The organism is bacterium (assembly GCA_028820935.1).
Taxonomy (GTDB): Bacteria; Actinomycetota; Acidimicrobiia; order Spongiisociales; family Spongiisociaceae; genus Spongiisocius.
The window spans coordinates 1-45067 of sequence record JAPPHZ010000046.1 but is presented as its reverse complement, the minus strand read 5'-3'; the positions used below and the strand labels follow the sequence as shown (position 1 = coordinate 45067).

Below are 45067 nucleotides of genomic sequence, written 5' to 3'. Positions count from 1 at the left end.
CCGGGGTGGGGAACTTCGACGATCAACTCCGGGGAATCTCACTGATCGCCATCAACGCGTCGATCACCGCCTTCCAGCCCCGGCTTGCAGCGGTTTGAAGCTCGTAGAAGCTCTCTTCCCACCAGGTAGCGGCCATGCCTGCAGCGGCGAAGCGGTCAACGCCAGCAGAAACCATGCGAGACGCGAAGTTCTCTACGAGTTCGTGGCGTTGACCGACCTGAAGGCAAATGTCGGGCAGTTGACGGAGCATGGGTTCCACGGTATCGGCCCACCATCTTGGCCAGGGACTGGTAGCCGCTCGTTGAGCGACCGCGTAGCCGATGGCCTTGTGGGCAGCTTCGCGTCCGGGAGGGTATGGGATGTTATGGCACCAGTCCGCATAGCCGTCGCCACGATCGGCGAACAAAGTGGCGGGATCGAGACCTGCATGTTCCAGCAGCTCTTTCGCTGCGTCGATCTCAGCCATGGGTACACCACCGTGTAGGTGTGCCCGCACATCGTGCGGCTCGGCTGGAGGTGAGTTGTCGGCGTAGCGGCGGATGTTGCAGTTGAAGTCGTTGCCAGCCAGTTCGTCAATGGTGACGACCTTGGCGAAGCCGTCGACATCGGCAAAGTTCAGGTAGGTCGCGGTGATCTTCTCCTCGTCGCGTGGACGCAGATGGTTCTGGGCGCGGCCTTCTCCGTGCTCTCGGTCGGCATTGATGAAGAGCACCTTGCCCTGCCGCTCCGAAGGTTTGGACTCCTTAGCTCGTAGGATCAGGATGGCGGCGGGGATGCCGGTGCCGTAGAACAGATTCGGACCGAGACCGATGACTGCGTCAAGGAGGTCATCTTCGATAATCCTCCGTCGGATGGTTCCCTCTGATCTCCCCCGGAACAGCACTCCGTGGGGCATGACTGTGGCCACGATTCCGTCCTTCGTGAGAACGGCCAGCATGTGTTGGAGGAACATGAGGTCGGCCATCTTGCCTCCCTCGGGCGTGTAGCCGTACCGGAACCGTTCAGTGTGGGTGAGCGAGTCCTTGTCGTAGTTCTGGCTGAACGGCGGATTGGTGATCACCCGGTCGAACCGCCGTAGCTCACCGCCAACCGTGTGCTCGGGGCTGGCGAGTGTGTCCTCGTTGCGGAGGTCGGCGTCGCGGATGCCATGTAGCAGCATGTTCATCTTCGAAATCGACCACGTGGTGCCGTTGTTCTCCTGACCGGCAAGAAAGAGGTCGGAGGGATCGCCTCCGTTGTCGGCCACGTGGTTACGTGCGTAGATCAGCATGCCGCCCGAGCCCGAGCACGGGTCGTAGATGGCCATACCCTCCCGGGGATCGACAAGGCGTACCATCAGCTTCACGACCGGGCGGGGTGTGTAGAACTCGCCACCCTTCTTGCCGGCCGAGTCGGCAAAGTCACGGATCAGGTACTCGTAAGCGGCGCCAAGCAAGTCGGGGAACTCGAAGTCCTCGTTGCGAAGCCGGTACTTCGAGAAATGCTGGATTAGATCGCGCCACTTCTTGTCCGTGACGGTCGTCCTACCAACCCTCCGATTGAAGTCGATGTGTTGCAACACACCCTCAAGTGACGGATTGCTCTCTTCCAGTGAGGCAAGGGCCCTATTGAGCCCATCCCCCACCTGGTAGTGAAGCTCGTCGCGGAGGTGCCACCATCGGGCTTCAGATGGCACGAAGAAGGCGTCCGTGTAGAAGTCCGGATCGTCAGCGCGCTGCTCCGCCTGCTCCCGAGAACGACCGCGAGCAAGCTGGTCCTGTATGACCTGATCGTGCTCCTGCTCGAAGACATCGCTCGCCCGCTTCAGGAACAATGCCCCGAAGATGTACTCCTTGAACTCCGAAGCGTCCATCTTTCCCCGCAAGATGTCGGCGGCAGCGAAGAGGTGGCGTTCAAGCTGAGGAAGCGTAAGCACGGAGACAACAATAGAACGCCCACGTGAAGGTCCTGTCACTCCGCCTCGAACCGCCGGATAGCGAGGTTCCCCATCGGTTCGAACGGCCTATATACGTCGGCTTCCCGCCGTCCGCACAACCATCAATTTATCGACACCTAGAAAGGTTGATGTTGTCAGACAGATGCGTTCTGGCTGGAAGGCGTGGTGGCTAACGGTTCTCCTCCGCGTGATGGGGCGCTCACATCAGCCCGAGTCTCAGTCCTCTTCGAGGGTTGCCTCGTCTACCAGCAGGGTGACGGCGTTGTTCAGGATCTGGAGGAAGCCTCCGCCCACTGTGGCCTTGATGCGGTCCTCGCCGGCCTGGATGCTGACCGTTCCGGCGGCGAGGGCGGCCATCACGGGCTCGTGGTTGGCGAGGATGCCGATCTCGCCTTCCACTGTTCTGGCCACCACGAACTCGGCCTCGCCGGACCACAACACGGCCTCGGGGGAGACCACGTCGACCTTCATGGAGGTCGAGGCGACTACCACTAGGCGGCTTCCTGCTGGATGGTGCGGGCCTTGCGCATGGCCTCCTCGGCGCCTCCCACCATGTAGAAGGCCTGCTCCGGAAGATGGTCCAGCTCGCCGTTCAGCAACATCTTGAAGGAGTCGATGGTCTCCTGGAGCGACGTGTAGACGCCGGGCTGTCCGGTGAACTGCTCGGCCACGAACATGGGCTGGGACAGGAACCGCTGGATGCGGCGGGCCCGGGCCACGATCAGCTTGTCCTGCTCGGACAGCTCGTCAACGCCGAGGATGGCGATGATGTCCTGGAGGTCCTTGTAGCGCTGCAGCACCCGCTGCACGTCGGTCGCCACGTCGTAATGCTCGGTCCCCACGATCTGGGGATCCAGCGCGCGGCTGGTCGAGTCCAACGGATCCACGGCCGGGTAGATGCCCAGCGCCGTCAGCGGGCGGCTCAGCACCGTGGTGGCGTCCAGGTGGGCGAAGGCCGTGTGCGGGGCCGGGTCGGTGATGTCGTCCGCCGGGACGTAGATCGCCTGCATCGAGGTGATCGACCGGCCCTTCAGCGAGGTGATGCGCTCCTGGAGGAAGCCCATCTCGCCGGCCAGGGTGGGCTGGTATCCCACCGCCGAAGGCATCCGGCCCAGCAGCGTGGAGACCTCCGAACCGGCCTGGGTGAAGCGGAAGATGTTGTCGATGAACAGCAGCACGTCCTGGCGCTGGACATCCCTGAAGTACTCGGCCATGGTCAGCGCCGATAGGCCCACCCGGAGCCGGACTCCCGGGGGCTCGTCCATCTGGCCGAAGACGAGGGCGGCCTGGTTGATCACCCCGGTCTCGGACATCTCGAGGAAGAGGTCGTTCCCCTCCCTGGTGCGCTCCCCCACCCCGGCGAACACCGACACGCCGTCGTGCTGGGTGGCCACCCGGTTGATCATCTCCTGGATGAGCACCGTCTTGCCCACGCCGGCGCCGCCGAACAGGCCGATCTTGCCGCCCCGGAGGTAGGGGCAGATCAGGTCGAGCACCTTGATGCCGGTCTCGAACACGTCCTTGGTGGGCTCGACATCCTCGAAGGGCGGGGCGGGACGGTGGATCGGCCAGCGCTCTCCGCTGAACTCGATGTCGGGGGCGTCCAGGGAGTCGCCCCACATGTTGAAGATGTGCCCGAGAGTCTGATCCCCGACCGGGACCGAGATGGGTGCGCCGGTGTTGCGAACCGGACACCCTCTTACCAGGCCGTCGGTCGGCGCCATCGCCACCGCTCTCACCCGGTTGCGACCCAGGTGCTGCGCTACCTCGGCCACCACCGTCTTGTGCTCGCCCTCGACGTCGAACTCGATCTCGAGGGAGTGGAGGATTTCCGGGAGGCCTTCCCGCGGGAACTCCACGTCGACCACCGGGCCGGCGACCTTGGTGATCCGCCCTACGCTGACAGCTTCTGCCATGTTCTCTCCAGTTTCAACTCGCGGACATCGCTTGCGCGCCGCCCACGATCTCGGCTATTTCAGTGGTGATCTCGGCCTGCCGCGCCTGGTTGGCCGTTCTCGTCAGGACCTTGATGAGCTCCTCGGCGTTGTCCGTGGCCGCCTTCATCGCCCGCTGGCGGCTGGCGTGCTCCGACGCCGAGCTCTCCAGCAGCTGTTCGTATATGGCCGACTCCACGTAGCGCGGCAGCAACCGCCCCAGGATGGCGCCCGGATCCGGCTCGTACTCGTAGGAGACCGCCGGCCCCGCGGCATCCGGCGCGCCTTCCTCATCGGCGGGAGGGCTGACCGGTAGCAGCTCGGCCCGGGTGGGAATGTACGACAGGGCGGAGCGGAAGACGGTGTAGAAGATGTCCACGGCGTCCACCGTCCCCGACCGGTAGTCGTCCGTCAGGGCCTGGGCGATCTTGCGGGCATCGGCGTAGACGGGCTGGTCCGTCACCGCCAGGAAGCTCTCGGCCATCTCGTAGCCGCGGAAGCTGAAGTAGGTCTGCGCCTTCTTCCCCACCGCGTACAGGCGGACCGCCACACCCTGATCCCGCCACTCGACCATGTGCCGCTCGGCCATCCTCAGCACCGAGGAGTTGTAGGCGCCGGCCAGGCCCCGGTCCGAGGTCACCACCAGCACTCCCATCGTGACCAGGTCCCGGCGCTCCAGCAAGGGGTCGGCCACGTCTCCCGAAGCGCGGGCCACGTTCCGGATGACCTCGATCATCTTCTCCGCGTAGGGGCGGGCGGCCCGGACCCGCTCCCGGGCCTTGACGATGCGCGAAGCGGCGATCAACTCCATCGCCCGGGTGATCTTCTTGGTGGACTCGACGCTTCGAATCCGCCGGCGGATGGCTCGGAGTTCGGCGCTGGCCATTCCGGGGCGCTACTCCCCTCCCCCGAACGAGTCCTTGAAGGCCGAGATGGCTTTTTCCAGCGCGCTGGTATCGGGGAGCTTTCCGGTGCGCTTGATGGTGTCGAGCAGGTGGGCGTGCCGGACCCGCACGAACTCCCGCAACTCTCCCTCGGCTCTCGAGATGTCCTCGGCGGGGATGTCGTCGAAGAGGCCCTGGGTCACCGCGTAGATGGCCAGCACCTGTTCCTCCACCGGCACGGGGGCGAACTGGGGCTGCTTGAGGACCTCGACCACCCGGCGGCCCCGCTCCAGCTGGGCCAGCGACACGGCGTCCAGCTCGGAGCCGAACTCGGCGAAGGCCTCCAGCTCGCGGTACTGGGCCAGGTTGAGCCGAAGCGTTCCGGCGACCTTCTTCATGGCGCCGATCTGGGCGTTGCCTCCCACCCGTGACACCGAGATGCCGGCGTTCATGGCAGGACGGATACCCGCGAAGAACAGGTCAGTCTCCAGGAAGATCTGGCCGTCGGTGATCGAGATCACGTTGGTGGGTATGTAGGCCGACACGTCGTTGGCCTTGGTCTCGATCAGCGGCAGGCCGGTCAGGGATCCCCCGCCCATCTCGTCCGACAGCTTGGCGCAGCGCTCCAGCAACCGGCTGTGCAGGTAGAAGACGTCACCGGGGAAGGCCTCGCGGCCGGGCGGGCGCCTCAGGAGGAGGGAGATCTCGCGGTAGGCCACCGCCTGCTTGGACAGGTCGTCGAAGATGACCAGGGCGTGCTGCCCGTTGTACATCCAGTGCTGGCCGATGGCGGAACCCGCATAGGGCGCGTACATCTGGAGGGCCGGCGGCTCCGAAGCCGCGGCCGTCACCACCACCGTATACTCCATGGCGCCGGCCTCCTCGAGGGCGGCCACCACCTCGGCGACCGTCGATGCCTTCTGGCCGATCGCCACGTAGATGCACTTGACCTCGTCGGGAGTGCCCTGGAACTGCTTCTGGTTGATGATCGTGTCGACCACGATGGCGGTCTTGCCGGTCTGGCGGTCGCCGATGATCAGCTGGCGCTGTCCCCTACCGATCGGCGTCATCGAGTCGATCGCCTTGATGCCGGTCTGGAGCGGCTCCGTGACAGGCTGGCGCTGCACCACCGACGGCGCCTGCGTCTCCAGCAGGCGGCGCTCGGTCGAGGGGATGTCCCCCTTGCCGTCCAGGGGCTCGCCTAGCGGACCGACCACGCGGCCCAGCAACCCGTCGCCCACGGGAACGGAGAGGACGCGCCCGGTCTGGCGGACCGCATCGCCCTCCTCGATGTGGGAGGCGTCGCCCATCAACACCACCCCGAGGTCCTCCTCATCGAGGTTGAGGGTCACGCCGAGGAGGCCTCCGGGGAACTCCATCAGCTCCGAGGCGGCCGCGTTGGGGAGTCCGGAGACCCGGGCCACACCGTCGGCGACCGAGGTCACGTAACCGACTGTCTCCTGCTCGAGGCTGGGTGACCAGCTCTCCACGTGCTCCCGGAGCGCGGCGGTTATGTCATCGGGACTAATGGTCAGTTGAGCCATCAAACACTCCACTCCTGAATCTCGGTTGACGTTGCGTAGGGGGCGGGTCCGGTCATCCGGCCACCGCTTCGCGTAGCCGTTCCAGACGCTTGCGGACGGAGCCGTCGATCACGGTGTCACCCACCCGGGCCACCAGACCACCGAGAACCGACTCGTCCACCACCACCCGAACCTCCACTTGATTACCGATCCGCTCGGCCAGGGCCCGGGCCAGACGATCGACGGTTTCCTCATCCAGCGGGATGGCGCTCCGCACCTCCGCGACGGCCCGATCGCGCGCCTCGGCCGAGCGGGCCGTGAACTGGTCAGCGATCGCCATCAGGTCCTCGCCCCGACCCAGCCCCACCGCGAAGCTCACGAAGGCGACGGTAAGGCGGTGGGCGCGGGCAGCCAGGAGATCATCGATCACCGCCTGCTTGCGTTCCATGGGCAGGCGAGGGTCGCTGAGCGCCTCCCTCAGGTCCTCGGAACCCTCCAGCGCCCGGGCCACCAGGAACAGTTCGTTCTCGACCCGCTCCAGGACACCCTCGCCGCGGGCCAGCTCGAAGATGGCTGCGGCGTAACCCTGGATCCGTGCGTCGGCCATCAGCAGCCTGCCTGTGGAATGGCGATGTGCGGACGGGCCACTAGTTGCTCGACTCCAACTCTTCGAGATAGTCCTCGACCAGGCCCATCTGGGCCTCCCGGTCGAGATTGCGCCCGACCACCTTCTCGGCCAGGTCGACCGACAGGGTGGCCACCGTGGTGCGCGCCTCCGCGAGGGCGCGAGCGGTCTCGGCGTTGGCCTCATCGCGCGCCCTGGCCACGATCTCGTCCGCTTCCTGCTGCGCCCGGGCAATGGTCTCGGTACGCACCGACTCGGCCGCTTGGCGCGCCTCGTCGACGATTCGAGCCCCTTCATCCTTGGCGCCGGCCAGCTGTTCGCGGTACTGGGAGGCCAGCTGTTCGGCTTCCTCCTTGCTGTTCTCGGCCGCCTCTAGGCGTGATCGCTCGGCCTCCTGGCGGCGAGCCAGGGTGGCGCTCAACGTGGGAATCACCCATCGCCACGCGAAAAAGAAGATGATGGCGAAGGCAATGACACCCGCGATCAGCTCCGAGATCTCGGGCCGCAGCAAGTCGATCCCGCTGCTTCCCGACTCTTCGGCAGCCACCACCAGGGGCGCTGCCGCCATATATCGCCTGTTCGAGGGTGCCATCAGCCGATGAAGAACAACACGAAGCCGATCAGGGCCAGCGCCTCGGTGAAGGCGATGCCCAAGAACATGGTCGTGCGGACCGTTCCCTCCATCTCCGGCTGCCGGACCATCGCGGTGATGGCGTTACCGACCACGATGCCGATACCGATGCCGGGACCAATGGCCGCCAGGCCGTAGCCGACCAGGTTGAGGCTCCCGCTGATGTTGCCGGTGAGGCCGGCTTGGGCCAGCGTGAGCGCTCCCTGCCCTAGCGCAAGAACTGCGTCCATCCTTGGTTCTCCCTTTCTGGTTGTCTATTTCGTCACTTTGTCGTTAGGCCCTTGCGCCCGTGTCCGGCTCGCTAACCGTCAGTGGGCCGGCTCCAGCGAGGTCTGGATGTAGACCGCGGAGAGCAGGGTGAAGATGTAGGCCTGAAGCACCGCCACCACAAACTCGAAGATCCAGATGGCCAGCCCGAAGGCGAACCAGATGACCCCGATGCCCGCCTTGAGGCCGATGTCACCCACGCCGGCCACGAACAGGACGCCGGACACGAGCAGCAGGGTCAGCATGAGGTGCCCGGCCACCATGTTGGCGAACAGCCGCACGGCCAGGGTGACGGGACGGAGCACGAAGGTCGAGACCACCTCGATGAGCCCGACCAGCCAGCGCATAGCGAGGGGGACCGACTTCGGCCAGATGGCGTCGAAGAAGTAGTGCTTGAAGCCGTTCTTGGCGAAGCCCACGAACACGAAGATCACCCAGGTGAGGATGGCCAGGAAGCCGGAGAGGGCCATCCGCGAGCTGATCGGGAAGTTCACCAACGGAGTGACCTTGAAGAGGTTCCCCACCAGCAGGAAGAAGAAGACCGCCAGGAGGTAGGGGAAGTAGCGCATCCCGTGCACCGGTCCGATCACGCCCTTGGCGATGTCGTCCCGGACGAAGCCCACCAGGCTCTCTATCGCCAGCTCGTACTTGGAGGGGACCAGCTGCCCGCGGCGCAGGCCGAAGTAGAGGAGCCCCAGGACGATGGCCATGGCGGCGAAGATCAGGAAGACGGTTCGGGTGAAATGGAACCCGCCTATCGAGAACAGCGGCGTGGTGAACTCGAAGAGGCTGTTCACATCGGTGGGCGCGCATATGACCTCGGCCTCGAGGTCACAGTCGATCGCCAGAATCATCACATCACCCATGCGATCGATCACTCCTTCCGCTCGCCGTCCCGGCCTTCCACGCTTTGCCGGATCTGCTGGCTCGCCGGCTCCCGCGCGCTCCCGCTTCCCAGAGGAGCAACACCGTGTAGGTCGCGATCACGGTCAGCCCGAGCGCCGGGCGATCCACATCGAAGAGGGCCGCCACAGCCAGCATCGTTGCGACTATCAGGCCGAGTCGCGCCACGAACCCGAAGAGGGCACCGGCATGATAGGCCCCGAGCGACACCCTAGCCAACCAGGACATGAGCGCGCCCGACAGCAGGTAGTAACCGACCACCAGGACGACCCCTATGGCCGCGGCCACGGCGCCGTCGAGGCCCCTGATGAGGCCCGCCAGCACCACCGCGACCGGACCCACCACCACGGCGCGGCCCAGGAGGGAACGCACCAGGTTGAGCTCGACCGGAGGGCGACCCGCCAGGTAGTCCTCGACCTCGCGGCGGGTCAGACCGCCGGGGTGCGTGGTAGGAGTCTCAGCGGCCGGCAACGGGCTGCTTCCCGGTGGGGATCCTGACCACCATCCACAAGCGATAGAACCCGTTAACGGATCCCAGGACGATGCCGGCCACGATGAGCCATGGTTCGGTGTCGAGCCATCGATCGGCAAGCCAGCCCAGCAGGGTGCCGGCCATTATCGAACCGAAGAAAGAGCCTCCTGCAACCCATCCGTCAGCCACTGCTGAAGTCACTCCGGCATGCGCTGTCCGGAGGGCTGAACCCTGGGCGGGTCGAGGGATTTCCGCGTGGGAGGAGTGCTGGCCGGCGGGCTCGGGCATCAGCCCGGATGGTAGCCCGCTTGTGATCAGCTTCACAATCAGCAGAGGGGCATAAACCGGGGCTGATCGCCGGTTACGAATCGCCGCTCGACGGGTGCGGATGGCCGGATTCCAGTTCCGACGTCGATGGACTGAGAACAGCCTACGGGTCGGCGCGGACGGGGTTCGGACCAGGCGACAAACAAACGACAACAACCGTTTTAGAAGGTTTCGTCACCATGAACTTTAGAATATCATGATAATCTAAAGCTCCACTTTCCGAGCCAGGGCAACCGGGCAGGCCGGTCAGGGTGGGTCGGATCAAAGACCTGCCGTCAGGCGACCGCCAGCCGGCTCACGGGCCGGAGCGTTTCACGGATTAGCGCTACGTCGTCGCTTCCGATCCCCTCAAGGGAGACACCCCGGCTCACGAACAGGAACTCGTACGCGAAGACGCGGCCGGAGTGGTCGAGATGGGCGATGCGGGTGTCGTCGAGTCGCCGCCCGCCGGCTTCGCCTCCGTGAGCGGGGCGCAGCCGCAGGAAGATCGCGTCAGCCTCCGAGTCATAACGAACCTGCATCCGATTCTCCCTTCAACGGCCAACCCAGTAGACGGTAATGACGATACCCGGTCGAGGGCCTGCGGAGAGTACGACGTGTAATAGGCGGCCCTTCACCGTGGATTCATACTCGTGGGCGGTGTCTCCTTCGAACCACCGCCCTGGACGAGCCAGGACGGTCTCCACCATCTCACGGGTGATACCCTGCTCGCCCATTCGCCTCAATGCGTGATAGCTGAAGCGGAGTCGACCTCGATCGAATCCGAGGAATCCAGATACTCTGTTCAAGGTGGGTCTCGCGGGCTCTTGCGTGTCGCCCGGTGATGGCCGAGTGTGGCCGGTATCGCTCATCAGTTGAACGTACGGTGATCCGCATCCGGCTTCAAGAGGTGTGATTCGCGACCCGGATGCCGGGGAGGGGCGCTGCCACCCAGGGCACTTCCACGAAGCTGCCCTGGGCCGGCTGCCCTGTGGTGGTTACTCAGTTGAAGTCGCCCTGCCAGGGGCGGAGGGCGAAGTCAGTTGCCGGGATGATGAGTACTAGACGTGGCCGGGGAAGTCGGGGGGATAGGGAGGGAAGGCCGCGGCCAGTTCCGCTACGTCGCTCTGGACCTCCCCGACGATCGCCTCGTCCGTCCGGTGCCGGAGGGCGCGGGTGATCAGGGCGGCGATCCGGGCCGCCTCGGCTTCTTCCATCCCGCAGGTGGTGATGCCCGGCGTGCCGATGCGCAGGCCGCTGGTGATGTAGGGCGGCCTCGGGTCGAACGGAATACCGTTCCGGTTAAGGGTGATCCCGATCGAGTCGAGGAGGGTCGAGGCTTCCTTGCCGGTCAGATCCTCGTCGATGGATCGCATGTCGAGCAGCAGCAGGTGGTTGTCGGTGCCGCCCGAAACCACCCGCACCCCGCGCTCCATAAACGCTCCGGCCATGGCCGAGGCGTTGGCCACGATCTGATGGGCATAGGCCCGGTAGGCGTCCGTCGAAGCCTCGCCGAAGCAGACCGCCTTGCCCGCGATCTGGCTGATGATCGGCCCACCTTGCATGTCGGGGAATACTGCCTTGTTGAGACCGGCCCCGTACTGCTCCTTGGCCATGATCATGCCACCCCGGGGTCCCCGGAGCGCCTTGTGGGTGGTGGCGGTGACGATGTCGGCGATCGGCACGGGGTTGGGCGACGCCCCGCCCGCCACCAGGCCGATGAAGTGGGCCGCGTCCACCATTAGCAGCGCCCCGATCTCGTCGGCGATGGACCGGAAGGCGGCGTAGTCGAGGTGCCGGGAGTAGGCGGAGTAGCCGGCGAGGACGATCTTGGGACGATGTTCTAGCGCCTTGGCCCTGACCTCGTCCATGTCGATCCGCTCGGTCCGGCGATCGACCCCGTAGGCCACGAACCGGTAGAGGCGGCCGGAGAAGTTCACCGGAGAGCCGTGGGTCAGATGGCCACCCTCGGCCAGGCTGAGGCCGAGCACCGTATCCCCCAGCTCGAGATGGGCGAAGTAGACCCCCATGTTGGCCTGGGCGCCGGAGTGGGGTTGCACGTTGACGTACTCGGCGCCGAACAGGGCCTTGGCCCTGTCGATGGCCAGGCTCTCGATGCCATCCACGAATTCACAACCCTCGTAGTAGCGCCGACCCGGGTATCCCTCCGCATACTTGTTGGTGTAGATCGATCCGCACGCCTCCATGACGGCGGGCGACGCGAAGTTCTCCGACGCGATCAGGTGGATGTGGGTGTTCTGGCGGGCCACATCCCGACGGATGAGCTCCGCCACCTGGGAGTCGACCTGTTCGATCGGTCGCATGTCGGTGATGCCGTCACCTCCGCTCTGGACGCGGCCCCAGGGTACTAGCGCGCCGCCGGAATCGGATGCTGCAACGGCTCGCCGGCGGCGAATGGTCGGTCCGCGAGTCGCCGGCTGTCACGCCACCTTTTGCGCGGCGTCGGAGCGTCCCCGTAGTGTCTTGATCGGGTGAGACGCCGACAGTGATCGACATCAGCGGGCACGTGACCGCGGGCTTCGAGCCGGTCGTCGACGCGTTCGAGGAGAACTTCGCCATGCGGGGCGAGGTGGGGGCCGAGTTCTGCGCCTACGTGGGGGGTGAATGCGTGGTCAACGTCTGGGCGGGGATGGCGACGCCTGAGCGCCCGTGGGCACAGGACACGCTCGTCTTCCTGTTCTCGGTGACGAAGGGGGCGACGGCCCTCGTGGCCCAGGTCCTGGCCGACCGCGGCCTGATGGACGTGAACGCCCCTATTGCCGCCTACTGGCCCGAGTTCGCCGCGCAGGGTAAGGACGGGGCGCTGGTCCGGCACATTCTCAGCCACACGCTCGGGCTTCCGTCCTTCCCCGGGTATTGGGATCTCGTGAGCGGTGACGACGCGGCGGGGTGGCATCGCACCGATGAGATCGCGGCCCGGCTCGCCGCCGCACCCCTGGCCTGGGAGCCGGGAACCACCCTCGGATACCACTCGATCAGCTACGGCTGGCTGGTGGGCGAGCTGGTGCGACGGATCGACGGCCGTACTCTCGGGACGTTCTTCGCGGACGAGGTATCCCGCCCGCTCGGCTTGGACGTCTGGATCGGGCTTCCCGTCGAGCAGCACGGGCGGGTGGCCCGGCTCCTGCACGATCCCGACCCGGCAGCCGACCTCCTGATGGCCATCTGGGCACCGGATAATCCCGCCGGCGCCGCGCTCTTCATCGGCCCTGAGCGGCGGAGTTCGGTCGATCTGGCCAACGACCCCCACCTCTGGACGGCGGAAGCGCCGGCCATCAACGGGATCGGCGACGCCCGGAGCGTGGCCCGCATGTACGCCATGCTGGCCGGGGGAGGCACGCTCGACGGGGTGCGGATCGTATCCGAGGAGTCGGTCGTCGCCCACTCGGCCGAACAGGCCCGGGGCATCGATGCCGTATTCGGAGGCGCATCCCGGGTCGCCCTCGGCTACGGCCGCTCCATCGGTGGCGGCATGTCGCTGGGACCCAACGACGAGGCGTTCGGGATGCAGGGTATTGGAGGCCCCCTCGGCTACGCCGACCCGGTCGCAGAAGTGGGCTTCGGATATGCCATGAACCAGACGTACATGAATGCGGGCACCGACCCCCGCCCCCGCGCCCTCTCGAACGCGCTGTACGAGGCGATCGCCCGCCAAGGCGGCTGACACCCGATCCTGGTCCGGCAGCCCGGTCTCAGTCGTATTCCACCGTGAGCCGGGGGGTGAGGGGTAGAGCTTGGCAGGTAAGAATCGTCCCTCCGGAGATGTCGGCGTCGGTCAGGGCCATGCGGGCCCGGAGGTGGACTCTTCCCCGGCGTAGCCTCGCCCGGCAGGCGCCGCAGACTCCCGATTCGCAGGAATACGGCGGGGTTTGGTCAGCAGCCCGCGTCGCGCCCAGCACCGTCTGCCCGGCCGCCACGGGAACGGTAAGGGTCACGCCTCCGAGCCGTACCGTGGCGTCCGCGGCCACACCCTCCACCGAGTCGTCGGGTGGCTCCACCGGGCCGTAGCTCTCCATGTGGATACGCGTGTCCGGCACGTCGATATCCAGGAGAGCACGGCGGACCGCGGCGTTCATCCCTCCCGGGCCGCAGACGTAGTACCGGGTGTCCTGGGCGTACGGCGGATGCTCGTTGATGAAATCGGCCACGCACCTGGCGTCGATCCGTCCGCGTCTCCAAGGCGCGAGCGACGGCGCCCGGGAGGAGGACGAGAGCACGTGCCGGACCCGGAGACGACCGTCCGAGCCCTCCTCCATCCGGGCCAAGTCCTCACGGAAGATGGCCGATCCGGCGTCGACATTGCCATAGGCCAGCTGGGCCACCGAGTGGGGCTCGGACACCAGGACGGAGCCGATCATGGCGAACAACGGCGTGATGCCGCTGCCCGCACCGAAGAAGTAATAGGTGCGCCGGGCCCTGGGATCCGGATCCAGGTAGAAGCCGCCGAAGGGAGGCATCACTTCCACCACGTCGCCGGCGGCCACGCGGTCGTTCACGTGATTCGAGACCAGGCCGCTCTCGTGCCGCTTGACGGTGACACGCAGACGCCCGCCCTCCGGCCTATCGGAGATCGAGTAGGGCCTGCGGACCTCTCCCCCACCGAGGTGAAAGCGCAGCGTGACGTGCTGACCGGCCTTCCATCGAAAGGCCTCCCGCAGCCCTTCTGGAACGTAGAAGACCAGGCTGGTGGCCCGCTCGGTCTCGGCCCGGGTCGCCGACACCCGGAGCCGGTGGAATGCTCCGTCCACCTATCCCTCGACCCAGCGCCGCACCAGTTCCTGGTGCTCTCGTACCCCGGCCTCGCCCACCGACGAGGGGCCATGCTCGAAGTAGGGGCTCCGGAGGGACCGCTGTTGCTGCTCGCAGGCATAGATGTCCTCGGCCATGAAGTCGCCCGAGGCCATGGGGTCGTCTCCGTGCCCTTCGAACTTGCCGGAGACGCGCCTGGCCCAGAACCGTCGCGAGCGCGCCGCCTGGCGGGCGAAGGCCCGGTACGGAACGGCGGCCACCCTGGTGCGGATGACCACCCGGGTGCGGTCGGGCGAGAGAGGGTTCACATGGAACAGGGACCAGGTGCTCTCGGTCTCCGCCAGTCCTATGCCGGGAAAGAGCATCGGCACCCACGCGCCCGCCTGCTCGGCTGGAATCACCAGCGGATAGGGCGAGTTCTTCTCGACGTCCTTGGCGTAGTCAGGCGCCAGGGGCTCCCAGAACGCGAAGTGCGGGCCGACGAAGCCCGACTCGATGCGCGAGTGGTCGTACATCCGCAGCGTCCCGGAGTGGAGGTGCGCCAGGTGGTAGCCGTCGATGTAGTTCTCGACCACAATCTTCCAGTTGGCCTTGATGGTGTGCTCGGTGCGGCCCTTCGGGTACTCGGCCAACTCGTCCACCTCGTGAGGGCCAAGGTGCGGCTCCACCTCGCCGAACCAGTCCATTATCGAACCCGCGTTCTCATCGGGATGCACCCATAGCATCCCCCGCCACAGGTCCACCGAGGCCTTCTTGAGGCTGACGCAGTCCAGGTCGACTCCCGGGAACTGGCGTTCCCGGTCCGGCACGGAGATGAGGCGCCCCTCGAGGTCATAGGTCCAGTCGTGGTAGGGGCAGACGATGGCGCGCTGGGTCTTGCCCACCGCCCTCAGCAACTGCGTCCCCCGGTGGCGGCAGATGTTGTGGAACGCCCGCAACCGGCGGTCCCTGCCCATGACGATGAAGATGTTGTTGAGCCCGGCCTGCACCGATACGTATTGCCCCGGCTGGGCGACATCCTCGACAAAACCGGCGCAAGCCCAGGTGCGGGAGAAGATGCGCTCCTGCTCGCGGTCGAACCACTCTCTGGAGGTGTATGCCTCCACCGGCAGGATGGGCATTCCTCTTCCTTCAGCCACCGCTCTATCCCAACCAGAGGAGGGCATTCTCGGGAAGGAGGTCGTAGAGGATGGACAGTGCGGCAAGCACCAGCCACGTAACGCTGATCAGCCAGAAGAGGGCAGGGTTCTCATCTTGATCGACGGTTCGCACCACGAAGGCCTGGCCGGTCACGATGCCGAGAACGGCCCAGTACAGGAAGAACACTCCCCAGACCCATTGCCAATCCATTTAGGTGGCGATGAGCAGCGCCGCGAGCGCCGCCACCGTGGGTAGCTTGGATTGGCTGGCCCGATCAGTGAGATAGCTCACTTCCGGCCCTTTCTCTCGCCAGCCCCCGCCGGGCGTTCCAGGCGGTTCCGGGATTCCTCGGCAACCGGAGGCGAAGCCGGGGCCATCAGGGGGGTAATGGCGATCTCGCCCGCATGGTTCACACCGATGTCGGTGTCCAGCGGGATTTCTCCGAAGTCCTCCTGGTAGTTGTGGGTGTAGGTCCCGTCGGGAAGGCGCTCGTGCATCTGTCCGTAGGTGACGCGGGCGGGCGGAACCACCCGGCGGGGGGTGGCGAGGTCGGCCTCCCACGGGAGGTTGACGGTGACCACGTCGGCGACGAGGTCGGCGGCCAGCAGATCGCCCAGGATGTCGGCGCAGACCGCTGCCAGGCGCTTCCAGGCAGGGGCGGAGGAAGCGGACCGCATGATCGGATACCAGGTGTGCCAGCGTCCCCGCACCCCGGTCGAGAAGGCGACGGACCGGATCCCGAGCTCCCATCCCTCGAAGGCGGCGCCGACGGTCCCGGAGCTGATGATGTAACCGGCGCCGTGGTTGTAGCCGATGTTGATGCCGGAGACCACCAGGTCCGGAGGTGATCCGAAGTACCCGGCCGCCACCTGCACGGCGTCGGCCGGGGTGCCCGACACGGTCACGACAGTGGCGCCATCCTGGTCCACTTCGGCCACCTCGATGGGCTCGAAGCGGGTCAGGGCCTTCCCGATCCAGCTTCGCTGCCCGGCCGGGACCACCGTGCGCACCTCTCCCAGCGACCGGAGGGCGGCGCGGAAGGGTGGGAGGGCGGGACTGTCCACGCCGTCGTCGTTGGTGAGGAGGATCCAGGACACGCGGGCAGGCTAGCCCGCCCGGGACCGGCATCGGGCGTCCGGGGTGGCGTGAAGGTCTCGTAGCATGGGGGCCATGGACACCATCAAGGCATCTGCGGTGACCGTGAGCGACGGGGTGACCCACGGGACCCGGGCCGACACGTCCGGCGACGTTCTAGCCGCCCGGCTCTCCGGGCTGGGCTTCGGGGTCGACCGCCACCTGGTCCCGGACGACCGGGAGACGATCCAGGAGTTGCTGGCGCGGCTGGCCCCGCGGCGCCGGCTGATCGTCACCACGGGCGGTACGGGATTCGGCCCCCGGGACGTGACCCCCGAGGCCACCGCCGCCCTGATCGACCGGCCGGCGGCCGGCCTGGCGGAGCTGATCCGGGCGGAAGGCCTGCGCCACACGCCCATGGCCGCCCTGTCACGCGGCGTGGCGGGTGTGATCGGCGCCTGCCTGGTGGTCAACCTTCCCGGCAGCCCGAAAGCCGTGACCGAGGGCATGGACGCCCTCGAACCGTTGCTACCCCACATCCTCCAGCTGCTCGCCGGCGACACCGAACACCGAACCTAAGGCTCACAACGCACCACACCACACCACGAACCTAAGGCTCACAACGCACCACACCACACCACGAACCTAAGGCTCACAACGCGCCACACCACACCACGAACCTAAGGCTCGCAACGCACCACCAACCTAAGGCTCACGGCGCGCCACACCACACCACGAACCTAAGGTTCGGGTTCGGGCCGGTCCGCGGTTCGGGGTGGGATAGGCGGGCGGCGCCTGGCCAAGGCGTTTCAACGCTCAATCGTCGGTAGGAGGCCTCTGGTCCTGAGACGCGATGCGGTGGGGGTGGGTGTAGAGGTTGAATCCGCCCGGCCTGACGAAGCCCGCCACGGTCAGGCCCAGCTCATCGGCGAGATCTACCGCCAGGGAGGAGGCGGCCGAGACGCCGGCCAGAATGCTGATCCCGGCCACCGCCGCCTTCTGCACCAACTCAAACGACACCCGGCCGGAGACAGTGATGACCATCTCCCCCATCGGCCAGCGGCGGGACGAAAGCCGGCCGACCAGCTTGTCCATGGCGTTGTGCCGGCCCACGTCCTCGCGGGCACCCAGGAACTCGCCCTCGCCGGTGAAGGCGGCGGCGGCGTGGAGCCCGCCGGTGGCGTCGAAGCCGGCCTGGGCCGAGCGCATCGACTCCATAAGATCCTGCAGCAGGCCGCCGGGGATGACCGGACCGGCCGGGAGCGGCGGCGCCGCCACCCGCACTGCATCGATCGAGGCCTTGCCACAGACGCCGCATGAGGAGGTGGCGTAGAGGTTGCGGCGAAACTGCTCCTCGTCGACCCGGATCCCCTCGGCCAGGACCAGGTCATAGCGTCCTGCCCCGTCCAGGCCCGGCAGCGCCCGGACCTCGGCCAGCTCCTCAGGGTGCAGGATGATGCCCTCGGTGAGGGCGAAGCCCCGGGCAAGCTCCTCGTCATGGCCCGGAGTGCGCATCAGGACCGCGATCGGAACCCCCTGGAGCCGGAACTCGATCGGTTCCTCGGTCGGCAACAGATCGCTCAGCGCCGCTCGACCCTCCTCGCTGACGCGGAGTACGGGGCGGGATGAACTGGTTGACATGTGCTCTCCCCATGCCGACAGTCGTGATCGGGTCGATGCCTCGGTTCCTTTGATTATCGCGGAGCCGGCGATCCCAGGGCTGCGGCGAGCGACCGAGGCCGGTGGCCTGCCTGCTTGTCACGGTCTTTCGGTACCGTGGTGACCCGTGACCCGTAAAGAGATGATCGCAGTCGCACTGGTAGCAGCCGCTGTCGCGTCCGTGTGGGTCTGGCGGGTACTTTCCGAGGACCGTCCCGGTTCCGTGACTCGGCCAGAGGCGTCCGCCTCGTACTACCCGGAGGACGCCGTCGCCTACGTGTGGCTGGACCTGGCACTTGGAGAGAGTCCTTCCGGGATCCTTCCTTTGCTGTTCGATCAGCTCGATGAACTCGAAGGGCTCGGCGGGTTGGAAGACGAGGGAGAGGGCATCCTGCCCGATGCCATCGAGACCGTCCTCGGGGGACTTGGCACCTGGATAGGGACCGAGGTGTCGGCGGCGGTGGTCGACCTGGAGGACGGCGGTATCGGCGTGGCGGTCACCGTGGCGGCGAGTGACAGAGATGCGGCCGCCGAGTTCTTGCAGGGTTGGCTCGAGAAACAGGAGCGGAGGGCGCCAACTTCGTTCGAGCGCCAGGTAGTCGATGATGGCGTTCTCTGGGCGGGAACCGGCAACGGGTGGATGGAGGAACAGGTTTACGCCCAGGCCGGAAACCTCGTTCTCTTCGGCACCGACAGCGGGCTGATTGAAGGGATGCTGGAGAGAATCTACGGCGATCATCCCGATGCCCTCGGCTCCGCCCGGCGCTTCCAGGAGGCAAGGGCCGCGGCGCGCGACGGGCGTTTCGCGTCGGCGTACGTGGACCTGGAGTGGCTCGCCGGGCGGATGGGTGATCCCGATCGCAGCTTCTGCCCAGGAGTCCCGTTCGACACGCCTGAGTGGTTGATGATCTCGGCCGATTGGGTCGGTGACGGCCTGGTCGTCGATCTGGCGACGCCGGATGTGACCAGCTGGTGGACCGATACCTCGGCCGTTGTCACGGATGCCATCGTCCCGGCCGATGCGTTGGGGTTCGTCTCCATTGGGTTCGATCCCGACATGGACCGCTGGCGGGAAGTCCTTGGCGGGTGCGAGATAGCGGGTCTGATTCCGGGCGGCTACCTGTTCGACCTGCCGTCGGGTGAGGATGGCGGGGACTTCGATCAGGGCGCCACGCTGGCCGATGCCCTGGACCTCGCTCTGGGATTCGTGGATCTCGGGACCGGGCTCGACCTCGAGGCAGACCTGTTCGACCATCTGGGCGGTCAGCTGGTCATAGCCGCCCACAGCCCTGACCGCCAGGGTTCCTTCGTCGAGGCGGTAGCCGCGCTATCCCACCGGCCCCTGTCCGCGAACGCCCTGGCAGGGACGATGGACCGCATCACGGGCGGTGTCACTTCGCTGACCGGCGTGTCCCTGCAAGAACTCGACTTTGGCGGCGGCCGGCCCGCTCAAGTGATGGAGGACGAGGATCTCTCGTTCGGTTACATACTCAATGGTGGGTTCCTCACCATCGGAACAAGTGCAGATGCGCTCGAGACCACGGTGGCCGTCCAGCAGGGTACGAGAGGTCGGATATCCGACACCGATCGATACCGCCGGACTGTCGAGCAGATCTCCTACGACCCACTTCTCCTGGCCTACGTCGACCTTGCCACCGTCATCGACCGGATAGGTTCCACCGGGATGGGGACGGATGACGGATTGCTCTCGATGCTGTCACGATGGCTGGGCCCGATAGCTCTGGGTGTCGGAACCGACGGCGACTACAGCAGGGCAACGCTCGTTGTCTCCTTCCTTCCACCCACCATCCCCTTGTAAGGAGGCTCCCGTTTGGCCCCGGAACTGTCCCAGCTCCTGCGCCGGCCAGGCACTACGGCGCCCCCGGGTGATCCCGCCACCAGGACAGGGCCGTAGGTGAGCGGTCCGCTCCGGGAGCGCGGGTTGCCGCCATCCCCCAACGGGGCCTCCTCGTTCCACGTCTGGTGGGATGTTCCCGATGTTCCCCTGGCATCGGTCTCGGTGATCCTGGAGGTGCTGAAGCCGCCGGAGGTCAGCCGCCTGGCCTTCTTCGCCATCCAGGCGTCCTTCTGGTCGCCGGCACGCCACGAAGGAGGCGCCCACACCGGGATCCAGTGGAATCCCCGCCATCCCCGGGATCTGGCCGTCAACTGGGGTGGATACGACTGCGATGGCGCCATCCTGCCGGGAACGGACTCATCCTTGCCGTCCACGCCCCTCGATCCCAACACCAGGGACTTCGCGTGGGAGCCGGGCGCCCGCTACCGCCTCACCATCGGACCCTGCACCCCCGGCGGCCAGGGCCCGAGCCGGTGGCCGGCCAGGATCGAGGGTCTCGACACCGGCGAGGACGTGGTGGTGCGCTACCTCCTGTGCGACGGGGACCATCTCCGATCGCCGGTCGTGTGGTCCGAACTCTTCACCCGGTGCGACGACCCGCCGATTGAAGTACGGTGGAGCGAGCCGTCCGCGCTCGGCCTAGATGGCGAGCCCGTCCCCGTGGACCGCGGTCGCGTGACCTACCAGGCCTACGAAGCAGGCGGGTGCACGAACACCACGGTCGAATCGGACGGGGTCGGCATCGTGCAGCGATCCGGCTGCGAGAGACGGACCGCCCACGACACCCTGGTCGGCTGGAGGACATGACAGCTACCCCCAAGACGGTGATGACGATCGGCGGCAGCGACTCCGGGGCCGGCGCCGGGATCCAGGCCGACCTCAAGACGCTGTCGGCTCATGGCGTGTTCGCCACCACGGTGATCACCACCGTCACGGCGCAGAACACCCTGGGGGTCACCAGAGCCGAGCAAGTGCCCGTAGAGATGATCTCCTCGCAGTTGGAAGCGGTCGCTTCCGACCTTCCGCCGGACGCCACCAAGACCGGTCTGCTGGGCCGGGCCGAGGTGGTCCGGCTGGTGGCGGAGCAGGCGGCCCGGCTGCCCAACCTGGTGATCGATCCGGTTCTGGTGGATCGGGACGGCAGGTCGCTGGCGGATCGTTCCACCGTGGCCGCCTACCGCGAAGCCCTGATCCCGACCGCCTGCCTGGCCACTCCCAACCATCGGGAGGCCGCGCTACTGGCAGGCCGACCCGTCGAGAACGAACGGGACCAGCGGGCCGCGGCGGAGTACCTCGCCCGCACCACCCGGACACCCTTCCTGGTGACCGGCGGCCGGAAGGCTGACGACAAGCCTCTCCTGGACGTGTTCTCGGACGGGATCCGGACCCATGCCCTCCCGGGACGCCGGGTGCGGTCGCGTAACGTCCACGGAACCGGGGATGCCCTCTCGGCCTCCATAGCGGCCCGCCTGGCCACCGGCGCCGACCTGATCGTGGCCATCGCCGACGCCCGAGCCTGGGTGTCGCGCGCCATCACCGGCGCCGCCGGATGGGACCTGGGCCGCGGCGAGGGCCCCATCGACCACTTCGGCTGGACCTAGACCTGACCGATCGGCATGAGGCGGCGACGCCGCCCCGGGCGCGGTCTAGCCTTGGCCCATGCGAGCTTGGATTCTGAACGACACGCGGGGGCCTTCCTCCTACACCCTGGGGGAGGTGGACACGCCCATCCCCGGGCCGGGCGAGGTGAGGGTGAGGCTGGTGGCGTCCGCGCTCAACCGCCTCGACCTGTGGATGTCGATGGGCCTGCCCGCGCCCAAGCACTTCCCTCATGTGCCAGGCGGGGATGGCGCCGGGGTGGTGGACGCGGTGGGAGACGGTGTGGACGGATGGGCGCCGGGCGCCGAGGTGATCGTCAACCCGAGCCTCGGCTACGCCCCCACCACCGGCCACATCCCCTTCAGCGGGAAGCTGGGGGTGCTGGGCGAGCACTCTTGGGGAACGCTGGCCGAATACGTCGTGGTTCCGGCCACCAACGTCGTGCCCAAGCCGGCCCACCTCCCCTGGGACCGGGCGGCGGCCTACGGTCTGGCCTACTCCACCGCCTACCGGATGCTGCGCCGGGCCCGCCTCTGCGACGGGGACCTGATGCTGGTGGTGGGAGTCGGCGGGGGGGTCAGCTCGGCCGGGCTGATGATCGGCCGGCTGATGGGCGCCGAGGTCTACGTCACCTCTCGTAGCCCCGCCAAGATCGAACGGGCCGTCCAGCTCGGCGCGGCGGGCGGGTTCGCCTCCGGAGGCGACTTCTCCAAGGAGCTCAGGCAGGCTGCGGGACGGCAGGCCGAGGTGGTGTTCGAGAACGTCGGACCCGCCACCTGGAGCCAGTCAATGCGGTCGTTGGCGCCGGGCGGCCGGCTGGTGACCTGCGGATCCACCAGCGGCCCCAAGGTGGAGGTCAGCGTCCCGCCACTCTTCTTCCGCCACCTGGAGATCATCGGCTCCACCATGTTCGACCACGAGGACTTCGCCCGGGTGTCGGAGTGGGTGGCCGGCGGCGATCTGCCGGTTCTAGTGGACAGCGTCTACCCGTTCGAGCATCTGCCGGAGGCTCTGGGCCGGATGAAGGCCGGGGATCATCAGGGCAAGCTGGTCATCGAAAGGAGCGGAACGTGACTGACAAGCCTGCGATCGGCTGGGTCGGAACCGGAGTGATGGGCGTCTCCATGTGCGGGCACGTCCTCGACGCCGGATATCCGGTGACGGTGACCACCCGCACCAAAGCCAGGGCCGCGACCCTCATCGCCCGCGGCGCCACCTGGGCCGCCACCCCCGCCGAGGTGGCCGCGGCTTCGGACATGTCCTTCGCCATCGTGGGTTTCCCCGAGGATGTCCGCGAGGTGTTCCTCGGCCCGGGCGGCCTGCTGGAAGGCGCCTCGGTCGGCGACGTGCTGGTGGACATGACCACCTCCGAGCCCGCCCTCGCCATCGAGATCGCCGGCACGTGCGCCGAACGGGGTGTGGAGGCCATCGACGCCCCGGTGAGCGGGGGTGACATCGGCGCCCGCAACGGCACATTGTCGATCATGATCGGCGGCGACCCGGACCCTGTGGAGCAGGTGCGGCCGGTGTTCGAGACCATGGGCAAGACCATCGTCCGCCAGGGCGGGCCCGGCGCCGGCCAGCACACCAAGGCGGTGAACCAGATCCTGATCGCCACCGGCATGATCGGGTTGTCCGAGGCGTTGCTCTACGGCCAGCAGGCCGGGCTCGACCTCGACACGGTGATGGGGTCGGTCAGCGGCGGGGCGGCCGGATCGTGGTCGCTGTCGAATTACGGTCCCCGGATGCTCGGGGGCGACTTCGAGCCGGGATTCTTCGTCGATCACTTCGTCAAGGACATGGGGATCGCCCTGAGGGAGGCCGCCTCCATGAAGCTCCCGGCGCCCGGACTGGCCCTGGCCCACGAGCTCTACGTCTCGCTCCAGGCCCAGGGGCTGGGACGGAAGGGAACGCAGTCCCTGATCCTGGCGCTGGCCCGCCTGGCCGGCGTGGAATGGGACCCATCCGAGAAGGAAACCTGAGCGAACCGCCATGGCGCCGATCCCGACGGATCCCCCCGGACAGTCCGAGAATCCCAACGTCCTGGCCTCCCGCTACGCCGGCAGCGAGATCCGTCGCCTCTGGTCCCCGGTGGGCCGGGTGGTCATGGAGCGGGAGCTCTGGGTAGCGGTCCTCGAGGCCCAGATCGAGCTGGGTGTGCCCGTGCCCGACGGAGTGGTCGACGACTACCGGGCGGTCATCCACCACGTGGACCTGGCCTCGATCCGGTCCAGGGAGGAAGTCACCCGCCACGATCTGGCGGCCCGCATCGGGGAGTTCTGCGCGCTGGCGGGCCACGAGCATATCCACAAGGGACTCACCTCCCGGGATGTCACCGAGAACGTCGAGCAGATGGTGGTCCGGCGGTCGCTCGAGACGCTGCGGGACAAGACCGTGGCGGTGCTGGCAGCCCTGGCGGGCCGGGCGGTCGAGTACCGGACAACGGTCGTGGTGGGCCGCAGCCACAACGTGCCGGCTCAGCCCACCACCGTGGGGAAACGTCTTGCCTCCGCCGCCGAGGAGACCCTGGCCGCCTACCGGCGGCTCGAGACCCTGATCGCCGGCTATCCGCTGAGAGGAATCAAAGGCCCGGTGGGGACCCAGCAGGACCTCCTGGACCTGTTCGGTGGTGACGAGGAGGCGGTGGACCGGTTCGAGGAGAGGGTGGCGGATGGACGGGGGTTCTCCCGGCGCCTGATCTCCGTGGGACAGGTCTATCCCAGATCGCTCGACCTGGAGGTGGTGTCCGCGCTGGCCCAACTGGCGGCGGGCCCCTCCAGCCTGGCCACCACCCTCCGGCTGATGGCCGGCGCCGACCTGGTCTCCGAGGGTTTCCGGTCCGGCCAGGTGGGATCATCGGCCATGCCCCACAAGACGAACATGCGGACCTGCGAGCGGATCAACGGGCTGGCCGTGGTCCTGGGCGGCTACCTCGCCATGGCCTCGGGCCTGTCAGGGCACCAGTGGAACGAGGGTGATGTCAGCGACTCCGTGGTCCGCCGGGTGATGCTCCCCGACTCCTTCTTCGCCGCCGACGGGTTGATGGAGGCCACCCTGCACGTGGTCCGGGACATGGCGGTGTTTCCAGGGCGGGTGGAGGAGGAACTGGCTGCCGAGCTGCCGTTCCTCTCCACGACCCGGGTCCTGCTGGCGGCGGTGGCGGCGGGGATGGGCCGCGAGCAGGCCCACCGGGTCATCCAGTCCCACGGTCTACGGGCGGCCACCGCCCGGCGGGACGGGGGCGACCACGACCTCTGGGCAACGCTCGGCGACGATCCGGCCTTTCCCCTGGACGCGTCGCGGATCCGGGAGGCGGCCACCGCCACCGGCCTGGCGGGACGGGCGGGCTCCCAGGTCGACGGCGTTGCGAGGGCGGTCGCGGAGGTGGTCGACGCCCATCCGGACGCCGCTACGTACCAGCCGGAGACCCTGCTCTGATCGTCACCCCTGGCGGAAGTTCTCGTGGACCCGGGAGGCGGTGGGGCCGCGCTGGCCCTGGTACTTTGACCCCGCCCACAGCGAGCCGTAGGGGTGCTCCGCCGGGCTGGAGAGCTCGTAGAAGCTGATCTGGCCGATCAGCATGCCGGGATAGATGGCGATCGGCAGGTTGGCCACGTTGGCCAGCTCGAGCGTCAGGTAACCGTTGAAGCCGGGATCCACGAACCCGGCGGTGGAGTGGATCAGCAGGCCGATCCGGCCCAGGCTGGATTTGCCCTCGAGCCGGGCCACGAGGTCGTCAGCCAGATGGATCCGCTCGAGGGTCGCCCCGAGCACGAACTTGCCGGGGTGGAGGATGAAGCGGCCGTCAGGGCTGACCGCCTTCTCCTGGGTGAGGTCGGGCTGGGCCGTCTTGGGATCGATATACGGGTAGAGGTGGTTCTCGAACACCCGGAAGAAGCGATCCACCCGCAGGTCGATGGAAGAGGGCTGGACGTTATCGGGATCGTAGGGATCGATCCCGATGCGTTCCGCCTCGATTGCGGCCTTGATGTCCCGGTCCGAAAGTATCACTGCTCTGCTCCAGGTTGCGGAGAGGTGGAATCAGCGCGCCAGGGGAAGCGAGCGCGCCAGGGGAAGGGAGCGGGTGAGGGGAATCGAACCCCCGTTCTCAGCTTGGGAAGCTGATGTTCTACCACTGAACTACACCCGCCGGTGAGCTACACCCACCAGCCCGGCGCGATGGTAGTGGTCCACGTGGCGGGGTGCCACATGCGTTGGACCGGTCTGGCGAGCCGTCGGATCAGATCACCCACCCGGCCAGGCCCCAGATGCTGATCACCAGACCGACCCCCAGGAGGAAGCGAACCCGCCCCGGCCGGTAGGCGCCCTTGGCGCCTTCGGGACCCTCACCACGGGCGTGTTTCCACATGGCGAAGCCGTTCCCGGCCACCATCGCCAGACCCAGCGCGGTCATCATCTGCCCCAGCAGGGCGTCCAACCCGAGAATGTCCGCCATAACCCGCTTACCGTAGCCCTGCTGCTGTGCTGAGGAACCCACGACCTCGTACACTGGCACCCGAATGGCTTCCCAAGGCTCCCGTCTCGCTGTGATCGCCGCGCTGGTCGCCAACTCGGCCATCGCGGTAGCCAAGTTCATAGCCGCGGCCATCACCGGATCGGCGGCGATGCTGGCCGAGGCGATCCACTCGGTGGCCGATTCCGGCAACCAGGCCATGCTGCTGTGGGGCATCACGGTCTCCAAGCGCGCCGGCGGGCACCGCCATCCGTTCGGGAGGGGCAAGGAGGTCTACTTCTGGAGCTTCATGGTGGCGGTCATGCTGTTCGTAGGAGGATCGGTGTTCTCCATCCAGCACGGTGTCAACGCCCTCCGGCATCCCCATGCGGTGGAGAGCTTCGGTGTCTCGGTGGCCGTGCTCTCGGGAGCGATCCTCATTGAGGCCGTTCCGTGGGCTGTGGCGGTGCGTGAGTTCAACCGGGCCCGAGGCTCTCGTGCCCTCTGGCGCACCCTGCGCGACACCAAGGACGCGCCGCTGCTGGTCGTCCTGTTCGAGGACAGCGCCGCCGTCGGTGGGCTGACCGTCGCGCTGGCGGGCGTGGTGGCCTCCCATCTCACCGGCAACCCCACCTGGGACGCCCTCGCGTCGATTCTGATCGGGGTGCTACTGGCCTGCGTGGCGTTCTTCCTGGCCTTCGAGATCAAGGGACTGCTGATCGGGGAAGCGGCCGGACGCCGGGACCGAGCCACCATCCGGGCGCGCGTGCTGGCCCACGCCAACGTCACCGGCGTGGATCGCCTGCTCACCATGCACATGGGCCCCGAGGACATCCTGGTCAACCTGGATGTCGAGTTGGTGGAAGGCCTTTCCGGCAAGGAGGTCCACGAGACCATCGAGGATGTCGAGAGTGCCATCCGGATCGCATTGCCGACGGCGCGGAACATCTTCGTGGAAACCGACATCGGCTCATGAGCACCGCCTCCGCCCCTGCGTCCTCTGCCAACCTCGGGCCGGGCTTCGACACCATGGCCCTGGCGCTCGACCTGCGGTGCCGGGTGACTGCCGAGGTCGCCGGCTCGTGGTCCTCCCGCCACGTGGGACCAGAGCCCTACCTGGGCGATGAGGACAACGACGCCGTCCTGGCGGCGGCTCGTGCCGTGAGCGACCGGCCGCTCCGGATGGAGATCGCCAACCACGTTCCCCTGTGCAGCGGCCTGGGATCGAGCGCGGCCGCCTTCACCGCCGGCACCCTGGCCGCCCTGCGCGCCAACGGCAAGGACCCGAGCCACGACGAGCTGTTCCAGTACGTCAAGTACCTGGAGGGCCACCCCGACAACGCCGCCGCAGCCGTCTACGGGGGGTTGGTGTCGGTGGCCGAAGGATGGGTGGTGCACCACTCGCTGTCGCCCGACCTGGTGCCGGTGCTGGTGGTTCCCGACTTCGAGATCCGGACCAGTGACTCCCGCAAGGTGGTGCCGGACTGCGTCCCGCTCGACGTGGCTGTTCGTACCCTCGGACGGCTCACCGCGCTGATCGAGGGTCTGCGGACCGGTTCGGAGGAGATACTCGACAATGCCCGCGGCGACGAGATCCACGAGACGCCCCGCCTCGCCAGCTATCCGAAAACGGCCTGGCTGATGGATGTCGCCCTCGATGCGGGGGCCGTGTACGCCTGCCTGTCCGGCGCCGGCCCCTCCATCCTCAGCCTGGCGCGGCGAGACCACGTGTCCACGGTGCAGGACGCCCTGGCGGACGCTCTGCGCGGGGAGGGCAAGGCGATGGTGCTGGTGCCGGACATCAAGGGCGCCGGATAGGTTCGAGCCTCGGCCGGCCGGGGAATCGTCCAACCGCCTCCCGAGTCCCGTGTGGGGAAAGTCGCGAAAATCGCGCCGGCAAATCGGTGCTCCGCACCGGGCCCTCCCCCGCCACCACCTGTCCTGGCTTTGGAGCGTGGTCGGGCATGCCCGGGCGGTTGCCGGGTGGCATGGCGGTTCGCTCCATGAAGCCTTGTTTGTTCCCTCCGGGCCGGTCGAATCGATCGATGAAAGCCTTCAGACCGGTGTAAGTGCTTGGCGACAGGCAACGTATAGCGGGGGTGTGACACACTCGAGCGCTCCCGCTCGTCCCCCTTCGGACGGACCGCCGTATGCGCCGGGCACGGCCTCTACGGGCACGAACCGACTTGGGAATTCGGGGCGCTAAGACACACCGCCCGGCCGGGCGGGCAGCACGTCCTCGCCCCGCAAGTACCCCCTGAAGCGGACCTACTGCTTCTTCTTGTGGCGGTTAGCCTTGATCCGCTTGCGATACTTGTGCTTGCTCATTTTCTTGCGGCGCTTCTTAACCAGCGAGCCCAATGCACATCCTTGTTTCGATCCAGGCACCGATTGTTGTCGTTGGACGGGTTGGCCGCAAACCGGAACGGTAGGTACCGAGACCGTATACGGATGCGATCCAACGCTACCTCCGGTTACCAACTACCAACTAGTTGGGGTTGCGCAGGAAGCGCTCGATCTCCTCCACCAACCGGCGGCTACTGGTCAGCGATATGGCGCGCTTCTCGCTCTCCGCCTCCAGGCCCCGGACGTATCCGACCAGCTCGCTGGAACCGGCGATCGCCTCCTGCACCCGCGCCTCGTAGTCGGCCACCTCCTCGTCCAGCTCCGTGACGTCGAAGCGTTGGCCGATCACGTCGCCGAGCGCGTACAGGAGCGCCCGGGTCCCGGTAGGGCTGGGGTTGGCCGCCAGGTAATGGGGTATACCGGCCCACATGCTCGCCGCCTCGATGCCCTCGTCCTCGAGTGCCTTGGTGATGACCCCGGTGATGCCGGTCGGCCCTTCGTAGGCGGAGGCGTGCAATCCGAACCGGTCGGCGAAGTTGGGATCCGAGGAGCTCCCGAAGATCGGCACCGGGAGCGTGTGGGCGATCTCGCCGACGAACGCTCCGAGGGCCACGGCCTGGTGGACTCCCAACTGCCGGAGCACGGAAGCGACGTCAAGGCAGAACCGGCGCCACCGCAGGTGCGGCTCCTCTCCGAGGATCAGCACCAGGTCATGGGAGTGGTCGGGTAAGGCGAGGCCGAAGAAGCCGACCGTGGGCCAGCGAATGCTCCGTACCCGCCCCTCCAGCGTGACCAGCGGCCGGGACTCCTGGTAGCTGATGTAGTCCTCGAGATCGAGCCGGGCCAACGGAGTGACGTCGTGGTGCTCCATGAGGTAGTAGAGCACCCGGGTGGCGGCGTCGGAGGCGTCATTCCAGCCCTCGAAGGCCAGCACCGCTACCGGATCACGTAGCGAACGCTCCTCAAGCCACTCGACATCGGTCCCCACGCTAAGGAATCGTAGCGAGGGGAGTCACGAAGCGGAAGCGGGGGACCAGTTCCTCATGCGGAGACTGTTGGCCACCACGGAGACGCTCGACAGCGCCATGGCGACGGAGGCGACCATCGGGTCGAGCAGCCCGGCGGCAGCCAGGGGGATGGCCGCCACGTTGTAGGCGAAGGCCCACCAGAGGTTCTGCCGGATGCCGCGCAGGATGCGTCGGGCCAGGTCGATGGCGGTCACCGCCAGCGCCGGATTGCCCGACATCAGGCTCACGTCGGCGGTCTCGATAGCCAGGTCGCTGCCGGTGCCGATCCCCATCCCGACTGACGCCGTCGCCAGCGCCGGAGCGTCGTTGACCCCGTCCCCGACGAACGCCACTGACTGGCCGGATTCCTGCCAGGACTCGATGAGGCCCGCTTTCTGCTGGGGCGATAGACGGGCATGCACCTCAGCGATGCCCAGTTGGTCCGCCACCACGCGGGCGGCGGTGGCAGCGTCCCCGGTGAGCATGGCTGTCGTGATCTGCCGCTCGTTCAAAGCGGCGATGGCGTCGGCCGATGACGATCGGGGGGTGTCGCTGACCGTCATCACCCCGTGGACGGCGCCGTCCCAGCCGGCCAGGAAGGCGGTCCGGCCCCGGCCTCCGGCCCGGTCCAGCACCTCGGTCCAGCGGGTGCCCACCGCCATCCCGCGGCTCTCCATCAGATCGGACGTCCCCACCGTCACGACCGTGCCGTCGACGGTGCCCTCCGCTCCCAAACCGGGAAACACGCTGACGTCGGCTGCCTCCGCGGGCTGGACACCTCGCTCGATCGCTCCGGCCTCCACCGCCCGGCCCAACGGATGCCCGGTGCCAGCCTCCACGCCCGCCACACGCGCCAGGAAGTCAGGATGGTCGGACTCCACCGAGTGGAGGGTCATCTGCCCCGTGGTCAGCGTGCCGGTCTTGTCGAGCGCTACCCGTTCCAGCTTCTCCATCCGCTCGAACACCTCGGCCGAGCGGAAGATCACCCCGAGCTCGGCGCCCCGTCCCGCCCCGACCGCGATAGCCGTGGGCGTTGCCAGGCCGAGCGCGCAGGGGCAGGCGATGATCAGCACCGCCACCCCGTTGCGCAGGGCGTCGGCCCAGTCTCCGGTCGCGGCCAGCCAACCCACCAGCGTGGCCGCCGCCACCACCACCACCGCCGGGACGAAGACGCCCGACACCCGATCCGCCAGGCGCTGGATCGGCGCCTTGGTGGCCCGGGACCGTTCGACTATCCGTACCACCTCGGCCAGAACGGTGTCCTCGCCCACCTCGGTGACCTCGATGACCAGGCGTCCCGTCTGGTTGACCGTTCCCCCCACCACCCGGTCTCCCGGCCGGCGCGCCACCGGCATGGGCTCTCCGGTCAGCATCGACTCGTCGACCTCGCCGGCCCCCTCGACCACCGTTCCGTCGACCGGAACCCGTCCTCCGGGTACCACCTCGACCCGGTCCCCCACCACTACCTCCTCGATGGGTACGGTGACCCAGGATCCGCCGCGCAGCACCCTGGCGTCGTTGCCCCGAAGCTCCAGGAGCCGGGAGACGGCCTGGGAGGCCCGGCCCTTGGCGCGCGCCTCCAGGTAACGGCCGAGCAGCACGAACATCACGATGGCGGCGCCGGTCTCGAAGAAGAGCGCTCCCCCGGTAACGAGCGCCCATGCCGAGTACCCCCAGGCGGCCAGGGTGCCCAGGCTGATGAGCGTGTCCATGCTGGCCGCGCCATGGCGGAGCCGCTTCCACGCCACCACATGGAAGGTGCGCCCCGCCCAGAGAACCGCTCCGGAGGCAAGAAGACCCTGGAGCCAATCCGACCAGACGGCATCGACACCCGCCATGGCCAGGACGATGGTGGGAAGGGCCAGCGCCGCCGCCACCACGAAGCGCCGCCACCCGATCCGCCGCTCCAGCGCATCCTCGCGCTCGACGTCTCGGGTCTCTTCCCTGGCGGGAACGGGCGCCAGGCCGTAGCCGATCTCCTCCACCGCCGCGGTCAGGCCGTCAACCGTCCCCGGCGCGGCCAGCGTGACCATGGCCCGGTTCGAAGCGACATCCACCGCCGCTCCCTCCACACCGACCTGATCAACCAGCACCTCCTCGATACGGGCCGCACACGAACCACAGGTCATCCCCGACACGTCGAACACCACCTCGGTGGCATCCGCGGCAACAGCTACGTCGGTTGCGGTCACTCGGGTCTCCCGGAGGGGACGCGTGTTAGGCCGTAGCCGATCCTCTCCACCGCCGCGGTCAGGCCGTCAACCGTCCCCGGCGCGGCCAGCACGACCGTGGCCCGGTTCGAAGCGACATCCACCGCCGCTCCCTCCACACCGACCTGATCAACCAGCACCTCCTCGATACGGGCCGCACACGAACCACAGGTCATCCCCGACACGTCGAACACCACCTCGGTGGCATCCGCCGGAATGGCCGCGTCTGTTGCTCTCATGAGGGTCTCCTGGGACTAGCGGGGGTGACGGGAACGCTGGTCCCAGCGTAGCCCGAATCCTCATGCCGGGAACACAGCGCGAACCAAGCGGCCGCGGGACATGACGGCCGGATTGCTTGCGCATCCGGAACAGGGGTGGGGTCTCCGGAAGTCGGAAAAGAAAACGGAACAACGCGGCCGGCCGGGGCGTTGTACGGGATGCACAGAAGGGGACTGAGGAAAGTGAGTGATCGTGTCTGAAGCTCTAGCCGGCCTCCGTCTGCAAGGCGGGGTGCGGCCGTCCCGCTCGTACCAGAGCGGTCGGGTCTGCCGCCTGGATCGGTGCTCCACCAAGATTTCCATCTACAACCGCCGGGACTACTGCAACGCCCACGCTCCCGTCCGCTTCCCCCGGGTCCGAGGCCACATCCTGACCGAGGCCTGAGAACCAGAGGAGGGCTGGGTTTCCTGCCGGAGGCTCAGCCCTCGAGGCCCAGCTTGCGGAAGAAGGCATCGCTGCGGGGCTCCCGCCCGAGGAAGTCCCGCAACAGGTCGATGGCGTCCCTGGTCCCGCCGGGCTCCAGCACCTTGCGGCGGTAGGCCATCCCCACCTCGGTGGAGAGCACCCCCTCCTCGGCGAAGCGGCTGAACATGTCCTGGCCGAACACCTCCGCCCACAGGTATCCGTAGTAGCCGGCGTCGTACCCGCCCAGCAGGTGGCCGAAAGAGGAGAGCATGAAGGTGCCCTCGTGGTGCGGGAGGAGTCCCGTCCGGGCCCGGCTGCGTAACACGGCCTCCAGATCGACCGGTTCGAGGGTGGTGTGGAGGTCCATGTCCATCTGGCCGAGCATCACCTGGCGCAGGTTGAAGAGGGCGACGTTCAGGTTCCGGGCGTCGGTCAGACGGACCACCAACTCCGGCGGGATCGGTTCCCCGGTGGCGTGGTGGCGGGCGAAGGTCCGGAGCACGTCGGGAATCCAGCACCAGTTCTCCATGATCTGGGACGGCGCCTCCACGAAGTCCCATTCGGTCCGGGCGCCGCTGAACCGCGCCAGCTCGGCGCGTGAGAGCGACATGTGGAGGATGTGTCCGAACTCGTGGAACAGCGTGACCACCTCGTCGTGCAGCAGCAACGAGGGGGTGTCGGGAGTGGGACGGGTCAGGTTGGCCACCATGGCGCTCACCGGCCGGCGGAGGCGGCCCTCGATGTCCTTCCCGCCGGGCGCCAGCGGGAAGGCGGCGGCATGTCCGAACTTGCCGTCGCGGGGATGCAGGTCCATGTAGAAGTGGGCCACCAGCTCGCCCGAGGCCGTATCGGTGATCCGGTACGCCAGCACCTCCTCGTGCCAGACCGGCGCATCGACCTGCCGGTAGGTGAGACCGAACACCCGCTGGGTGATCTCGAACATCCCTTCGATCACCCGGTCCAGGGGGAAGTAGGCGGCCACCTCGAGAGGGTCCACCCCGTAGTCCCGCTTCATCTGCTCGGTGTGGCAGTAGGCGCGGTCCCAGGGCTGGACCGGCAGCTCATCGCCCCCGGCCTCCAGCAGCCGCTCCATGGCGGCCCGCTCCCGGAGGCCCGCCTCGGTCAGGCGGCCGAGAATCGACCCGTAGAAGTCGGTCACCGCCTCGGGCCGGCGGGCCATCTTCTTCACCATGCTGTGGTGCGCCCAGGAACCCGCGCCGAAGATGGAGGCCAGCCGGGCCCGGATCTCCAGGGCTTCTTCCAGTACCGGCGTGTTCGCCTCCCTGGCGCGGTTGCCGAACTTGTGGGCCAGCGCCTGCCTCAGGTCGCGGCGCGGGGAGTTCTCCATGAACGGGATCACATCCGGATAGGCCATCGTGATGCGGTAGGAACCCTCGGACTCTCCCGGCGCCAGCCGCGCCACGTACGAGTCGGGCATGCCGTCGAGGTCGTCCTCGGTGACCTCGATGTGGTCCTCGTACTCGGCCAGGGCGGCGGAGAAGGCGACCTGGCAGCTGACCAGGCGGGTGAGCAGCTCCCGTACCCGGGACCGGTCCTCCTCGCTCAGTTCGTGACCGGCCATGCGGAAGTCGCGCAAGGCGTGATCGAGGGCTCGAGCCTGCTCGCCTGCCAGAGCCTTGGCGTCTTCGGTGCCCGCGTAGTCACGGATGGCCCGGTACAGATCGCGCCGCGAGATCAGGTCGAGGCCCCACTTCTCCAGGCGCTCCTCGCCCTCCCGGGCGGCCGTCCGGACCGTCTCGTCCGTGGCCACCTGGCCCAGGAAGGGTCCCCTGCCGTACGCGACGGCGCCAAGGCGAGCCACCTCCTCGAAGGGCCGCAGGGTGTTCGCGAACGTGCGCGGACCCTGCGCCGAGAGTATCTCTTCGACCAGCTCCTCACCGCGGGCGATGGCCGTCTCGACTGCGGTGGCTACCGACTCGGTGGTTACGGACGTGTAGTCGAAGAGCATCTTTACGAGTGGTCCGTCACTAGCGCATGTCCTCGTAGGTGTCCCACGCGGGATCGGGCTCGACCATCACCTCGTAGACCTGAGGAGACCAGCGGTCGGCCAGCCGCCGGACGTCGTCGGCCACTCCCTCCCCCACGTAGGCGTAGAGCACGGTGAAGTCATCGAAGGCTCTATGGGCGTAGATCACGCCCTCGGTGCCCAGGGACTCGGCCAGGTCCTTCTCCACCTCCCTGACCAGCACCGGATCGAACGACTGCACCTCGATGCTGACCGTCACCACGAAGTCCAGGTCCAGGTGGTCGAGCCTCTTGAGGGCCCGGTTGATGAAGAGCCGGCTGTCCCCCAGATCCTCGTCCTCCTCCTCGATGAACTCCCACCTCTGACCCGTGGCCACGCCCGAGTGGCGATCGATCTCGTCCGCCAGATCGAGTAGCGGCACCCCCCAGGAAAGCGGATGGGGGACCACATCCACCGACCCGACCCAGCTCTCCATGAGGTCCTCGCCCAGGAGGTCGTCCAGGAGACGGAACACCACCTGGAGCTGCAGGACTTCATCCAAGCCGCCGAAGTCGGGATGGCCGACCGTCAGGTTCAACTCCTCGCGGCTCTGGTCGGGCTCGATCACCACCAGGACATCGCGCGGATGTATGCGGAGGTTCCCCACCGCGAGCGCGACCGGCGGGACGGAGACCCGCGCCGGGTGGTACTCCCAAGCGCCATCAGGTTCGGGCGCAGCCCGAACCCACTGCTCGGTGAGGGGTCGCAGAGCGGGGTCCGAGGCGGCGCTCAGACAGAGCGCGTGCCGGGCTTCGAGTCCCGGCAGCAGATCCCACTCGAGTCCGGGATCGATCGCCTCGGTGAGGTCCGTCAGCTGCTCGGTGCCGTCCCCGTACTCGCCCTGGGCCAGTTCCTGTTCCAGCAAGTCCCGCAGCAGAGGCCATCCCCGCCAGAACGCCGCGATGGCATCGCCGGCCGTCACCGGGAGGGAACCAGCCCGGTCCGGCCGCTCAAGTACCGGCCCGAACATGGGGTGGGGCAACCGAGCGGATCAGGTCCACCAGGGGTTCGTATATACCGGGCCCGGCGATGATGAAGTGGGTGGAGTCCACCCTGGCCGGGCTCGTCGTCATGTCGGCCGTCAACCCGCCTGCTTCCTCGACCAGCAACAATCCCGCCGCCACATCCCACGGATAGATGCCGAACTCCCAGAACCCGTCAAAACGCCCGCAGGCCACCCAGGCGAAGTCCAGAGCGGCCGATCCGAGCCTGCGTATGTCCCGCACCCGCTTCATCACCTCTCCCGCCGCGGCGGTGTAGGCCGGACCGTTCAGGTGGCGGTCGTAGGGGAATCCGGTTCCGACCAGGCATTCCTGGAGCCTGGTCTTGGAGGAGACCCGGATGGGCCGACCGTCCAGGTAGGCGCCCTGCCCGCGGGCCGCGGTGAACATCTCTTGCCGCATCACATCGACCACGACGCCCGCCACCGGCTCGTCCCCGTCCCAGAGCCCCACGGAAGTGGACACGTGCGGGTGGCCGTGCAGGAAGTTGATGGTGCCGTCAAGCGGATCCACGATCCACCGCCGCCCTACGGCCTCGGTCTGGCCGCCCCCCTCCTCGCCCAGCACTTCGTCCTCGGGGCGCATGGCGCTCAGGACGTCCCGGATGGCCGCCTCGGCGGCCCGGTCCACCTCCGTCACCGGATCGACCACGCTCTTGAGGTCCGGGTCGATATCCCGCCCGAACGACCGGCGCACCACTCGGGCGCCGGCGCGCGCCGCGGCGATCGCCACGTCCAGGTCGGTCCGCAGGTCGACGTCCGGAACTCCGGGAGTCACGCCGGGTTGTTTCGCAGACAGACCACTGTGGGCTCCTTGGACTCGGCTACGGATGAGGGCTGGGGCGCGTAGCCCCGCCGTTGCATCCGGTGCGTGATCGGGCATCATCTTACGGCCCGACACGCGCGATTCCGGGTAATGGAACGCCCTGCCAAGCGCTGCGAGACGACTACGTACAATCCCGCCGGTGGCACGGACGGTGACAACCCTGCGGCTGGTCGGCGCGTTGCTGGCGGGCATCCTGCTGGCTCTCGGCTACCCGCCGTACGAGTGGACCTCCCTCGCCTGGTTGGGCCTGGTGGGATTCGTCTGGCTGGTGGCGACGGCCGGCACCCGAGCGGTTGCCCTGTGGTCCGGCTACCTGTTCGGGCTGGCCTACTTCGCAGTCATCCTCTCCTGGCTCATCGAGGTGGAACTGATCGCCTACTACCCCCTGGCGATGGTGCAGGCCCTGGCCTTCCTCATCGCTGCCGGCGGGATATTCCGCTACCGGGACGCCGCCCCCTGGACGTTCGTGCTGGCGACGGCGGGAGCGGGGGCGCTGGCGGAGTTCCTGCGGGTGCGGTGGCCCTTCGGCGGCTTTCCCTGGGGATCGATCGGCGTCATGGCCGGCGCCACGCCCCTCCGGCCCTCCGCCCAGTGGATCGGAGCCACCGGCTGGGGAGTCCTGCTGGCGGCCGTGGCGGCGGTGGTGGTGCTGGTGCTACGCCGCCGCCTGTCCTGGAAGGTCCTGGCGGCCGTAGCCGGAGGTGTGGTGATCCTGGGGCTGGCCGGGAACGTCTGGCCGGCGGTGCCTGAAGGGGAGACGCGGTCGGTGACGATCGTGCAGGGGAACTCGCCCTGCCCCGGGACGCGGTGCCTGGGCGAACGCCGGCTCATCTACGAGAGCCACCTGGCGCTGACCCGCGCTCTGGAACCCGGTCCGGACCTGGTGGTCTGGCCCGAGAGTTCCACCGGAGGCAGCGCCGACCCGCTCCGGGATCCCGATGTGGCCAGGGCCATCGGCGCCGAGGCCGTCCGGCTTGACGCAACGCTCCTGGTGGGGGGAGACCTGGACGCGGGCCCCGGTCACTTCGACAACGTCAACGTGGTCTTCGGGCCGAGCGGCGCCATCGTCGGCACCTACCGCAAACGGCACCCGGTACCGTTCGGCGAGTACGTGCCCCTCCGCCCCATCTTCCAGGTGGTGCCGGCCCTCGACCGGGTACCCCGGGACATGGTCCGGGGCCGGGAGCAGGTGCTGTTCGACCTCGACGGAGTCCGGTTCGGATCCGTCATCAGTTACGAAGGGGCCTACGCCCGCTACGAGCGGGAGGCGGTGCGGGCGGGAGCGGCGTTCCTGGTGCTGGCGACCAACGAGGCATCCTTCGGCAGGACACCGGCCAGCGACCAGATGATCGCCATCAGCCGGATGAGAGCGGCGGAGCTGGGAGTGGACCTGGTGCACGCCGCGGTTACCGGCAAATCCGCCTTCGTCCACGCCGACGGGCGGGTGGAGAGCCGGACCGAGCTCTTCGAGACCACCACCGCCGCCGGCGTCCCCGCGGCCCGGACGGCGGGCCCCACCCTCTACGTCCGCTGGGGCGATTGGCTCCAGGTCGGGGCGATGCTCGCCTATCTGGGGCTGCGGGTCGCCGGCTTCATCAGGAGAGAAGAACGGGCATGAGCGGGGGTGGGCTCCGGGTCGGGATCGACCTGGGTGGCACCAAGATAGAGGGCGCCGTGCTCGACCCCGGCGGGCGCGTGCTGGTCAGGAAGCGGGTTCCCACGCCGTCCGGAGACTACGAGGGCACCGTCCGAGCGGTCGTGGAGCTGATCCGCGAGGTGGAGGACCGCGTCGGAGGGCAGGGCACCGTCGGGATCGGAACGCCCGGAGCCATCTCCCCTTTCTCGGGGCTGCTGCGGAACGCCAACTCGGTGGCGCTGAACGACCGACCCCTGGATGGCGACCTGGAAGCCGCTCTGGGACGGCCGGTGCGGCTGGCCAACGACGCCGACTGCTTCGCCCTGGCCGAGGCCGTCACCGGAGCAGGCGTCGGGGCCGGGACCGTGTTCGGCGTGATCCTGGGAACCGGCGTGGGCGGCGGCCTGGTGATCGACCGGACCCTCCATGCCGGCCCCAACCGCATTGCGGGGGAATGGGGTCACAACCCCCAACCCGCCGAGATGGACGGGCGGGCCTGCTACTGCGGGAGGACCGACTGCGTGGAGGTCTACCTGTCCGGTCCGGCGGTGGCCGGTGAGTACCGGCGATCCGGCGGGATGGAACTGACGGCTGAGCAGGTCATGGATCGTATCGATGGCGACGCGGTCGCCGCCGCTGTCTTCGATCACTACGCCACTCGCCTGGCGAGGGCCCTGGCGGTAGTGATCAACGTCCTCGATCCCGAGGTCGTGGTCCTGGGCGGCGGCTTGTCGAACGTGGATCAACTGTACGAGGAGGTGCCGCAAAGGTGGGGAAAGTGGATATTCTCCGATGGCGTGGCCACCCGCCTGGCAAGGAACCGGCACGGCGACTCCGGGGGCGTCCTGGGGGCGGCATGGCTCTGGCCGGTCCCCGACTAGGCGACGCAGGCCAGGTCCACCGGTCGACCCGGTGCCCGGCAACGATGAAAGGCGAGGCATGATGGAAGGCAAGCGAAGCTCCCGGATAGTGACCGGGCTCCTGCTCGTGGTGATCGGCGCGTTGTTGCTCATCGAGAACCTCACCGACTGGAGCTACACGTTCAGCGACTGGTGGCCCGCGATCCTGGTGGTCATCGGACTCGGCAACCTGGTCCGGCGACGCTCGGGCCGGTGGTTTTGGGCTGCGGTCGCCCTGTTCGGCGCGTTGATGTTGCTGGACTCCCTGGGTATCTGGGGCTTCGACTACGGAGACGTGTGGAGGCTCTGGCCGCTCGTCCTGGTATGGGTGGGCGCCAGGTTCATCCTGCTGGGCCGCCAGCACCGGACCAGGCGTCGCAAGCAGGACCGGGACTCCGAGCCCATCGACACGACCGATGTGAACGTGTCCTGCGGGTTCGGAACGACCGAGCAGCGGATCACCAGCCGGATGTTCTCCGGAGGAACGGTCAGCGCCATATTCGGGTCCGCCAAGATCGACCTGGTCGATGCCGGGCTGGCGATCAGCTCGCCCAGGGTGGACGTCTCCGCGGTGTTCGGAGGGGTCATCTTCGTGGTGCCCGACGACTGGGTGGTCGACCTCCGCACCACCAACATTTTCGGCGGAGTCAACGATCAGCGAAGCGAGACCTCACCCAGGACCGGCCCGACGCTCACCATCACCGGAACCTGCCTCTTCGGCGGGATCACCATCGAGTCCGGCCGGTCCGCCAAACGGTCCGCCTGACCGGGTAGCTACTGAGCCTCTGCTCGGGCCCTGGCCAGGGCCTTCCGCATGTGAAGCTCGGGGATGGGTCCTCGCCGGACCGCTTCCTCCGCCGGACGCCCCTCGTAGAGCACCTGGCGTAACAGCGCGGCCACCCTCTCGAGCCGCTCCGCCTGGACGTCCACATCGGTCGGAGAGAGCAGGTCACCGTGGCCGGGCACCACCGTTGGCCCCACTCCGGGGCGCGCCGCGGCCAGCGTGGCGGGCCACTCCAGGGGGTAGGAATCGCCCATTTCGGGGCTCTTGCCCTGTTCCACCAGATCCCCCATGAAGGTCACGCCGCCGCAGCGGACCACCACATCCGCGTCGGTGTGGCCGCGCCCGTGGTACGTGGCCTCGACCCGGTGCCCACCGATGTCGATGGCGGTCACCGCCTCGAAGGTGTGCTGCGGCGGCACCACCCTCACCCGCTCGATCTCGTCTCTCCGCTCCCTGGGCACCCAGCGCCGGGCATCGTCGAAATGGGGTTCCGTATTCCCCACGAGCATCCGCCGGCAGGACCGGTGTCCCCAGATGGCCGCGCCGGGGAAGAGGGCGTTCCCGAACACGTGGTCCCAGTGCCAGTGGGTGTTGACCACCCACCTCACCGGCTTGGCCGTCAGCGTGCGCAGCTCGCCGGACAGTTCGCGTGCGGCATCCTCGCTCTCGCGGGTGTCGACCAGCAGGACGCCCTCGGCGCCGATCACAACCCCGATGTTGATCCGCAGGAAGGGATAGGGACGCCGGAAGACGCCATCGGCGAGCTCTTCGAACATGGCCTCGGAGGGTACTGAAAAATGTCCAGTTGGCGGCTAATCGGAAACGAAATCCCAGGTCAAGACGTCGCGGGCCAACCCATCCCCGTCTCGTTCAGCACCCTCCTCGCGAGATTACCCCCGCCGGATCGGCGTTTCCCGCCGCCGTTGCGCCATCATTGTGAGGCAATGCCCACCAACGTCTCCCCCGAGTACAAGAAGGCCGAAGCCGACTACAAGGCCGCCCGCGAGTCGCGGGATCGCCTTACCGCCCTCCGGGAGATGCTGCGCACCATCCCGAAGCACAAGGGGACCGAACACCTCCAGGCCGGGATCAAGACCAAGATCAAGGAGTTGACCGAGGAGCTGGCCGCTCCCAAGAAGACAGGTGCACGGGCCGGGCCGGTCTACACCGTCCGGCCGGAAGGGGCGGGCCAGATCGTCCTCCTCGGTCCTCCCAACAGCGGCAAGTCCTCGCTCCACCACGCCCTCACGGGATCCGGCGCCGCCGTCGGGGCGTACCCCTTCACCACCCATCACCCCCAGCCCGGCATGGCGCCCGTGGGTGACATCGGGATCCAGTTGATCGACCTCCCGCCGATCACCGCCGAGCACCCGCTGCCCTGGATCGGGAATGCCCTGCAGCCCGCGGACGGCGCGCTGCTGGTAGTCGACGTGGCGGATCCGGGTTGCGTGGCGGCCGTGGAGGAATTGGTGGGGTTGCTGGAGGAGCGCAGGGTCTTCCTGACCGGGGAGTGGCCGAGCGGCGCGGGGACGCCGCCGGATCCCGACGATCCGTTCGCCAAGGTCCTGCCCACCGCGGTGGTGGCGTCCAAGGCCGACCTGACCGAACAGGTCGAGGAGGAGATCGAGGTGCTGATGGAGCTGGTCGGCCTCGACCTGCCCGTCCTCAGGTCCTCGGTGCCGGATGGCGAGGTGAGCCATCTGGGCGACTGGCTCTTCGACGCCTTGGGGGTGGTGCGGGTGTACACGGTCTCTGCCTCCGAGCGAAAGGACGACCGGCCCTACACGATCCGCCGCGGCCAGACGGTGCTGGATGTGGCCACCCTGATCCACAAGGACTTCGCCCGCGATCTCAAGTTCGCCCGGCTGATCCGGCCGGGCCGGCCCGACCGCCGCATCGGGAAGGCGTTCCCCCTCGAGGACGGAGACCGCATCGAGATTCACATCTGAACGGCGCCCCGTCCGCCTAGCTCCCCCGGCTGGTGTAGCCGTGCGGCAGGTTGTCGAAGCGGGTGTACTCAGCGGCAAAGGTGGCCTTCACGACACCGGTGGGACCGGCCCTCTGCTTGGCAATGATGATGTCGGCCATCCCCTTCTGGTCGGACTGCGCGTTGTAGTACTCGTCCCGGTAGATCATGAGCACCACATCTGCGTCCTGCTCGATCGCACCCGATTCGCGGAGGTCCCCGAGCTGCGGGCGCCGGTCTCCCCTGCTCTCCAGGGCGCGGTTGAGCTGCGAGACCGCAATCACCGGCACCTCCAGCTCTCTCGCCAGCCCCTTGAGGTTGAGGCTGATCTCTGCGATCTCCTGCTGCCTGTTCTCCCTCGTACGGGCCTGCATCAGCTGCATGTAGTCCACCACCACCAGATCCAGCCCGCCCTGGCGCTTCATGCGCCGGCACTTGGCCCGGATGTCGGTAACCGTGCGCGACCCCTCGTCGGCGTGTAGCGGCGCCCCGTACAGGCTGGCCGAGGCCGCCACCAGCCGGGGCCAGAGCCTGGCCGACTCGCCATGATCCAGGCCGGTGCGCAGCTTCATGGAGTTGACCCGGGCGTGGGATCCCAGCCAGCGGTAGGCGATCTCCATCGGCGACATCTCCAGGCTGAACAGCGCCACCGGCCCGTGGTTGAGGGCCACGTGGCTGGCGATGTTCATGGCCAGGGCACTCTTGCCCATACCGGGACGGCCGGCCACCACCACCAGCGTGCCGGGTTGCAGACCCCCCAACTTGCGATCCAGATCCGTCAGGCCGGTGGGGAGTCCTGTGACGTCCTGCTCGCCCCGCTCCGCCTTCTCCAGCTTTTGGAGCACCAACTCCAGCAGGGCTCCCATCTGCTCCAGGCCGCCGTCCATCCGGTCCTGCGCCACCCGCAGAACGGTCTGTTCGGCCTGGTCCAGGACCGTTTCGATCTCCATGTCCAGGTTCATGGCCAGGTCACCGATCCGGCGGGTCGCCTCCAGCATCCCGCGCCGGACGGCGTGTTCGGCAACCACCTCCGTGTAGTAGCCCACGTTGGCGGCGCTGGGCACCTTGTCCCAGAGCACGGCGACCCTGCCGACGCCGCCCACCTTGTCGAGATCGCCCATCCTGGTCAGCCGGTCGGCCACCGTCAGCGTGTCGATGGGTTGGTTGTCGTCGTAGAGGCGGACCATGGCGCCGAAGATCATCCGGTAGGCCGGGACGTAGAAGTCCGACTCCTTGAGGCGTCCGATCACCTCATCGGCGGCCGATTGCGACCGGAGAACCGCGCCCAGCACCGACTCCTCCGCTTCGCCACTGTGGGGCGGAGCCATGGCCTGGGTGAAGGCAACCGGGTCCGGGACCCGCTCGGCCACCGTCACGGCGTTGCCCCTGCGGGGAAGATGGCCCGGCTCATACTGCGCCCTCCCTCTGTCCTACATCGTCACTACCAGGATGGCGCGAGGGTGTGACATTCCCCACCGCGCGGTCCCCCGGCTACGCGGCGACGTGCGGGAAGGTCACAGGGGAAGAGGGAAGTGGTCGGGGAGGTAACCGGTAGTCGCGCCGTCCGACCGGAGTCCGACCGCCAGTCAGCATAGGCAACCCGAAGGCTCGCCGGCCCGGGTTCCAGGTCGCTCATTTTGGCGTTCTTCAGATTCTGGCCCGGCCCGCGGACCGCCCCACGGGACAACGCCCGGCCTTACCGGTGAGCCGGGATCACATCCAGAGTCAGAACGCACTGCACCTCAGGATGCAGGGTGATGGTCACCTCGTGGTAACCGATGGTCTTGATGGGCTCCGCCAGCAGGACCATCCCACGCTCCAGGATCACCGATGACAGGCTCTTCACCGCGTCGATGATCTCGGCGATCCCGATCGACCCGAACAGCTGGCCTTCGTCATTTACCCGGGCGGCGATCACGACCCGGGTCTCGGCCAAGTGCGAGCGGATGTTCTCGGCGGCTTCCAGCTCGCGACGGCGAGCCTCCCGGCGGACCCGCGCGGCCTCCTGGATCTGCCGGATCATGCCGGTGGTGGCATTGGCGGCCAGACCCTGGGGCAGGAGGTAGTTGCGTCCGTAGCCGGTGGCCACCTCCACGATGTCGCCCTTCACTCCCAGACCGGCCACATCGGTCTTGAGCACCAGCCTCATCGGGGGCTCTTCGTGTACGGCAACAAGGCCATCTCGCGAGCGTTCTTGATGGCGATCGCCACCCGCCGCTGGTACTGGGCGCAGGCGCCGGTCACCCGCCGGGAACGGATCTTGCCGCGCTCGGAGATGAACCGGCCCAGGGTGTCCAGGTCCTTGTAGTCGACGTAGGGCACCTTGGTGTTGTCGCACTTCATCTGCCCGCAGCCCGGACAGACCCGCTTGCGGATCGTCTTCGGGCCTCTGGGCCGCCGCCGCCGGCGGTTCGGGATTCGTCTCGCCATGAGTCATAACTCCTTGTCAGAAGGGTGCTTCATCAGGCGGCGGGTTGTTCCGGGCCACGGGGGCAGGGGGCACGTTGCCTTGCCGGCCGCCGCCGCTCCAGCCACCGCCTCTCGGAATGCGGGTCACCGAGGCGGTGGCCCACTTGAGGCTGGGACCGATCTCTTCGACCTGTATCTCGACCACGGAGCGCCGGTCACCCTCCTGGGTCTCCCAGGAGCGCTGTTCGAGCCGACCCGTGACCATCACCCGGGTGCCCTTGCGCAACGACTCGGAGACGTTCTCGGCCAGATCGCGCCAGCACGTGCCGTTGAAGAAGCTCGCGTCGCCATCCTCCCACGTGTTGGTGTCGCGGTTGAAGCGACGGCGGTTCACGGCGACGGTGATCTTGACCATGGCCACCCCGTTGGGCGTGTACCTCATCTCGGGGTCCTGGGTCAGGTTGCCTACGATGGTTACTGTGTTGTCGGGCATGCCAGTCCTATCTGTGTGCTGCTCACTCGGTTCCTACCCATTACATCAAGGCCCTGTGACACTCTCTCATGCACCGGATGAGTCCGTGGCAGGCTGATCCGAAGACCGTTTGGTGGTCTTCGTCCGACCGGGACGAGCACCGGGCCGGATGATCTTGTGCCGCATCACCGCGTCGGAAAGGGAGAGAGCGCGGTCCAGGGCGGCGACATGGTGGGGCTCACCCTCGAAGGTGACCACCGTGTAGTAGCCCTCCCGGATCTTGTCGATCTCGTAGGCGAACCGCCGCTTGCCCCAGAAGTCGATCTCCACGACCGACGCATCAGCCTCGTGGAGGAAGTTCTTGAGAACCTGTGACTCACGCCTGGCATCGGCCTCGGCCAACTCGGGCCTATGAATGGTCATCAACTCGTACGTGCGCATGGGGGCGCATCACCTCCTTCGGACATCCGGGCCGGAACGAGCCCCCCGGAAGGCGCCACCTCGGGCGCAGGACTTGGATTGTGGGAACCGCATGCCGGGCATCTTGCATGAACGGCGGGGGAAAGTCTAGTGGTCTGTCTGGGGAGTGGCGGCGGGTTATGCGCCAGCCGGCGGTGTTCCTCGCAAGGCCCGCTGACGAAGGCGTACCCGCAGCGGTACGTTGAGGAAGCGGAACACAGCGACGGGACACCGATGACCGCCAGAACACACCAAGCTGTTTCGCAGACAGACCACTTTCGCGTCTGTCTGTGTAATGGCGGTGTGGTA

The 45067-nt window shown here is 67.7% G+C and carries 48 protein-coding genes and 1 tRNA gene; 15 read left to right on the top strand and 34 right to left on the bottom strand.

Annotated elements, in window-relative coordinates; translation table 11 throughout:
• Positions 1-22 precede the first annotated feature (22 nt).
• The 13 genes from OXM57_14235 to OXM57_14175 form a co-directional block, all read right to left on the bottom strand.
• Positions 23-1915: a class I SAM-dependent DNA methyltransferase gene (locus OXM57_14235; GenBank protein ID MDE0353837.1), complete on the bottom strand. Its 1893-nt coding sequence runs from the start codon at positions 1913-1915 to the stop codon at positions 23-25.
• A gap of 237 nt (positions 1916-2152) precedes the next feature.
• Complete coding sequence (locus OXM57_14230) at positions 2153-2428, bottom strand: F0F1 ATP synthase subunit epsilon (GenBank protein ID MDE0353836.1); 276 nt, start codon at positions 2426-2428, stop codon at positions 2153-2155.
• Complete coding sequence (gene atpD / locus OXM57_14225; GenBank protein MDE0353835.1) at positions 2428-3852, bottom strand: F0F1 ATP synthase subunit beta; 1425 nt, start codon at positions 3850-3852, stop codon at positions 2428-2430. Before atpD ends, OXM57_14230 begins: the two co-directional genes overlap by 1 nt.
• Before the next feature lie 13 nt (positions 3853-3865).
• Positions 3866-4756, bottom strand: a complete 891-nt coding sequence (locus OXM57_14220) for a F0F1 ATP synthase subunit gamma (GenBank protein MDE0353834.1) — start codon at positions 4754-4756, stop codon at positions 3866-3868.
• 9 nt (positions 4757-4765) lie between these two features.
• Complete coding sequence (gene atpA, locus OXM57_14215) at positions 4766-6298, bottom strand: F0F1 ATP synthase subunit alpha (GenBank protein MDE0353833.1); 1533 nt, start codon at positions 6296-6298, stop codon at positions 4766-4768.
• A 52-nt stretch (positions 6299-6350) separates the two neighbouring features.
• Positions 6351-6884, bottom strand: coding sequence for an ATP synthase F1 subunit delta (gene atpH / locus OXM57_14210; GenBank protein MDE0353832.1), 534 nt, complete (start codon positions 6882-6884; stop codon positions 6351-6353).
• 40 nt (positions 6885-6924) lie between these two features.
• Positions 6925-7470, bottom strand: coding sequence for a F0F1 ATP synthase subunit B (atpF, locus tag OXM57_14205; protein MDE0353831.1), 546 nt, complete (start codon positions 7468-7470; stop codon positions 6925-6927).
• 23 nt (positions 7471-7493) lie between these two features.
• Positions 7494-7763, bottom strand: coding sequence for an ATP synthase F0 subunit C (gene atpE / locus OXM57_14200; GenBank protein MDE0353830.1), 270 nt, complete (start codon positions 7761-7763; stop codon positions 7494-7496).
• Positions 7764-7841: 78 nt separating this feature from the next.
• Positions 7842-8666, bottom strand: coding sequence for a F0F1 ATP synthase subunit A (gene atpB, locus OXM57_14195; GenBank protein ID MDE0353829.1), 825 nt, complete (start codon positions 8664-8666; stop codon positions 7842-7844).
• Positions 8659-9174: a hypothetical protein gene (locus tag OXM57_14190; protein ID MDE0353828.1), complete on the bottom strand. Its 516-nt coding sequence runs from the start codon at positions 9172-9174 to the stop codon at positions 8659-8661. The genes atpB and OXM57_14190 overlap by 8 nt, the downstream gene beginning before the upstream one ends.
• A complete protein-coding gene (locus OXM57_14185; GenBank protein ID MDE0353827.1) occupies positions 9161-9376 on the bottom strand; it encodes an AtpZ/AtpI family protein in 216 nt (71 codons plus the stop codon). Before OXM57_14185 ends, OXM57_14190 begins: the two co-directional genes overlap by 14 nt.
• Positions 9377-9777: 401 nt before the next feature.
• Positions 9778-10023 (bottom strand): DUF2283 domain-containing protein, encoded by a 246-nt coding sequence (locus OXM57_14180; GenBank protein MDE0353826.1) that lies wholly within the window; start codon positions 10021-10023, stop codon positions 9778-9780.
• Positions 10024-10542: 519 nt separating this feature from the next.
• Positions 10543-11805: a serine hydroxymethyltransferase gene (locus tag OXM57_14175; protein MDE0353825.1), complete on the bottom strand. Its 1263-nt coding sequence runs from the start codon at positions 11803-11805 to the stop codon at positions 10543-10545.
• A 182-nt stretch (positions 11806-11987) separates the two neighbouring features.
• On the opposite strand from OXM57_14175, the gene OXM57_14170 reads away from it, so the two are divergent.
• Entirely contained in the window at positions 11988-13166 is a 1179-nt protein-coding gene (locus OXM57_14170) for a serine hydrolase (protein MDE0353824.1), read from the top strand.
• A 28-nt stretch (positions 13167-13194) separates the two neighbouring features.
• On the opposite strand, the gene OXM57_14165 is transcribed toward OXM57_14170, so the two are convergent.
• The 4 genes from OXM57_14165 to surE all read right to left on the bottom strand — a co-directional run bounded on the left by OXM57_14165 (position 13195) and on the right by surE (position 16488).
• Positions 13195-14250, bottom strand: coding sequence for a ferredoxin--NADP reductase (locus tag OXM57_14165; GenBank protein MDE0353823.1), 1056 nt, complete (start codon positions 14248-14250; stop codon positions 13195-13197).
• The gene (locus tag OXM57_14160; GenBank protein MDE0353822.1) at positions 14251-15390 is read right to left on the bottom strand and encodes an aromatic ring-hydroxylating dioxygenase subunit alpha; all 1140 of its coding nucleotides are present in this window, start codon (positions 15388-15390) and stop codon (positions 14251-14253) included.
• Between the two features lie 4 nt (positions 15391-15394).
• Positions 15395-15601, bottom strand: coding sequence for a hypothetical protein (locus OXM57_14155; protein MDE0353821.1), 207 nt, complete (start codon positions 15599-15601; stop codon positions 15395-15397).
• A gap of 77 nt (positions 15602-15678) precedes the next feature.
• Positions 15679-16488 carry a 5'/3'-nucleotidase SurE gene (gene surE / locus OXM57_14150; protein ID MDE0353820.1) on the bottom strand — a complete coding sequence of 270 codons (810 nt, stop codon included), beginning with the start codon at positions 16486-16488 and terminating at the stop codon, positions 15679-15681.
• A 73-nt stretch (positions 16489-16561) separates the two neighbouring features.
• Between surE and OXM57_14145 the strand changes: the two genes are divergently transcribed.
• Positions 16562-17044, top strand: a complete 483-nt coding sequence (locus OXM57_14145) for a MogA/MoaB family molybdenum cofactor biosynthesis protein (GenBank protein ID MDE0353819.1) — start codon at positions 16562-16564, stop codon at positions 17042-17044.
• A 237-nt stretch (positions 17045-17281) separates the two neighbouring features.
• Here the strand turns inward: OXM57_14145 and fdhD are convergent, their stop codons facing one another.
• The gene (gene fdhD, locus OXM57_14140) at positions 17282-18106 is read right to left on the bottom strand and encodes a formate dehydrogenase accessory sulfurtransferase FdhD (GenBank protein MDE0353818.1); all 825 of its coding nucleotides are present in this window, start codon (positions 18104-18106) and stop codon (positions 17282-17284) included.
• A gap of 160 nt (positions 18107-18266) precedes the next feature.
• Here fdhD and OXM57_14135 point away from each other — a divergent pair, with 160 nt between their 5' ends.
• The 6 genes from OXM57_14135 (at position 18267) to purB (ending at position 25019) form a co-directional block, all read left to right on the top strand.
• Positions 18267-19943 (top strand): hypothetical protein, encoded by a 1677-nt coding sequence (locus OXM57_14135; protein MDE0353817.1) that lies wholly within the window; start codon positions 18267-18269, stop codon positions 19941-19943.
• A gap of 96 nt (positions 19944-20039) precedes the next feature.
• Positions 20040-20789 (top strand): hypothetical protein, encoded by a 750-nt coding sequence (locus OXM57_14130; GenBank protein ID MDE0353816.1) that lies wholly within the window; start codon positions 20040-20042, stop codon positions 20787-20789.
• Positions 20786-21583, top strand: coding sequence for a bifunctional hydroxymethylpyrimidine kinase/phosphomethylpyrimidine kinase (gene thiD / locus OXM57_14125; GenBank protein MDE0353815.1), 798 nt, complete (start codon positions 20786-20788; stop codon positions 21581-21583). The genes OXM57_14130 and thiD overlap by 4 nt, the downstream gene beginning before the upstream one ends.
• Positions 21584-21641: 58 nt before the next feature.
• Positions 21642-22655: a zinc-binding dehydrogenase gene (locus tag OXM57_14120; GenBank protein ID MDE0353814.1), complete on the top strand. Its 1014-nt coding sequence runs from the start codon at positions 21642-21644 to the stop codon at positions 22653-22655.
• Positions 22652-23563 (top strand): NAD(P)-dependent oxidoreductase, encoded by a 912-nt coding sequence (locus tag OXM57_14115; GenBank protein MDE0353813.1) that lies wholly within the window; start codon positions 22652-22654, stop codon positions 23561-23563. The genes OXM57_14120 and OXM57_14115 overlap by 4 nt, the downstream gene beginning before the upstream one ends.
• A gap of 10 nt (positions 23564-23573) precedes the next feature.
• Entirely contained in the window at positions 23574-25019 is a 1446-nt protein-coding gene (purB, locus tag OXM57_14110) for an adenylosuccinate lyase (protein MDE0353812.1), read from the top strand.
• Between the two features lie 3 nt (positions 25020-25022).
• Here the strand turns inward: purB and dcd are convergent, their stop codons facing one another.
• From dcd to OXM57_14095, 3 genes are all read right to left on the bottom strand, one after another.
• Complete coding sequence (dcd, locus tag OXM57_14105; protein ID MDE0353811.1) at positions 25023-25592, bottom strand: dCTP deaminase; 570 nt, start codon at positions 25590-25592, stop codon at positions 25023-25025.
• A gap of 68 nt (positions 25593-25660) precedes the next feature.
• Positions 25661-25731 (bottom strand) — tRNA-Gly (locus tag OXM57_14100).
• Between the two features lie 90 nt (positions 25732-25821).
• Entirely contained in the window at positions 25822-26097 is a 276-nt protein-coding gene (locus OXM57_14095; GenBank protein MDE0353810.1) for a hypothetical protein, read from the bottom strand.
• Between the two features lie 4 nt (positions 26098-26101).
• On the opposite strand from OXM57_14095, the gene OXM57_14090 reads away from it, so the two are divergent.
• Positions 26102-27010, top strand: a complete 909-nt coding sequence (locus OXM57_14090) for a cation diffusion facilitator family transporter (GenBank protein MDE0353809.1) — start codon at positions 26102-26104, stop codon at positions 27008-27010.
• Positions 27007-27852 (top strand): homoserine kinase, encoded by an 846-nt coding sequence (thrB, locus tag OXM57_14085; GenBank protein ID MDE0353808.1) that lies wholly within the window; start codon positions 27007-27009, stop codon positions 27850-27852. Before OXM57_14090 ends, thrB begins: the two co-directional genes overlap by 4 nt.
• Positions 27853-28302: 450 nt before the next feature.
• Here the strand turns inward: thrB and OXM57_14080 are convergent, their stop codons facing one another.
• The 4 genes from OXM57_14080 to OXM57_14065 form a co-directional block, all read right to left on the bottom strand.
• Entirely contained in the window at positions 28303-28395 is a 93-nt protein-coding gene (locus OXM57_14080) for an AURKAIP1/COX24 domain-containing protein (GenBank protein ID MDE0353807.1), read from the bottom strand.
• A gap of 127 nt (positions 28396-28522) precedes the next feature.
• Positions 28523-29368 (bottom strand): PAC2 family protein, encoded by an 846-nt coding sequence (locus tag OXM57_14075; protein ID MDE0353806.1) that lies wholly within the window; start codon positions 29366-29368, stop codon positions 28523-28525.
• A 24-nt stretch (positions 29369-29392) separates the two neighbouring features.
• A complete protein-coding gene (locus tag OXM57_14070) occupies positions 29393-31579 on the bottom strand; it encodes a heavy metal translocating P-type ATPase (protein ID MDE0353805.1) in 2187 nt (728 codons plus the stop codon).
• Entirely contained in the window at positions 31576-31836 is a 261-nt protein-coding gene (locus tag OXM57_14065; GenBank protein ID MDE0353804.1) for a heavy metal-associated domain-containing protein, read from the bottom strand. The genes OXM57_14070 and OXM57_14065 overlap by 4 nt, the downstream gene beginning before the upstream one ends.
• Positions 31837-32068: 232 nt before the next feature.
• Here OXM57_14065 and OXM57_14060 point away from each other — a divergent pair, with 232 nt between their 5' ends.
• Positions 32069-32260 (top strand): hypothetical protein, encoded by a 192-nt coding sequence (locus tag OXM57_14060; protein ID MDE0353803.1) that lies wholly within the window; start codon positions 32069-32071, stop codon positions 32258-32260.
• Positions 32261-32294: 34 nt separating this feature from the next.
• Here the strand turns inward: OXM57_14060 and OXM57_14055 are convergent, their stop codons facing one another.
• From OXM57_14055 to OXM57_14045, 3 genes are read right to left on the bottom strand one after another with little or no spacing between them, the layout of a single operon-like run.
• Positions 32295-34250 (bottom strand): Zn-dependent oligopeptidase, encoded by a 1956-nt coding sequence (locus tag OXM57_14055; protein MDE0353802.1) that lies wholly within the window; start codon positions 34248-34250, stop codon positions 32295-32297.
• Positions 34251-34269: 19 nt separating this feature from the next.
• Complete coding sequence (locus OXM57_14050; GenBank protein MDE0353801.1) at positions 34270-35229, bottom strand: hypothetical protein; 960 nt, start codon at positions 35227-35229, stop codon at positions 34270-34272.
• A 28-nt stretch (positions 35230-35257) separates the two neighbouring features.
• Complete coding sequence (locus tag OXM57_14045; protein ID MDE0353800.1) at positions 35258-36085, bottom strand: inositol monophosphatase family protein; 828 nt, start codon at positions 36083-36085, stop codon at positions 35258-35260.
• A gap of 187 nt (positions 36086-36272) precedes the next feature.
• Between OXM57_14045 and lnt the strand changes: the two genes are divergently transcribed.
• Genes lnt through OXM57_14030 form a run of 3 tightly spaced genes read left to right on the top strand, consistent with a single transcriptional unit; the run spans position 36273 to position 39434 of the window.
• On the top strand, positions 36273-37751 hold the full coding sequence (lnt, locus tag OXM57_14040) for an apolipoprotein N-acyltransferase (GenBank protein ID MDE0353799.1): 1479 nt from the start codon (positions 36273-36275) through the stop codon (positions 37749-37751).
• Positions 37748-38650 carry an ROK family protein gene (locus tag OXM57_14035; GenBank protein MDE0353798.1) on the top strand — a complete coding sequence of 301 codons (903 nt, stop codon included), beginning with the start codon at positions 37748-37750 and terminating at the stop codon, positions 38648-38650. The genes lnt and OXM57_14035 overlap by 4 nt, the downstream gene beginning before the upstream one ends.
• Before the next feature lie 58 nt (positions 38651-38708).
• Positions 38709-39434, top strand: a complete 726-nt coding sequence (locus tag OXM57_14030; GenBank protein ID MDE0353797.1) for a DUF5668 domain-containing protein — start codon at positions 38709-38711, stop codon at positions 39432-39434.
• 8 nt (positions 39435-39442) lie between these two features.
• On the opposite strand, the gene OXM57_14025 is transcribed toward OXM57_14030, so the two are convergent.
• Positions 39443-40228 (bottom strand): MBL fold metallo-hydrolase, encoded by a 786-nt coding sequence (locus OXM57_14025; GenBank protein ID MDE0353796.1) that lies wholly within the window; start codon positions 40226-40228, stop codon positions 39443-39445.
• Between the two features lie 168 nt (positions 40229-40396).
• Here OXM57_14025 and OXM57_14020 point away from each other — a divergent pair, with 168 nt between their 5' ends.
• Complete coding sequence (locus OXM57_14020; GenBank protein ID MDE0353795.1) at positions 40397-41401, top strand: 50S ribosome-binding GTPase; 1005 nt, start codon at positions 40397-40399, stop codon at positions 41399-41401.
• A gap of 16 nt (positions 41402-41417) precedes the next feature.
• Here OXM57_14020 and dnaB read toward each other — a convergent pair whose 3' ends face one another.
• From dnaB to rpsF, 5 genes are all read right to left on the bottom strand, one after another.
• Positions 41418-42794, bottom strand: coding sequence for a replicative DNA helicase (dnaB, locus tag OXM57_14015; protein MDE0353794.1), 1377 nt, complete (start codon positions 42792-42794; stop codon positions 41418-41420).
• 320 nt (positions 42795-43114) lie between these two features.
• Positions 43115-43567 carry a 50S ribosomal protein L9 gene (rplI, locus tag OXM57_14010; protein MDE0353793.1) on the bottom strand — a complete coding sequence of 151 codons (453 nt, stop codon included), beginning with the start codon at positions 43565-43567 and terminating at the stop codon, positions 43115-43117.
• Positions 43564-43848, bottom strand: coding sequence for a 30S ribosomal protein S18 (gene rpsR / locus OXM57_14005; GenBank protein MDE0353792.1), 285 nt, complete (start codon positions 43846-43848; stop codon positions 43564-43566). Before rpsR ends, rplI begins: the two co-directional genes overlap by 4 nt.
• A 16-nt stretch (positions 43849-43864) precedes the next feature.
• Positions 43865-44320 carry a single-stranded DNA-binding protein gene (gene ssb / locus OXM57_14000; GenBank protein ID MDE0353791.1) on the bottom strand — a complete coding sequence of 152 codons (456 nt, stop codon included), beginning with the start codon at positions 44318-44320 and terminating at the stop codon, positions 43865-43867.
• 66 nt (positions 44321-44386) lie between these two features.
• Positions 44387-44740: a 30S ribosomal protein S6 gene (gene rpsF / locus OXM57_13995; GenBank protein MDE0353790.1), complete on the bottom strand. Its 354-nt coding sequence runs from the start codon at positions 44738-44740 to the stop codon at positions 44387-44389.
• Positions 44741-45067 lie beyond the last annotated feature (327 nt).

Bases quoted from the DNA above. Each gene is read 5' to 3' on its own strand.
- atpD (MDE0353835.1), bottom strand. From the start codon at position 3,852: ATGGCAGAAGCTGTCAGCGTAGGGCGGATCACCAAGGTCGCCGGCCCG.
- OXM57_14220 (MDE0353834.1), bottom strand. From the start codon at position 4,756: ATGGCCAGCGCCGAACTCCGAGCCATCCGCCGGCGGATTCGAAGCGTC.
- atpA (MDE0353833.1), bottom strand. From the start codon at position 6,298: ATGGCTCAACTGACCATTAGTCCCGATGACATAACCGCCGCGCTCCGG.
- atpH (MDE0353832.1), bottom strand. From the start codon at position 6,884: ATGGCCGACGCACGGATCCAGGGTTACGCCGCAGCCATCTTCGAGCTG.
- atpF (MDE0353831.1), bottom strand. From the start codon at position 7,470: ATGGCGGCAGCGCCCCTGGTGGTGGCTGCCGAAGAGTCGGGAAGCAGC.
- atpE (MDE0353830.1), bottom strand. From the start codon at position 7,763: ATGGACGCAGTTCTTGCGCTAGGGCAGGGAGCGCTCACGCTGGCCCAA.
- atpB (MDE0353829.1), bottom strand. From the start codon at position 8,666: ATGGGTGATGTGATGATTCTGGCGATCGACTGTGACCTCGAGGCCGAG.
- OXM57_14180 (MDE0353826.1), bottom strand. From the start codon at position 10,023: ATGCAGGTTCGTTATGACTCGGAGGCTGACGCGATCTTCCTGCGGCTG.
- OXM57_14175 (MDE0353825.1), bottom strand. From the start codon at position 11,805: ATGCGACCGATCGAACAGGTCGACTCCCAGGTGGCGGAGCTCATCCGT.
- OXM57_14155 (MDE0353821.1), bottom strand. From the start codon at position 15,601: ATGGATTGGCAATGGGTCTGGGGAGTGTTCTTCCTGTACTGGGCCGTT.
- OXM57_14145 (MDE0353819.1), top strand. From the start codon at position 16,562: ATGGACACCATCAAGGCATCTGCGGTGACCGTGAGCGACGGGGTGACC.
- fdhD (MDE0353818.1), bottom strand. From the start codon at position 18,106: ATGTCAACCAGTTCATCCCGCCCCGTACTCCGCGTCAGCGAGGAGGGT.
- OXM57_14135 (MDE0353817.1), top strand. From the start codon at position 18,267: ATGATCGCAGTCGCACTGGTAGCAGCCGCTGTCGCGTCCGTGTGGGTC.
- thiD (MDE0353815.1), top strand. From the start codon at position 20,786: ATGACAGCTACCCCCAAGACGGTGATGACGATCGGCGGCAGCGACTCC.
- OXM57_14120 (MDE0353814.1), top strand. From the start codon at position 21,642: ATGCGAGCTTGGATTCTGAACGACACGCGGGGGCCTTCCTCCTACACC.
- purB (MDE0353812.1), top strand. From the start codon at position 23,574: ATGGCGCCGATCCCGACGGATCCCCCCGGACAGTCCGAGAATCCCAAC.
- OXM57_14090 (MDE0353809.1), top strand. From the start codon at position 26,102: ATGGCTTCCCAAGGCTCCCGTCTCGCTGTGATCGCCGCGCTGGTCGCC.
- thrB (MDE0353808.1), top strand. From the start codon at position 27,007: ATGAGCACCGCCTCCGCCCCTGCGTCCTCTGCCAACCTCGGGCCGGGC.
- OXM57_14065 (MDE0353804.1), bottom strand. From the start codon at position 31,836: ATGAGAGCAACAGACGCGGCCATTCCGGCGGATGCCACCGAGGTGGTG.
- OXM57_14055 (MDE0353802.1), bottom strand. From the start codon at position 34,250: ATGCTCTTCGACTACACGTCCGTAACCACCGAGTCGGTAGCCACCGCA.
- OXM57_14035 (MDE0353798.1), top strand. From the start codon at position 37,748: ATGAGCGGGGGTGGGCTCCGGGTCGGGATCGACCTGGGTGGCACCAAG.
- OXM57_14030 (MDE0353797.1), top strand. From the start codon at position 38,709: ATGATGGAAGGCAAGCGAAGCTCCCGGATAGTGACCGGGCTCCTGCTC.
- OXM57_14025 (MDE0353796.1), bottom strand. From the start codon at position 40,228: ATGTTCGAAGAGCTCGCCGATGGCGTCTTCCGGCGTCCCTATCCCTTC.
- OXM57_14020 (MDE0353795.1), top strand. From the start codon at position 40,397: ATGCCCACCAACGTCTCCCCCGAGTACAAGAAGGCCGAAGCCGACTAC.
- rplI (MDE0353793.1), bottom strand. From the start codon at position 43,567: ATGAGGCTGGTGCTCAAGACCGATGTGGCCGGTCTGGGAGTGAAGGGC.
- rpsR (MDE0353792.1), bottom strand. From the start codon at position 43,848: ATGGCGAGACGAATCCCGAACCGCCGGCGGCGGCGGCCCAGAGGCCCG.
- ssb (MDE0353791.1), bottom strand. From the start codon at position 44,320: ATGCCCGACAACACAGTAACCATCGTAGGCAACCTGACCCAGGACCCC.
- rpsF (MDE0353790.1), bottom strand. From the start codon at position 44,740: ATGCGCACGTACGAGTTGATGACCATTCATAGGCCCGAGTTGGCCGAG.